The sequence below is a fragment of the Vreelandella aquamarina genome, assembly GCF_900110265.1.
GTDB lineage: Bacteria > Pseudomonadota > Gammaproteobacteria > Pseudomonadales > Halomonadaceae > Vreelandella > Vreelandella aquamarina.
In genome coordinates, this window is record NZ_FODB01000006.1 from 1 (window position 1) to 56,975 (window position 56,975).

Genomic DNA, 56,975 nt, shown 5'->3' on the forward strand with positions numbered 1-56,975 from the left:
CACGCTGAAGCTGCACGCCCGGCGCATCACCGTTCACCTCGGCGATGCGGCTGACAAATGGTGGCCTGCCTTGCTGAAGGGGCTACCGAAACTGACCGCGCTAGGCTGACTCGTCGGCGATACCACCACCGATCCCTGCGCCAAGCAGCCCCACTTCGGCTGACGGTGACGGCTGCACGGATGAGGGCAATTCATTCCTGTAGGCTATAAGAAGAACTAAAATTTGCGCTTTTTTGCATATAACAGCGGGGTCTCATGCTGCCAACGCGGTGCCGGTGGGCTGGTGTTGGCAGCGAGGGCTGACAATCCACTCAGCCAGCGCCCTCATGAATAAGGCGGGCTGAGCACTGTCGTGACAGGCGCTAAGCAATGTGCAGCGCCACATCGTGTTGGGTGAGCAGCCGTTGAATCGCCTCGGGGGGCTTACGATCGGTAAACAGCGCATCCAGTTGGGAAATGTTACCTTGGCGCACCACTGGGTTTCGGTGGAATTTCGAGTAGTCTGCGGCTAAATACACCCTTCGCGAATTGGCAATGATCGCCTGGGCAACGCGTACCTCTTGGTAGTCAAACTCCAGAAGCGAGCCATCCTCGTCGATGCCACTGATCCCGATGATTCCATAATCCACTTTGAACTGATTGATGAAGTCGATGGTGGCTTCGCCGATGATCCCGCCATCACGGGAGCGCACTTGACCGCCCGCGATGATCACCGTGAAGTCCTCTTTGTGTTGCAGAATCGCCGCCACATTGAGGTTGTTGGTAATGATCTCCAAGCCTTGGTGCTCCAGTAGCGCTTGGGCGATCATTTCATTGCTGGTCCCGATATTGATGAACAGAGAGGCATGATGGGGTATATGCTGTGCCAAGCAGCGGGCAATGCGCTCTTTCTCTTCGAGGTGCAACGTTTTGCGGGTGCTGTAAGCCGTATTGACCGTACTTGACTCGACCCCGACACCACCATGTACGCGGCGCACGCGACCTTCGTTGGCCAGAGTGTTCAAGTCTCGACGAATGGTTTGTGGCGTGACCGCGAAGTGTTCGGTGAGCTGTTCGATACTCATATAGCCGTGCTGGCGAACCAGTTCGACGATGGCATCCTGGCGATACTGTTGATTCATAAGCCCGGCCTGTTCGATATTTATTGGTCTATGTGCGTAATAGATTAGCAAAATTTTCGGAATCTAATAGCGCGAACATTCGAACAGGCCAGGTGCTGCCGTTACCCTAGGGCTATGTCAGAGCGGCCACACCCATAAAATCGCCGGAATGGCTGCGGCCATCACCACAAGCGAAAGCGGCAGCCCCAGTTTCCAGTAATCTCCAAACCGGTAGCCCCCAGGGCCCAGCACCAGGGTATTCGATTGGTGTCCAATCGGGGTTAAAAACGCACAGGAGGCGCTGACGGCTACCACCATCAAAAACGGGTCCAGCGAGGCATCGAAGCCGTTGGCGAGGCTCGCCGCAATGGGTGCCATAAGGAGAGCTGCGGCCGCATTGTTGACTACGTTAGAGAGCAGCATAGAGAGCAGAAATAGCCCTACCAAGGAAACGACAATCGGCCACTCTACGCCAAACCGCAGCAGCGCATCGGCAATGATATCAGCACCGCCGCTGGTCTCCAGCGCTTCACCCACCGGCAACATGGCGGCAAGCAGCACAATCACCGGGCCATCAATGGCCTGGTAGCCATCCCGCAAGGGCAGCACGCCAATCAGCAGCGACACCAGCGCCGCCGTGCTCATCGCAACAGCCGCGGGCAAAAGATCAAACAGCATCGCGACAATCGCTAGCGCGAAAATACCCACCGAAATAGCCAGCTTACGCGGCTGGCCTAAATGTAGCTCGCGGTTGGCCAGCGGCAAACAACCCAGCGTCGATAAACTATCGGCGATTTCGTTTTCGCTGCCCTGCAATAGCAGCACGTCGCCGGTTTGAAAACGAATGTCGCGCAGGCGCTGCTTCAGGCGGCCACCATCACGGGCCACGGCCACTAAGTGCAAGCCAAACTGATGGTTAAGGCGCAGCTGTCGCACGCTGCGATTAATCATCATCGAATCATTGCGAACAACAGCTTCAATGAGCTGTAGGCCTTCGGTATCGACCGGCTGACGTTCATCGCTCTTCTCCGCGTCCTCGCGCTGCTCCTGCCCGTCCTCTGGCTCTTCAGGTTCGGCAATGGCGCTAAGACCCACTTTGTCCTCCAGCAGCTTCAGCTCATCGGGGCCGGCTTCCAGCAGCAGGATGTCACCCTCACGAAGCACGCCGTGAAACTGGTAGCCCGCCCGGCGATTATCTTCACGCACCACCGCTAAGACAGGGATGGTCTCATCCAGCTCATCGCGCAATTGTTGAAGGGTGAGCCCATTAGCTTTGGAGTCTTCAGTAACATTTAGCTCTACTAGATAGTTGGCGGTATCGAACATATCGTCTGCCGCCGCCTGCCCACTGCGTTTGGGGGTCAAGCGCCAGCCTACCAGCACAATAAAAGCCAAGCCCACCAGAGCCACCACAACGCCGACTGGCGAGAAGCTAAACATGCCGAAGTTTTCGCCGGTAATATTGCCCCGGTAGGCAGAAATAATAATATTGGGCGGCGTACCAATCAGCGTGGTCAGCCCTCCCAGCAGAGAGCCAAATGCCAGCGGCATTAGCAGCAGTGAAGGAGACGTATTGTGTTCACGGGCAAGACGTATCGCGACTGGCAACAGCAGCGCCAGCGCCCCTACGTTATTCATCACCCCAGACAGCACGACCACGGTACCCACGAGCACGAGCAGTTGTAGCATTAGGCGCTCGCCCACTTTGAGCACCTGATTGGCGATGACATCCACCACCCCAGAGCGCTCAAAGCCACGGCTTAACACCAGCACCGCCGCCACGGTAATCACCGCCGGATGGCCAAAGCCTGCAAAGGCGTCATCCGCAGGCACCAGCCCGAGCATTACAGAGCCTAGCAGGGCCGCCAAAGCAACCAAGTCATAACGAAACCGGCCCCAAATAAAGGCCACTAGCGTGAGCCCCAGCACGATAAACACCAGCGTACTGGGGGTCAGTCCTAAACTTTCCAGAGTCATTGCGAGCCATCTCCCTATGTTGTCGCTCCTCTTCCCTGACACGGAAAGTGTGGAGTGTTCAGCATCACATTAGGCGATGACTATACAGCCGTACACGCACTGAAAAATAGGAAAAAATAGTGCGCTGGTTAGCGTTTCATACGTGCCAGTAACCGCTCGACGGCTTCTAGATGTTCTGGCTCGTTGTGGCACATGCCTTGGAACACGGCGCACACATCCAGAAACGGCTTTAGCTCCATATCCGGGGCCATTTTCAAGAGCCGCTTGGTGAGGCGTGTCGCTTTCGGCGGCTGGGCCGCAATGCGCTTGGCATGGGCCAGAGCGGCCTCCATTAGCTGCTCCGGCTCCACGACTTCTAAGACTACACCGTAGGCAAGCGCTTCATCAGCGCTGATCACCCGGCCTGAGAGGGTTAGCTCAAAGGCACGCTGGTAACCAATTTGGCGCTGCATAAACCACGCCCCGCCATCACCGGGAATAATCCCCAGATTGAGAAACGTCTCCCCAAAGCTCGCCTTGCGAGAGGCAATACGCATATCCGCCATATTGGCCAAATCGAAACCGGCACCGATGGCCGCACCATTGACGGCGGCGATGATGGGTACTTCAACTTGATGAAGCGCCAGCGGCATTCGCTGAATGCCCGTGCGGTAGCGCTCAGCGACTTCAGCTACGTCCCCCGCAAAATCGCCGCCGCGCTCGGCCATGTCTTTTACATTGCCACCCGCGCAAAAAGCGCTGCCTGCACCGGTGATCACCAGCACCGAGACGTCCTGGCTATGGTTCACCCATACAGCGGTGGCGACGATATCATCCACCAGCGCCGTGCCGGTAAGCGCATTACGCACATCGTGGCGGTTAAGCGTGAGCGTTGCCACACGGTTTTCCAGCGTTAGGGTAGCGTCGGTTAATTCAGGTAGCGTTCGGCTCATGATTGGCGCTCCACAATAATTCGTGCATCGACGATGGCATAGTTAACGGCAGAATGGCCTTTCGGATAGGCAATCACCGGGTTCAAGTCTAGTTCGCAAATATCTGGGTAAGCCTCTACGAGCTGAGACACCTGCATCAGCAGCGACACTAACGCCTCCTTATCGACCCCTGCAGCCCCCCGCACCCCTGCCAGCACTTTCTGCGCTTTAATTTGATCGACCATGGAGCGTGCGTCGCGCAGGGTCAGCGGCAGCGAGCGGAAGGCCACGTCTTCGAGCACCTCCACAAAAATGCCGCCCAAGCCAAACATCAGCACCGGGCCGAAAATCGGGTCGCGCATCATGCCGATAATCACCTCAACGCCCTTCTCCGCCATTGGCGTGACCAGCACGCCCTCTATCTGGGCGTTCGGGTCGTAAGCCTGGGCGTTTGAGTGAATGGCCTGAAAGGCATCGCGCAGTGCGGCGTCACCCACCAGGTTAAGCTTGACCCCGCCCGAGTCGGATTTATGCAGGATATCTTTCGAGACCACCTTCATCGCCAGCGGCTTGCCCTGCGTGCACTGGGCGATCTCGGCGAGTTCGTCCTCACGACGCACCAACCACTCCTCGGGCACTGCGATGCCGTGCTCCGCCAGCAGTGATTTCGCTTCAAATTCCAGTAAGTCGCGTCCTTCTGCCCTGGCTGCGGCAAACATGGCCCTGCCTGTTTCCGTTGGCGCGGCGGGCGCTATCGTCTCCTGCGCCTGTTGGATGGCCAGATACTCTCCTCGCTCACCTAGGGCAGCAAGCACGCGCACCGCATGCTCAATCGAGGAATACACCGGCAAACCGGCTTCGTGTAAACGACGCAACGCAGGCGGTTTGATGGGTGCGTAGAGGCTGTAAATCACCAGCGGCTTCTCGGAGGCTTGAGCAAGCTCTACCATGCGCTCCGCGCCACGCATCTCGTCGCCCATCAGCGACTCCGCAAAGCGCAGGCTATACCCGCCGAACATGCCGACCAGAAAGACGCTATCGACGCCTTCATCCGCCATCACCAGCTCAATGCAGCTTGCCAGCAGCGAGGGGTTCGCATCCGAGGAGCCCGCCACGTCCACCGGGTTAAGGGTAGATGCCTGAGGCAGTAACACCTCGCGCAGTGCAGAGCGGGTAGCGTCAGAAAGCTCGGCCAGCGTCAGGCCCGCTTCAGATAACCGGTCGGCGGCAATGGTGGCTTGGCCGCCGCCGTCAGAAATCACAGCGACGCGCTTACCGGGGGCTTTTTGCAGCCGCCCCAAGCCTTCCGCCACGGGCAGGATTTCATCGGAGTACTGCACCACGCTAACGCCTGCCTGGCGCAGCAGGTCTACAGTCATTTGATAACTACCGGCCAACGCACCGGTATGGGAGCTGGCAGCCTTTTGGCCCTGCTCGGTGGCACCGGATTTATACACCACCACCGGCTTCATGGCGGTCACGTCACGGGCCACTTTCAGAAACTGCTGCCCATCACGGAAGCCTTCCACGTAGAGCGTCGCCACACGGGTATGCTCGTCTTCCCCTAGGTAGCGCAGGTAATCGTTAAAGCCGATATCACTCTGGTTGCCCGGGCCAACGTAGGTGCTGAACCCCACTTGCCCGTTATGCTGGGCTTCCAGCGCAAGAGAGAGCAGCATATTGCCGGACTGCGACACAATGCCGATATCACCCGGCTTGACGTTATCCAGCGCCAGCAAGTTAATTTGGTGGTGCAGGTTAAACATGCCAGAAGTGTTTGGGCCGATGATACGCACTCCGTGGGCACGGGCGATCTCCATCATCTGTGCCTCCAGCGCTGCCCCCTCTTCGCCGGTTTCGCCAAACCCGCTGGCCAGAATGACCGCCCCTTTCACCCCCCGGCGGCCACACTCGGCAATCAGCGCAGGCACGCTGGCGGCAGGCGTGCATAGCAGCGCAAGCTCAGGGCGGCCCGGCATCTCGGTGAGTGAAGGCCACGCCTGCACGCCTAAAATGTGATCGGCTTTGGGATTGATGGGGTAAATATGTCCCTGGTAGCCGCCATTAATCAGTCCAACCATGGCTTTGTAGCCCCGTTTGGTGGGGTCTGCAGAAGCGCCTACTACGGCAATGCCAGAGGGCGCTAAGATATCATGCAGCGGGCTGCGGACTGGGAGATGGCCTTCGAGAGTATTCATTGCGTGACCTGTTTGACAAAGAAGTGCATGACGGAGTGATACCAAGCTAATTCAAGAGGGCCGAGATCATTGGCCCAAAAAATTTGGCGCTCGCCGCTCGGCAAAGGCATCGACCCCCTCTTGCCAGTCCTCGGTGGTGGAGCAGGTAAACACCGCATCCAGCTCCTGCTGCAGCTGGCTCTCCATGCTGGTATGGGCGCTGCGATTGACCAGCGGCTTGAGCATCGCCATGGAGACCGGCGCCTGCTTGGCAAGCCGCTCGGCGAGTGTTTGCGCTTCGGCCATCAGCTGCGCTTGGGGGTAGCTGGCCAGCGCCAAGCCGATCCTGGCGGCTTCTGGCCCATGAAGTTTGTCGCCCAGATAGAGCAAGCGCCGGGCTTGGGTGAGCCCTACCAGTTGAGGCAGCAATTTTGAAACACCGCCGCCCACGCAAGTGCCAATACTGGTTTCTGGAAAACCAATCTGCGCCTCGTCAGCCATCACGATAAAATCGCAGGAGACCGCCATCTCCGCGCCTGCCCCCAGCGCATAGCCGTTCACGGCTGCTACCACCGGCTTACTGAGTTTGGTGATGGCTTCGCATACGTCGTTGCCCAGCTGCAAATACGCCCGGCGCTGAAACAGCGTGCGCTTAGCGCTGCCGTGGGCCTTCATATCGGCACCGACACAAAACGCGCGCCCCTCACCGGTCAGCACCACCGCCCTAACCTGAGGCGACTGCTGTGCTATTCGCAGCACATCCAGCAGCTCTTGGTAGAGCGCCTCAACAACGGCGTTGAGGCGCTGTGGGCGATTCAGTCGCACGGTCAATACTCGGGCATCCAGAGTGACCAGCAGCGTTTCATAATTGGGCAGCGCAGTAGCGTCAGCAGGCATGGTGCTTTTTTTAACCTCATCGGATCAGTCGTCAAAACTTAACGAAACGTTTGTTTCTTTATTTTGAATAAAAAGAAACGTATGTATTTTTTGAACGATAGAGTAGTCGCCGGGACAACGTCAATACATCTGTAGCAAAAACATCTATCATTGGCACAAATGTTTTATTTTCATAGAGAGGGTGCCATGCCAGACAACGCCACTCACGCCACCAGCCTGGACAGCATTCACCAGCAGCTAGCCGAGAGCTATGCAGCGCTTAGCCCACAGCTCAAGCGCGCCGCCAGCTACGTGCTGGAACATCCTACAGAGATGGCGTTTCAGTCGATCCGCAAAACGGCTCAGGCAGCATCCGTCACTCCCTCCACCCTGGTCAGGCTAGCCAAGCGGCTTGGGTTCGAGAGCTACGAGCCGTTTCGGGAGGTGTTTCAATCGGCGGTACAGGCAGCGCCGGTGGAGCTATCCGGCCGCGCCAGCCAGTTGAATCAGCAGCACAGAAACCCAGAAGCGGCGCTGTTTGCGGAGGTAGGCGACGCTGCCTTCGATAATATTGGCAGGCTGTTTACGGCGGATAACCAAAAGCGCGTCAAAGAGGCCGCCGAGCGAATCTTGGCCGCGCGGCGAGTCGCCGTGGTCGGGTTTCGCGACACCTTCGCCTGCGCGTACCACTTTGCCTACGTGGGGCGCATTGCGATGCCGGAAGTGACGCTCATTCGCGGACAGGAGGGAGGCTTGCTCACCGAGTTGGCCCCGTTCAACGAGCAGGATGTGGTAGTGGCGTTTGGCTTTGAACCCTACTGCGCCGAGACGGTGAAGGCGCTGGAGATTACTCGCGCCAACGGCATGCAGGCAATTGTAATTACCGACACGCTGCGCTCGCCGCTGGTGCCGGGGGCCAGCGTAACGTTTACCGTTGCCAACGCTACGCCGCACTTTTTCCCGTCGATATTAGCGGCAATTACACTCAGCGAAGCGATTTTGGCGGAGTGCGTGGCATTCGGCCCCGACCAGCTGGTCGATAACGTGACCCGCTTTGAGAGCCGAATGCGTCAGTTGGGAGCGTATATAGAGATTGCCTAAACAGTCGCTTAGTAATGTCATCAGACCGGAACAACCCTAGGCGGGGGCGCTGTGAATCCTTCCATGGACGCTACTTTCGCCATCCATGGCGAAAGACCCCCGCTACGGGATGATTCCGATCATCTCTAGTACCATTATCACGGCAATAAAATAGTAGAACCGGTGGTTTTACGGCTCTGTAGTGCATCCTGAGCCTTACCGGCGTCTTGCAGCGGGTAGCGGTTGGCCACGTCGATTTTGATTTTGCCGCTCTCAATCATGGCGAAAAACTCGTCGCACATCATCTCTAGGCGCTCACGGGTGTCGGCGTAGCCGTTCAGGCTTGGGCGAGTCACAAACAGCGCGCCTTTTTGGTTCAAAATACCGATATTCACGCCATCCACAGGGCCAGAAGAGTTGCCGAAACTCACCATCAGCGAACGAGGCTTCAAGCAGTCCAGCGACATTTCCCAGGTGTCTTTACCCACCGAGTCATACACTACGTCACACATCTCGCCGTTGGTCAGCTCGCGCACCCGCTCTACCACGTTCTCTTCGGTGTAGTTGATGGTCGCCCATGCACCGTTGGCCATGGCTAGGTCAGCTTTTTCCTGAGAGCTCACCGTACCAATCAGCTTCACGCCCAGCGCTTTAGCCCACTGGCAGGCAATAGAGCCAACGCCCCCGGCCGCCGCGTGGAACAGAATGGTCTCACCGCCTTTAAGCTCATAGGTTTGACGCAGCAGATACTGCACCGTTAAGCCTTTCAGCAGGCTAGCGGCAGCGGTTTCAAAATCGATAAAATCCGGGAGCTTGACGACTTTGGACGCAGGCAGCGTGTGCAGTTCGGCGTATGCGCCCAGCGGGCCTTGGGCGTAAGCCACCCGGTCACCCACTTTGAGATGCGTGACGCCCTCACCGACCGCATCCACAATGCCCGCGCCTTCGGTGCCTAGCCCTGTTGGCATGGCGGGCGCAGGGTAAAGTCCCGTACGGAAGTAGATATCGATAAAGTTCAGCCCCACCGCTTTGTTAGCGATGCGCACTTCACCGGCAGCGGGGGCGGCAGGTTCGACATCGACCCACTCCAATACCTCTGACCCACCGGTGTTAGCAAGCTGGATACGCTTAGACATCAATGACACTCCTGTTGTTAATTATTGGACATACCCTGCGCGCTATCCAACCGCGTTGGGCGTCATTAATCAAGCTATTAGCTCACTAGGCCGACACGTCGTCGTCATGCACCCATGCTAAACTTGGCAACATTGTGCTTCATGACGCTCAATTGGCGACCACGACACGGAGTGGCTATGACCCATCCCGCAATTTCTGTCCCCACGCTCATCGCCCACCGCGGCTACTCCGCTGCCGCGCCCGAAAACACCCTGGCAGCCGTACGCGCCGCCCACCAAGCAGGCGCAACCTGGGTGGAATTGGATGTACAGCTGCTGAAGGATGATACACCGGTCATCTGGCACGATGGCGACGTTCGCCGCTGCTCAGATGGCCGTGGTGAGCTCGCCAACCTGACATGGCAGCAGGCTCAGCAGTTAGATGTGGGCAGTTGGTTTGGTGATCGCTTTGCGGGGGAAAAAATGGCCAGCCTTGAGGCTATGCTCGCCCTACTCAACGAGCTGGAGATGGGCGTTAACTTAGAAATCAAGGTCAACAAAGGGCGTGACCCCATCCGTTTGGTGGACGTGGTCTTGCCTGCTGTTCTAGCCGCCCTCCCCCCTGAGCGGCTAGTGATCTCGTCCTTCGACCCCGTCGCCTTAGCCCACTGCCGCCAACATGCCCCTAAAGAGGCCCTGGCGTTAGGGGCGCTGTTTGGCAGTGTGCCCAAAAACTGGCGCGAACAGTGCGAAGCGGTCGAGGCGTTTAGTATTCACCCTCATTGGCCGCGGCTCAAACAGACCCAGGCCGCCGCCATGTGCCGCGACGGTTACCAAATTCTTTGCTACACCGCCAACGATCCCAGCGCGTTTGATAGCCGCTGGGCCTGGGGCATTGCCAGCGCCATTACCGATGAACCTGCTGCCTTTAAACGCTACCTAGACAACCGCCAGCGCGCAGGCCAGCCCGCTTAACCTGTTTAACCTGTTTACATTCAGGCAATGAGACTGGGGCCACATCACTAGGGCAACGTCACTGGGACAACGTAATAAGGAGAACGATGAACTATCTTGGTGCGCACGTTAGCGCGGCGGGCGGCGCGGATCAGGCCGTCCTTCGTGCTGTTGATATCGGTGCAACGGCGTTTGCGCTGTTCACCAAAAACCAGCGTCAGTGGAAGGGGAAACCGCTAACGGACGAGGCCATTGCGGCCTTCAAGCAGGCCTGCAAAACCCACGGCTTTGGCCCTGAACAGATTCTGCCCCACGACAGCTATCTGATTAACCTGGGTCACCCAGAAGCTGAAGGGCTGGCCAAGTCCCGCGCGGCGTTTTTGGATGAGATGCAGCGCTGCGAGCAGCTAGGGTTGACGCTGCTCAACTTTCACCCCGGCAGCCATTTGAACAAGATCAGCGAAGCCGACTGCCTGTCGCGCATTGCCGAATCCATCAACCTGGCTCTGGATGCCACCCAGGGCGTGACCGCGGTCATCGAAAACACCGCGGGCCAAGGCACCAACCTCGGCTGGCGTTTTGAGCACTTGGCCGAGATTATCGATCAGGTGGAGGATAAATCCCGGGTGGGCGTGTGTATCGATACCTGCCACGCTTTCGCTGCCGGGTACGATCTCCGCACCCGCGACGCGACACAGGCCACCCTGGATGAGCTTGGCAAGGTCGTAGGTTTTGAGTACTTGCGCGGCATGCACTTGAACGATGCCAAAAGCGCCTTTGCCAGCCGCGTTGACCGCCACCACAGCCTGGGTAAGGGCAATATTGGGCTAGATGCCTTTAGCACCATTATGCAAGACGAGCGCATCCACGGCATTCCGATGATTTTAGAGACCATCGAACCCGAGATCTGGGCCGACGAGCTCAACTGGCTACGCGCTCAAGTGCCAGAGGCCGCGCCGGGCAAGTAGTGAATCACGTCGTGAAAGCGTAATCGCGTCGCGGTGTTATTGCGCATAGCGTGGGGCCGGTCAGCAAAAAAGCGCAGCCCCTCGCCTGCCCGAAGCGTTTGCCAGCGCTCGTCAATGCGTAGCTCCATCTCTCCTTCCACCACCACGATGTGCTCCACCACCCCGCTAGCGTGCGCCGACGATTCACTGAGCGCCCCCGGTGCGAGCTCGATCATGAACATCTCGAAGCCCAGCAGCGGGTCGTAAGGAAACAGCAGCCGCGCCTGCATACCGACGCTGTCGTCGCCCCATACCGACTCCCAGCCATCCCGGTGCAGTTCCCCTAATGCGGGCTTGTCGCTATCGAACAGCGTCGAAAACGACACCCGAAAGCCGCTGGCAATCTTCCAGAGCGTCGAGACCGTCGGACTGGACTCGCCCCGTTCGATCTGGCCGAGCATGGCTTTGCTCACCCCGGTTTCACCAGCAGCACGATCCAGGCTCCAGCCACGCTCTTTGCGCAGTTGCCGCACCGTCCCCGCAATATGTTGCGCAATGGTGTGTGGCTCACTGGCCATGGGCTTCTCCTGACTACCGCTTTGGATATGTGACACAGTCTGCCGCCCCTATTGTGCGTTATAACGCACAGTGGTAACGTGAAAGGCGTGCGCTATAACGCACATTTTGCCATCACAGCTTGGGAGAGGCCACCCATGGAAGCGCCATCCACCTGCCACGACTCCGCTGCGCCCAGTCTTTGGCGCGATATTAGTTTGTCGACGATCATTGCGGGGGCAGGTATTGCGCTGTTGGGTACGCTAAGCGGCGGTTTAGCAGGCGCATTTGAAAAAAGCGAACAGCGCGATGCGGCCATCGTGACGTTTTTGCTGACCGGTTCGGGCATTACGCTGCTTGGAATAGGAGGAGCCTTTTGGGGCTTGGTGGCTGGCTTAGCGGTATTGAAAATCACCACAGCGAAAGCAGCATCCTAAAAAGCGGTGCGGCAATACATAAACGCCCCTGGCCGGTTAACCTGCCAGGGGCGTTTAAGACGTCCGTTCAGATAAAGATGCCAGCCCTCTACATCGTGGCCAGCCGCTCTTCATCCAGCACGCCGGACATCCGCACCATGGCCAGCGCTTCATCCAGGCTGTCCATCTCTTCAATCACCAGCAGCTCGTTTTCTAAGCTAACCGGTTGGCCGGCCTTATCTGACAGTAGCTTCTCTAATGAGGCTACATCCATAGCGTCGTCTAAGTGGTGAATATCTACCGATGCGCTACTCGCGCTGGGAAGATAGATAGTGCCATTAGAGAAATCCACGGCGTAGGCAATCACCCCTGGAACGATGAAAAACAGCAGACCCACACCATTGGCAATCGCCACCACCGGGTCTACATCACCGCTCAACTGCCCCTTACGCTCAGGGTAAAACATGGTACCGCAACCGCTCAATGCCACAATGGAGACACCTACAACGGCCCCCGTTAACCAACGGCGAACTGCTTGCTGCATGGAGGTTCCCTCGAAATCTTAACGTACCGATAGCCGATGCTGTCGTGTTTGTTGTGTTCAAATCAGCGACTATCGAATCAAATGCCGCTTGATTCTAGCATACTTCAAGAACAGCACACGTTTGGCTGCTGACGTAGGATTTTGCCGCCTTACCCGCTTAGCCGTACAATGCCGGATTCAACGCTAAATTAAGCGCTACGTTCGACACAACGATCCAGCATCACCGCTACCAACCAAGGAATGCTCACGCCCATGCGCGCCAGCCAATTATTGATTGCGACATTAAAAGAAACCCCGGCCGATGCTGAAGTCATCAGCCACCAGTTAATGCTGCGCGCCGGGATGATCCGCCGTCTCACCTCGGGCCTGTACACTTGGCTGCCCCTGGGGCTACGCACTCTGCGCAAAGTGGAAGCCATCGTGCGTGAAGAGATGAACCGGGCCGGCGCACAAGAAGTATTGATGCCTGCCGTTCAGCCCGCCGATCTATGGCAGGAGTCTGGCCGCTGGGAGCAGTACGGCCCGGAATTGCTGCGTTTGAAAGATCGCCACGAGCGCGATTACTGCGTAGGCCCCACTCATGAAGAAGTCATCACTGACCTGGTGCGCAAAGAGATCGCCAGCTACAAGCAGCTGCCGGTGAACTTCTACCAGATTCAAACCAAATTCCGTGATGAGATTCGCCCGCGCTTTGGCGTGATGCGCTCGCGTGAGTTCATCATGAAAGATGCCTACTCCTTCCACCTGGACGAAGCCTCGCTCAAAGAGACTTACCAAGGCATGTACGACGCCTATTCGCGTATTTTCACACGCCTGGGCCTCGACTTCCGCCCAGTGATTGCTGACAACGGCTCTATTGGCGGCACGGGCTCTCACGAATTCCACGTGCTGGCCGACTCCGGCGAAGACGATATCGTGTTCTCCAACGCATCTGATTACGCTGCTAACATCGAAAAAGCCGAAGCGCTGCCCGCACCGCTGGGCAGCAACGTCGAGCGCGCCGCCCCTAGCGAAGAGATGCGTTTGGTTGATACACCGGATGCCAAAACCATCGCCACGCTGGTAGAGCAGTTCAAGCTGCCCATTGAGAAAACCGTCAAAACGCTGATGGTTCACGCGGCGGAAGGTGGTCTCATTGCACTGCTGGTTCGCGGCGACCACGAACTCAACGAAGTCAAAGCGGAAAACCTGCCTCAGGTAAAAGCCCCGCTGACCATGGCCAGCGAAGAAGAAATTCGTGCCGCCGTGGGTGCAGGCCCTGGCTCGTTGGGTCCGGTCGGTTTAGAAATGCCGATTATCATTGACCGCAGCGTTGCCTTAATGAGCGACTTCGGCGCGGGTGCCAACGTCGATGGCAAGCACTACTTCGGCATCAACTGGGAGCGCGACGCCCCCCTGCCCCAGGTCGCCGACCTGCGCAGCGTGGTAGAGGGCGACCCCTCGCCGGATGGTCAAGGCACCCTGCTGATCAAACGCGGTATCGAAGTGGGTCATGTGTTCCAGCTGGGCCAGAAGTACTCCCAGGCCATGAATGCCAGCGTACTGGGCGACAACGGCAAGACCAGCCACCCGTTCATGGGCTGCTACGGCATTGGCGTGACCCGTGTGGTTGCCGCTGCCATCGAGCAGAACCACGACGATGCAGGCATCATCTGGCCCAACGCCATCGCGCCTTTCCAGGTGGCGCTGGTGCCCATGAACGCCCACAAGTCTCAGCGGGTGCGTGAAGAGTCTGAGCGCCTCTACCAGGCACTCACGGCGGCAGGTCTGGACGTGCTGCTGGATGACCGCGACACTCGTCCCGGCGTCAAGTTCGCCGACCTGGAACTGATGGGCGTGCCGCACCGCCTGGTGATCGGCGACCGTGGCCTGGACAACGGCGAGCTGGAGTACAAGGGCCGCCGCGACAGCGACGCCACCATGGTGCCCGCCGACACGATCGTCGAGTTCCTGCGTGAAAAAGCGGGCCTGGCGCAGGGCTGATCGCCCCCTCATGCGGTACGGCCTGGTGCGAGCCCTGATCCTGGGGCTCGCAGTGGGGGCCAGATCATGCCCTTCTGAGTCACCGAGCTGGGCCTGCCCATGGACGACCTGACCGAACCCAACCGCAATCTGCGCTACGGCAGCACCATTCTGGCCCACTATCTTGCCGTCGAGCGGGGTGACTTCACCCGCGCTCTGGCTCGCTACAACGGCAGCCTTGGGCAAACCTGGTACCCCGAGCGGGTATTGAAGGCCTGGCGCGACCATTGGCGTTAGCCGGTCACTCAGTCACCCTGTCAACCTCTGCTTCAACACTGTGCAGCAAGCCCGCCTTAGCCAGATTGGCCAGCAACTGTGCCACGTCACGCGTTACCTGCGGCAGCGACGCCCCTTCGAAGAACGCCACGAGCGTCTCACTCAATTCCTGCAGGTTCATCGGCTCATGCTGCAATAGAGCCCATACTGCGCGGCTGGTCGCGTTCATTCGATGAATATCACCCCCGTTCTGACCAATCACGAACAGCTCATCGCCCAGCGACCACTCGAAGGCTGCCGGGCTGGTGTGCCAGTAGCGGGCGTCATCCAAGGGCAGCGCAGGCACCTCCGCCCGTTCAGCACTTGCCACCGATTGCCCCTGCTGCCGATCTGCTGAGAACGGCTGACCCTCCCAGCGCTGTGCCAGCCACAGGGCTGCCTCATAAGCATCCGAGTATCGCAGCAGAAAGCACGGTAGCCGCTGCAGTAGCGGCAGGAAGCGATCCATCAGCGCCTGATCCGACTCGTGCTCGGCAAAGTTCTGTTGCAACAACTGCCATAGGCCATCGCCGGGCTGCAGGCGTGTCAGTTGGGGGGCCGTCAACGTGGGGTCTCGGTCGATCAGCAGCACGGCCCCCAGCGGGGAGCGGTCGCCATGGGCTGCCAGTTGGGAACTCGACAAGTTCAGATAACCGTAACGGTCGTCGAAAGGACCAAGATGGCAGGCCACGAAGTGCTGAAAATCTACCGACAAGGCCTCCGGGACCGGTAACCGCAAACGCGGTGCCACGCCAAGCGCGATGCCTTCACCTTCAGGATTGAGCGCCAGCACATCATCCCCGAATACACGGCAGCCTGCGGCAGCAAATGCCGAGGTCAAGGTGCTTTTTCCAGCACGGTGGGCATCAGGAAAAATCACCAGCTGCCCGTTGAGCTCCACCGAGCCACAGTGCAAGCCCACCAGCTCAGGGTGGCGATGCAGGAACGCCCCGGCCAAATCGGCGACGACGCTACAGGCAGTGCCAACATCGGTGTCCAACAAGGCACCCTGGGGCAGCGCGGGCGCTTCCTGCCAGTAGCCGTCGGGGTGCTGCCAAACGCAGATGTCCGGGGCTTCCGGCAACACCGGGCAGCGTTCGATGGGCCAGCCTGGCATGGCCTGCTGCAACACGGGCAACAGCTCCTCCGCCTCTACCAGGCGCAGGCAGGGGCCCAGACTGGGCAGGCTGATATCGTGAGTGGTGTGGGTTGTCATCGGCCGTTACCACCTTGGCAGTACGCGGCTCAAGCGAATTTCGATGACACCATCGCGCTCCCAGCGGGATCGATGCGGACGCGAATAGCCAGCCCGGCGACGATCATGAGGGCGGTAGTATCGCTCATCACGACGACGGGCATGATGCTTATGCCGAGGACGTGAGTAGCTGGGACGTGAGTAGCTGGGACGTGAACGGCTGTGCCGTGAGCGACGGCCGCGCGCTTCCGCCTGCCCCATCGACAGGAACGTGGGAGCAACGTAGAGCGCTGCGGCACCCAGCCCAAGGCTGGCCAGCACCTGGCGGCGCGAGCGGCGCTTTTGCAATACCTCTTCAGTTTCATGGGGCATGGTGATCCTCCTGATCAAGGTGATTGAGCAAATTAACGAACACCGTTTCGTAAATCACTCTAGCCAAGCTCTGTGACCGACACCAGACGCCTTCAATGACTTCCCTATTGTTTACTCTTTTTTACCTCTCAGGGTTTTATCGTTAGAGCAAAAACATGACTTTTCAATAGTTACATGTCGGGTCCCGCATGATTAGCCACTTCGATTGCCCTTATTTAGGTAAGTGACAGCACATAAGTTTTTGCGCATAATGGGCGACTTGTTTCCCCCAGCAACACGCAAGGCCTGATGTCAGCGCTTCAGGCCTGGGAAGATCAGGGTATCGCAGAGCTTTACTATTTTGATGAATCTGGGTTTTCCCAGTCATCTGCCTTGCCCTATGCGTGGAGTCCTGTCGGGAAACCACTGGAGATGACCGCCTACTCGCGCAGTCGCCGGCTCAACGTACTGGGCTTCCTGAATCGGCAAGGCAAACTGGTCTATCAGTCCACCACCGAGTCGGTGACGACGGAGACGGTCATCGCTGCCTTCGACCACTTCATTGCCCAGAAAGCGCCGGATACCTTCGTGATCGTGGTGTTGGACAATGCCAGCATACATCGTTCGGAGTCCTTCCAACGCAAGCGCCTGGAGTGGCTGGGCCAGCGGGTCCACGTGGTCTACCTGTCGACTTACTCGCCCGAGTTGAACCTGATCGAAATCCTCTGGCGCCAGGTCAAGTATGCCTGGCTGCCGCTGACCGCCTATGAAAGCTTCGCGACGTTGCGTAGTGAGGTAGAACGGATCCTGTCAGGTTACGGAACGGAATACGCAATTTCTTTTGCTTAGGTGACGTGCTTGCCGAGTATGCTTACTAAAGCATGATTTCTCGGTAGAGAAATCATGCACTTAAAAACCGTGTGGCGACGATCAATGCCCCGCGAAGCTGGCAACATTTGGCGAACTAAGCTACTCGGCCCGCGCTAACTCCCGTGCAAGGAACGAAGCGGTTCGGCTGCAGCACGATCGGAATAAGCCGGCATGCCGTACACGGTGGCGGTCGGGGTGGGTTGTACGGTCGTCGTATTGATATTGGACGGCTCTTTCATAACGCCCTCATTTACAGCGAATCAGTTACGTTGCTCACCGCTTTTCACTCCAGATAAGCGGGGCCTGACGCCGAAGAGACAGGCCCTCAACTCATTAGAACTCCTGCACGGTTGGGCGCAGAACGATCTCGTTAATATCCACGTCAGCAGGCTGCTCAATTGCGAAGGCGATAGCTCGAGCGACCGATTCGGCGGGAATTGCATGCTTGTAGAAGTCCACCACGAAATCGCGGCTCTGTTGGTGGGTGCTGCCGAATTTCAGTTCGGAGTCCACGGCGCCCGGTTCGATAGTCGTGGTGCGGATGCTGCCACCGACTTCGTGACGCAGTCCTTCGGAGATAGCCCGCACAGCAAACTTGGTGCCGCTGTACACGGTGCCACCTGGGCTGAACACCTTCAGGCCTGCAACCGATGCGATGTTGATGAAGTGACCACTGTTTTGTTTCTGGAAGACTGGCAATGCAGCCGCGACTCCGTACAGCAGACCCTTGATGTTGATATCGATCATGCGATCCCACTCGTCAGTGCGAGTATCGCTGAGCGGTGCAATCGCCATCAGTCCGGCATTGTTGATCAGTACATCAATGCGACCGTAGGTGTCCACGGCACCTTGAATGAGTGTTTTGACCTCTTCCTGAGAGGTGACATCGGTCTGATACGCGATTGCCTGACCACCTGCATTGGTCAGCTCAGCCACCAATGCGTCGAGTTTATCTTTGCGGCGTGCAGCCAGCACTACGCGAGCGCCAAGCGCAGCAAGGTGGCGTGCAGTAGCCTCACCCAGGCCGCTACTGGCACCGGTGATAACGACAACTTTTCCAGAAATGTTATTGCTCATGCTGAGAACCTCATCGGTGGTTTTATACTTCGCCATGGTTGGTTAACCTGGCAGTGCGCAAACTTTAGACCCATAATTGATCTCAATAAATGGAAATGATTGGATTATGCTATTCCTGAAAATGGAATAAATGGGAGGGGCAACATGCTTAACCGCATGGAGATGGTTAGGATTTTTTGCACAGCAGCAGAGGCAGGTAGCTTCCGCGAAGCGGCAACTCGATTAGGCATCTCCCCACAAGGGGTGACTCGAGCCATTCAAGCCCTGGAAACTGAGCTTGGCGAATCACTGTTCCACCGCAATACCCGCCAGGTGAGCATCACTGCTTTCGGTCAGAATTACGCCAAAGATGCCAGGTCAGCTCTGGATCATTTCGATACGCTATTCCGGTCGCACAGGACGGAGCCTGAGCTGTCAGGTAGGGTGGGGATTACGGCTCCACATGCTATTGGCAGGCGCTTCCTAATACCGTTTCTTCAGCCCCTGGCCGCTGCACATCCTGACCTGCAATTCGATCTCCGCTTGGAAGATCAGATGACTGATGCTGTTGAGGCGCATATCGATATTGGTATCAGGGTGGGGGTTATTCGCGACCGGCGCTACATTGCACGTGCCTTAGCTCCCGTGCAGTTTTACGTTGTCGCGTCCCCGTCTCTCCTAGGCCAAAAGACACCACCTGAATCTTTGGATGCCTTAGCTAAGCTGCCACTTTCAGTCCTGATCGACCGGAAAAATGGCCGCCCTTGGCCTTGGCTATTTGCCGACGGGCAAACGTTCACGCCCAGGCAGCCAGCGCTTATCTGTGATGATCCAGATACGGAATTGGAAGCCACCCTGGCAGGCATGTGTTTTGGCCAAATTCCTGCCTATCTGGCTGAGCCTCATCTGCGGTCAGGAAAGCTGGTTGCCGTTTTGGCTGATCTCGCTCCAGCACCATGGGATCTGTTCATATACCGCCCGCAGCAGGGTCCTGTATCGAAGCGGGTGCGATTGGTGTACGACCACCTTAAGCAGGCTTTCTCAAACCCCAAGCTATTTCCCCAGGGCCTGGGGAAATAGCCAGAGACTCATAGACAACCCTGGCGCGAAGCACGGCGCGTTCCCAGCTGATCCAGAAGTGAGCTGCAAGGGCGTGGAAATATGCATACGTGCCGGAAAATGATAGCGACATATTGACATATTTATATATTGCAAATAATATTAACTAATAACCCGTGCGAGAAACCTCAGGAGGTACCCCCATGAAAGATTCCAGCGATACCTACCATGAGATCTCTGCCCATGCCCCCTTTGGTGGCGATAAAAAATCTGGCCTAGGACGGGAAACTCACAAGTCAATGCTGGAAGCCTACAGGCAGAAGAAGAACATCGACGTCAGCCTCAACGAAGCACCGCTAGGCTCTTCAGACCTCGTTGATCCATGTTTTTCGACTTATGGAATCGAATATTTTAGATATGCAGGTAAATGAAATGACACACTCAGAACTTTTTAAAACCACTCAGCTGGGCCCATACACCCTCAAGAACCGTATCGTTCTGCCGCCACTGACGCGTTCGCGTAGCTCCCAACCCGGCAATATTGCGAACGACCTGATGGCCACCTATTACCGTCAGCGCAGCGGTGCTGGCTTCATGGTGACCGAGGGCACACAGATTGAACCCCGAGGACAGGGTTATGCCTGGACACCCGGCATTCATAGCCCGGAACAGATACAAGGCTGGCGTAAGGTCACCGACGCTGTTCACGCCGAAGGAGGGGTGATCTTTGCTCAACTTTGGCATGTGGGCCGCGTGTCGCACACATCGCTGCAACCCGGTGGCGAAGCGCCCGTCGCGCCATCAGCCATCCGCGCGGACAACGTCAAGGTGTTCATCGAAACTGGCCCCGGCACGGGTACACTGGCCGACCCATCGACCCCACGAGCCCTGTCCACCGAGGAGGTAAAGGAACTGGTTGAGCTCTACGCCCAGGCAGCCCGAAATGCTCTGGAAGCAGGTTTTGACGGGGTGGAGCTTCACTGCGCGAACGGGTACCTGGTAAACCAGTTCATTTCGGCCCATACCAACCAGCGTGATGATGAATATGGCGGTTCGCTGCAGAATCGTCTTCGTTTCCTGCGCGAAATCACACTCGCCGTTGCTGGTGTGGTCGGCAAGGAGCGCGTTGGCGTTCGCTTCGCTCCGCTGTTCGCGACCACAGACGAAGACCGCGTCTACCTTGGCCTGGTCGAAGAAGATCCTCACCAAACCTACATCGAGGCAGTGAAGATCCTCGAGGAAGTGGGCATTGCCTACCTGTCGCTCGCCGAAGCTGATTGGGACAACGCACCCGAGCTGCCTGAGACGTTCCGGGAAGCTGTTCGTAAGACTTTCAGCGGCAAGATTATCTGTGCCGGCAAGTACACTGCTGAACGAGCAAATCGCGTGATAAAAGCTGGCTGGGCCGACCTGATCGCTTTTGGTCGCCCCTTCATTGCGAACCCCGACCTGCCCGCGCGTATCGCCAACAACTGGCCGCTTAACCCACTTGATCCAAGCAGCATGTACGGCGGTACCGATAAGGGCTACACCGACTACCCGACTTACAAAGCCTAAGCGCTCAGAGCCACGCCCCATAACTCAGGGCGTGGCACAGCGTTTGCTGACCGAGGAAGTTAAGCATGTACCAACCGAGTACGATTCCCTACCAAGAGCATAGGGGATTCAAACAGACCTTCAGACAGGGTCATCTAAGCCTTGGGCTGTTCTTTCCCCTGGAGGCTTTCCAGGGTGACACACCGCGCATGCTAGATCAGGTCGCGCTGGCCAAACGTGCAGAGGCACTGGGTTTTTCGGCGCTCTGGTTTCGCGATGTGCCGCTCAGGGACCCAAGCTTCGGCGATGTCGGCCAGGTTTTCGACCCTTGGGTGTATCTGGGCTACATCGCAGCCCATACAACAAAAATCGCACTAGGCACCGCCTCCATCGCCCTTACCTTGCGTAATCCCTTGCACACGGCAAAGGCCGCAGCGAGCATTGATCAGTTGAGCGGAGGTCGTTTGCTCCTGGGAGTAGCCTCTGGCGATCGTCCCGTGGAGTTTCCCGCATTCAGCGTTGATCCAGAAAAGCGTGGCGAGACCTTTCAAGAAAACCTCAATGTGATACGCCAAGCCCATCGAACACACTTCGAGCCCATTCGCTGGAGTCACGGCGAGTTACTGGGGGCCGATCTCGTTCCCAAACCTACGACTCGGGAAATACCGCTATTCGTAACCGGACACAGCCGCCAGCCGCTCGATTGGATCGCGCGTGAAAGCCATGGATGGATCAACTATCCACGTCCGCCACAAATGCAGCGACTGGTCGTGGAAGATTGGCGACAGGAAACGGCTAAACAGTGTGGCACTATCTACAAGCCGTTCTTGCAATCGCTGTATATCGACCTGGACGAACACCCATCCACGCCGCCCTCGCCTATCCATCTAGGATTCCGACTGGGACGTAACCATCTTCTGGCCTTGCTGGATACACTTCAGGAAATCGGTGTAGATCACGTCATCCTGAACCTCAAGTATGGTAAACGCCCCGCAGCAGAGGTTATCGAGGAACTTGGCAAACATATCGTCCCGCAATTCGGCGCACAGGTGTCCGATAGTCCTACCTGACAGGACAATAGGATTCCAGTCCAAGCCTGCCCATCACTGCGAAGGGCAGGCGCGGAGATCATGGTGAAGCCTTCCAATTTGCTGCGTGAAGCAGGAAGATATCCAGATATCGGAAGAGTAGGTATAAAAAATTCATGACTATTGACGTCAACGAAGCCCTGAAAGCATTGGCGAACCCGACGCGCCTTGCCATCCTCAATTGGCTCAAGGATCCCAGGACAGTCTTTCCCGAGCAGGAAGTCGACCCAGAAACGGTAGGCGTGTGCGTCAGTATCATCCAGGAGCGCACGGGCCTCTCGCAGTCAACGACATCGCTTTATCTCGCAGCTCTACAGCGCGCGCAATTGGTGACATCGCAGCGGATCGGCCCTTGGACCTACTACAAACGCCACGATGAGAATATCGATGCCTTCTTAAAGGCGCTGCAAGAAAGAATCTAGCCTGGATTTCTCATAGCACCTCAGCCAGTACCGCACTCAGGCTCTAACACCGCTAAACACCTATTGGCTCGACTTACATCGGCTACTTTTTAACCACTTTTCGTCGTTCAGACACACCTCCCCCTTCCCCCCATTGCGTCGGGCCGGGGGCGCCCGAGCAGTCAGTTCGGCACCAACCGCCTGACGAGATCGGATAGCGCCGTTTTATAGGGGTAGCTGTCACTCATGAGTACGCGGATTCGACGCGTATTGCGGATGATGACCGCGCCTACTTTGATGAGCTTGAGCCTAAGGTTGCTCGGACTCATGCCCGTGAAGGGCGTGTGCTTCAGGTAAGTCCGTAACCGCTCGAACAGTGTATAAGCGAAGCCCGACAAGATCAGCCGCCACTGATTGGCCCACCAGTGTGTGCTGGAGGTACGGTCAGCGAACAGGCTCAGTTGTTGATCCTTGATACGGAAAGCGGAACGTCTCCGCTACTTTCCCTCCCACCTGCCACTGAGTCTTGCGTACCAGCATCATGGGCACACCCACTTCCTTGAGCAGCCGGCTGTTCTTGGCAATTCCCACGATGTAGTCGACGTGATGCCGATCGCACCAGTTCAGCATCCGGGGACGACAAAAGTGGCTATCACCGCGTAACACGATGCGGGTATCGGGCCAGTATTGGCGGATAAAGCGTACCAGTAAGGCGAGGATCGCCCAGCTATGGCGGCTGTCGCTGCGGTCACTGGTGCGCAGATAGTCGGCTTCAATTTGGCGGTGTGAGAGTGGCGAGAAGGTCAGCTTTTCAGGTACCATTTTGGAAGCGGCTGTTGGTGCTTGATGGATTGGTTAGGTTCTTGAAATCATAGCACTTTCAGCCGCTTTCTTTTATACCCTGTGAAAAATCCAGGCTAGAGATGCCGGCTTCAAGAATTATCTTTACTACATTGCCACCGACGATCCTGACATTAACGTACAACGCGTTCTGAACCGAGTTAGCATAGGTGGCCACCCTGTACCCGAAGAAAAGATTCGTCAACGCTAAGTGACAGCACATAAGTTTTTGCGCATAATGGGCGGCTTGTTTCCCCCTGCGCCAGGACGTACGCATGAGGCACCGCTTTGTTACTCCTCTCACGACGGCTGAGCAGGAGGCCCTGATGGACACTTACCGATACGCCGAAAAGCCTGCGCTGCGTCGGCGTGCTCATGGCATCCTGCTCAGTCACAAAGGGCATACGATCGGGCAGATCTGCGAGATCCTGGTCGTCACCCGTAACACGGTGGCAAGCTGGTTCAAGGCCTGGGAGGCTAAAGGCCTGCAAGGTCTCCATGACAGGGCGCGTAGCGGGCGACCGCCAATTTTCGATGACCAGGAGCATGGGCGCTTGCAGGAGCTGGTCCAAGAGCATCCTCATCAGATCAAGACCGTTCGGGCTCGGCTGCTTGAGGAAACCGGCAAGACCTCCAGTACGGCGACCCTCAGGCGGACGTTAAAAAAATCGGCCATAGCTTCAAGCGCGTCCGGCGCTCACTGACGGGGCGACGTGACGAGACGGATTTCCGCAACACGCAAGGCCTGATGTCAGCGCTTCAGGCCTGGGAAGATCAGGGTATCGCAGAGCTTTACTATTTTGATGAATCTGGGTTTTCCCAGTCATCTGCCTTGCCCTATGCGTGGAGTCCTGTCGGGAAACCGCTGGAGATGACCGCCTATGAAAGCTTCGCGACGTTGCGTAGTGAGGCAGAACGGATCCTGTCAGGTTACGGAACGGAATGCGCAATTTCTTTTGCTTAGGTACTTAGGCACCGAGTTGAAAAGCACTTCGCGCAGCCTGCTAATGACCAGTGCGTTCATCGGTGCGCTGTTGCTAACCGGCTGTGCCCAGCATCACCAACACGCCACGCTGTATGAGCGTATCGGCGGCCAGCCCACCATTGAAGCCGTGGTCGAAAACCTGCTTTACCGCATTGCCGATGACGAAGAGATCGTCAGCTACTTTGCCAATAACAATATTGACCTGTTTGCGGCATCGCTGGCCTCTCAGCTGTGTGATGTAAGCGACGGCCCCTGCCAGTACAAAGGCCCACCCATGGACCGCGCCCACCAAACCATGGGCATTACCGATGCGCATTTTAATCGAGTAGTGGAGTACCTGGACGCGGCCATGGTAGAGGAAGGGGTGCCGCTGGCGGCCCGCAACGATATGCTCGGCCGCCTGGCTCCCATGTACAAAGATGTTATGCGCTTGCAGTAACCTGCCAGCCATCACGCCCTGCTGTTTTCACCTGATAGAGCGCTTTGTCGGCCGCCTCATAGGCCATCGCAAACGAGTTTGCATCGGCTACAAAGCGCGCTCCCCCAATACTTAAGGTGACATCTTTGTTATCGGGATGGGCAGGGTGCGAGAACTGCGCCGCCTCAAGCTCTACTTGTAACGCCTCACAATACTGGGTCAGCGCTTGATCAGTGGGACACGGCAGCAACGCGGCAAACTCATCGCCCCCAAGGCGATATAGCGTGGCCTCGGCACCGAGCGCATCTCCTAGTAAATTCGCCAGCAGGCGCAGCAGGCGATCCCCCTCAGGGTGGCCCAAGGCATCGTTATACTGCTTAAAGAAATCGATATCGACCAGAATCAGCCCTATGGAGCGGCCTGAGTAAGCGGCGACATCCTGATGGAGCGCACTGCGGTTACCGATACCGGTGAGTGCGCCGCAATTGGCGCTCGTGCATCGCCCAAAAGAGCAAGCCTAAGACAAAAATCAGCAGACTGGAGTAGATCAATACCTGATTATGACGGCGCGTGCTGGAGGAGAAATCATTGATAGCCATACCACGGCGATCCAACTGATCCATCTCAATACGAGTTAAGCACTCCACTGGAATAAACAGCGCATGGGCCGCATCGAAAGGATCGATCTGTTGGGCGTCAATGAGCTCAGCCAACTCATCTATCAACGCTAGGCTGGATGCAGTGCAGGCGTAATACTGGCGGTAGATATGCACATCAAACAGGCCATAGGCCAGATCCAATGAAAGGCGCGCTTCGCCTAGCTCAACGGGCGACGAGGCCATCAACAGCTTTTCCTGGGCGCGCTGCACGTAACCACGCGCACGAGTCGCCAACTGTTGGCCAGTTAAGCTGCCCGTCTGGCTGAAATAAGCCTGTATTTCTGGGTAAACCCAGCGCGCCTCGTACACAATCAGTACCATCAGCCCAACAAAGCTCATCAGGCTTAGTGTCAACCATGTGACGTAACGCCGCCCTCCACGCCGTAAGCGTGACGAGACCGGCGATTTATTAGGCGGCGTGGCACTCACCATTGCGCCTCAATACTGCGAATCATCCAGACCCAATCGTTGAAATCACGCAGGTTAGCCACATCGCGGCCCGAATATTCGCGCTCAACTAACCGAATAGGCCCCCGTGTGCGTAGCGTCAGCGGCTCGCCATCTTCAGACGTCACCAAGTACCAGGTTGGGTCATCCCAGCCCCAGGCTCACTTCGTAGTCATCCCAGGTCGTAAAGTGCAATGCTGGCGGTATCTCACCAAAGTGTTCGATTAAAAAATCACGAAACGCAACGCCGCGCATTTCAACGTCGCGGCCCTGATAAGGGTCGAACACTGTAAACGTGACATCCGATTGGTGGAGTAGCTCGCCGAGCGCGATCTTTTGCGTTGACTCACCATTAATCAGGGTTAATGTCTGAGCATTTGCCGAGACAGGTGCCCCTCCAACAGTGGTAAAGACGAGTACTAATCCTGCTTTTATTAGCGCCCCACAGCGCCAATGCATCGGCAAGCGTGAAAAGACAGCATTCATAGCAGTGAGCTTCCTAATGTGGTTGAGTACTTTAGGCTTAAATCAGGCACTTTACCAAAGCATAACTGCCAATGCGCTTCAACGGTTATTAATACAACTTAAAAAAAAGACGCAAAAAAGCCGGCCCCTTGGGCCGGCAACAGGAAGCTTACACATTAACGTAAGCCCCCTCCCCTGACGACTGACACAGCCTGCTGAATTAAGGCTTCTTACGTTCATCCTTACGCAAATGGTCACGTACCACAAAGCCTACCCAACCAACCATAAAGGTGATCATTAGCGCGACAGTAACTAGGCCGAAAATTACCGCATCATCCCAGTACATGGTGCTTCCCTCCCGCCGTGATGTATGGGGCCATCGTACTGCGTTCAGAGAAGGGGAAACTGACCTGGGTCAAGCTTTTAAAATGGTGGCCGCAAGGGTAAACGGGAACTTGATACAGGTCAGTTTTTAACGCGCTTCACCCGATAAAAACAGCTTTTTTAGAGCACCTTACGGTCTTCCACTTTGCTGTGCTCGGTGCCCGGTGGCAGCGGATGGCCTTTAGCAAGCTCTGCACGGGTGGCATCGCGAACGTCTAGAATCTTCACCTGATAGCGCAGCGTATGGCCCGCCAAGGGGTGGTTGGTATCCACCGTCACGGTATCGCCGTCGATGTTCAGCACGGTGACGATCTGCGGGCCAGCCTCGCCTTCGGTTTGAAAACGGCTGCCTGGCTCAATCTCTGCACCGCCAAACGACGCGCGACTCACCTCTTGCACCAACTCTTCGTTACGCAGGCCGTAAGCATCAGCGGGAGCCAGCGTGACGCTTAGTTCATCACCTACGGCTTTGCCGGTTAAATCTCGCTCCAAGCCCGGCAAAATATTATCGTGGCCGTGAAGATACTCCAGGGGTTTCTGACGTGCGTTGGAGTCATCCAACACGCGGGTGCTGCCATCGCTGAGCACATCGCTAAGCACGTAGTGCAGAGTCACTACCTGATGGGCGGTAATCGACATGGAAAACTCCTCTCCGGTAAGCTGTCGGCTTTGTCATGGAACGCCAACCATGAACCCTATCCATAGTCTAACATCGACGGGTTTTTGAGCGGCCCACGTCACCGATGTTTCTTTTTGGAGTACTCCCTTACATGCCCACCCCGACTCCTCAGCGCAGTTGGCTGGCGGCGCTTGGTATTTACTGCAAAGCGCCTGTCATCACCATGCTGTTTTTAGGCTTTTCCGCTGGCCTGCCCTTTCTACTGGTGTTTTCGACGCTCTCCGCATGGCTACGTAGCGACGGGGTCGAAGTAGCTGCCATCGGTTTTTTTGCCTGGATCGGCATGCTCTACTCCATCAAATTCTTCTGGGCACCGGTGGTAGACCGGCTTGCGCTGCCGCTGTTAACGCGTACCTTTGGCCAGCGCAGAGGCTGGATGCTGCTAGCCCAGGGCATGATTGCCGCCGGTCTCATTGGCCTCGCGGGAGTAGACCCTATCGACAACCTAGGCTGGGTCGCCGCCTTTGCGCTATTGGTGGCGTTTGGCTCCGCCACGCAAGATATCGCCATTGATGCTTACCGTATTGAATCCGCCGATGATGATGTTCAAGCAGCCATGGCCTCCACGTACATTATTGGCTATCGCGGAGGGCTACTGGCGGCAGGGGCCGGTGCGCTTTATGTGGCATCGGCGGTATCGTGGAACGCGGCTTACCTGACCATGGCCGCTCTGGTGGGCATTGGCGTGCTCACCGTACTGATTCGCCCAGAACCCAAGCGCGCCTCATTAACCGTGCAATTAATCCATGAACCCAAAGTGCGCGCCTTTATTCGCGCCAGCCGTGGAAAGCCCAAAACGCTGCGCCGCTTGGGCGCTTGGGTGATTGGCGCGATTGTTTGCCCGTTTACCGACTTCTTCCGCCGCTATGGGGTGAAGGCAATGGGCATTTTGGTGTTTATTGCCGTATTCCGTATCAGCGACCTGGCCATGGCATCGATGGCCAACCCGCTCTATATCGACCTGGGCTTTTCACTGGCAACTATTGCCAACGTCACCAATATTTTCGGGATTGCCATGAGCATTGCAGGAGGCATTCTAGGCGGGCTGCTGGTGGCCCGTTACGGCATTGGCCCACTGCTGATTTTCGGCGCGGGGCTAGTGATGGTCACCAACCTGCTGTTTGCGGTGCTTGCGCTAATCGGCAATCAGGTGCCGATGCTGGTAGTCACGATCATTGGCGATAACCTAGCCAACGGCCTGGCCAGTGCGGTGTTTATCGCGTTTCTTTCAAGCTTGACCTCGCGGGCATATACCGCCACGCAGTACGCGCTGTTTTCGTCGCTGATGACGCTACCGGGGAAATTCCTGAGCGGGTTTGGCGGGATCGTGGTGAGCGCTCAGGGTTATGCCACTTTCTTTGTGGTAGCCACAGTGCTCGGCTTACCCGCCATTCTGCTGGCCATTTGGATAAGCCGAGATAAACAGCTAGTGCCTACCCCAGTTACCGAGGCAGGCAGCTAAAAACCGTCAGCGAATAGCTCAGCGGTGGCTGGCTAACCAATCCAGCGCCCCTGGCGTGGTGCGCCACTGGTCGCGCATCAGCGTACGGTACTGCCACGCTTCCGCTCGGGAGCCAGGGTCAACCTGCCCATCAGGATGAGGCATGGAGGGCCTTGGGTTCTCCGCGCAAATCAGTTCTAGCGCGTGGCGGTTGTGGGCAACCACCTCCGCCAATGCCGCTTCGGCGGCCTCCTGCTGCCCTAACCGGTAAAGCGCCAGCGTGCGCCCCATCAGCAACCCTAACACCAGCGAGCCGTCATCTTTTTGCGGCTCTTCAGTCAGCGCCAGCGCCTCTTCGTTGCGGTCATCGCGCAGCAGTTGATCAAGCACCAGCTCTTTCAAGCCCAGGCTATCTTCTTGGTCAATCGCCAGCAGCTCTTCGGCTAGCTCCCGGGAGTGTTGGCGAGCGCCACGCTCCATGCCGACAACCAGCGCCAAGCCGGTGCGCAGCAGCATGACATTATCGGCATCGTCCCAACACAGGCTGCCGTCGCCTGCGGCGCGGGCCTGTTCCAGCCAGCGTGAAAGGCGCAGCGCCAACGGTTCCAGCAGGCTGGGTGCCATCCACGGTAGGCTGCCGAAGCGGCTGGTCAGCGCCAGCGTTAGGTCTTGCACCACTTGCGGCGCATCCAGCCACTCCGGGTGGGCGCACAGCGCCGACATCCAATCAATCGCATTGACCCAGGGGTCGTCACGGAAGCCCAGCGCCACCTCTTCATCTACCATGACCTGGAACTGCTCGTGCCACGCGGCAAACAGCGTCTCTTCACGGGCGGTAGTGGTGTAGTGCAGGCGGCCAGTCTCAGCATCCTGCTCAATGGAAAGCTTGGGAGCAACGGGCAGCGCCGCTAGCAGCGCCTGAAGCGAGACCAGCGGCGTCGCCATATCTTCTTCAGCACTCAAGAGCTGGTCGGCCAGCGTTGCGCCGGGGTTATCTGCCAGAGCGGCCAGGAATTCGAGCTGATCTTCATCCAGATCTCCTTGGCGCACCAACCGGCGATACCAGAAATTAGCGCGCTCTTTGGCCTCTTTCTCATGGCCTTCATGGAGTAGCAGCATGGCTTCAATGTAGGCCAGCGTTGGCGAATCGGGCAGCGCCTGCTGAGCTTTGACAAACGCCGCGCGGGCGCTATCTAAATCATCGTTATCCAGGTGCATCAAGCACAGCCTCTCAAGGGCCACGCCGCGTAAAAACAGCGGCCCGCGCTCCATCACGTCGTCCAACAGGTCGGCACGCTTGCGGGTAAAGCCGCGCTCTTGATAGATATCCAGCAGAATTTCAAAAGCTGGCTCAGCCTGCTCTGGCAGGCGCGACCAGTCGCTACCATCAAACAGCGACTCAAGAATCTGCATGGAACGGCCGGTTTGACCACTCTCTGCGGCAATCAGACCAGCTTCTAACAGCGCTTGAGGTGGTGCCTGCTGGCTATCTAACGCCGCCTTCAGCGTGGCCCCCTTCCATTCGCGCAGCGAGAGCATCCACATCATCTGTTCAGGGATGTCGGTCGGGAAATTAACGCGGTAGCAACACTGCTTATATTTACGTCCGGAATCGCACCAGCACGGCTCGTTGCGGCCAGGTGTTGCCAAGGGCTCGCTAGCAAAATCCAGCCGCTCTAGCGGAGTTTGCGACCATAAAATGGGCGCTAGCGCCTGTGCGGTGGCCACATCGCCGTTAAACGCCTGCGCGCCTTTGTCACGTACCCACGTCATAAAATCGGGGTAGTGTTCCTGCTGCCTGATTGCCGAGAGTGCCCCAGAGGCAAATCCCAGCAGTTGATCGACCCATACCGCCAGCATTGCCGTCTCCACTGTCTTCAAGACTATAAAATCTGTAAAACCGATTAAAAAGCGCAATAGTCTAGCATGGCTGGCGGGGCTACCGCAGCGGTCATCGCTTGGCAGGGCCTTGGCTAAGCAGTACGCGCCCAGCCCAGCAGCGGCTGAGTTCGGTCGTGCATATCTAAACGGGCCTTTAAGCGTACCAAGTTCCAGTAGTGGCCGTTGAGCGCCCGAGAGAGCAGCAGCGTATCTGCCGGGGGCTGAAGACGATCCATGGCGGCCCACACTTTGGGGGTGAGCTCCCGCAGGCGGCGATGAACGCGCACGTCGCTGAAATCCTGCTCACCGGGGGCGAACAGCGGGGTAATACACTCAGCGGATTCGCGATACAGCGCCAGCGGAGCGCCTTGGCCCAGGCGGCCGCCCATCTTCATCAGCGCGTCATCCATGGCCATGGGGTCTTGGGAAAGCGTGGCATCCAATAGCTGCATCATGGCCTTTAGACGCGCCTCGGGAACGGGAATCACTGCGCCCAAGTCGTAAATCACTAAACGACCCTGATCGTCGCAGGCAAAGTTGCCTGCGTGGGGGTCAGCGTGCAGCTCACGGTAGGTAAATAGCTCCTCGGTAATCCAGTCTGCCAGTGCAACAGCCACTTTTTGACGGGTAGCGTCATCCGCACTCTCTAAATCCCGCAGCGGAGTGCCGTCTACAAAGCGCATGGCCAATACGTGTTGGCCGGAGAGCTCAAACAGCGGCTCGGGGATCACCAGCGCTGGGTTATCTTGGTAGCGCTCCCGGTAACGGGCCAGCGCCTGGGCCTCCGCGTGGTAGTCCAGCTCGTCACGCAGCCCGGCTGCCAGCTCCTCAAACAGCGCATCTAGCCGTGCCTGCGGGACCTTGAACCAGCGGCCAAGACCCATAATGCGCCTCACTTGTTTAAGGTCGCTCTCTAAAATCTCAGCAAGCCCTGGATACTGCACTTTAAGCACTATGGTTTCCCCTTCGTGGGTCACCGCTTTGTGCACCTGACCCATCGAAGCGCTGGCAAAGGGGCGCTCTTCAATCTCGCGGAAATGCGTTTGGATGTCACCGTACTGCAGCACTAGCGCCTCGCAAATTTTCGGCCAGGGCATCGGTTCAGCCTGGCGTTGCAGGCGGGCCAGCTCGTTGGCCAGTTCCGGCGGCAGCAGGTCATCCCACTGGGACATCATTTGAGCCAGCTTCATGGCCGGGCCTTTTAATTCAGAAAGCCCTTCAAACAGCGCCTCACCCAGCGCCCCCCAATCCGCTTGGCCGCCTAACCGCGTTTTCAGCAGGGCACCACCCGTACGCGCACCCAGCCCAAATAAACGTCGTGTTCTACCGCGCTCGCGCATAAAAACCGCCTCCCAGTGCTTTGCGACAGCTTACTCAATCCGATAACTTTATACAAAAACTATACAAACAAATGACACACGACACCTTTTAAGTACCTGTATAAATTTTCACGCCTCGACGTTCAACCCACTGAGCGGCTTCTGCTACCATGACACTCTTTCAAAGACCGCTACCAGGGCCTACCGTATGCGCTTGATTATCGCCGAGAAACCCAGCCTCGCCCGTGCCATTGCCGACGCCCTGCCCGGTGGCGGCAAGCGCCAGGAAGGCGCGATTGTGTGCGGCGATACCACGGTGACTTGGTGCCTAGGCCACCTGCTGGAGCAAGCTCCACCGGAAGCCTACAACCCCGCCGATAAACAGTGGCGGCTCGACCGGCTGCCCATCGTGCCCGGCACGTGGCAGCTCGCGCCGCGCTCCAAAGCCCGTGGCCAGTTAGCAGTGATTCGTAAACTGATCAAGCAGGCTACCAGCGTTGTGCACGCTGGCGACCCAGACCGCGAAGGCCAGCTGCTGGTGCAAGAGGTGATCGAGCATTTGAAGTACCGCGGCCCGGTGCAGCGGCTATTGATTAGCGACCTCAACCGCCCAGCGGTCAGCCGCGCGCTGGCCAGCCTGCGACCGAATACTGAGTTTCAGCCGCTGTTTCAGGCCGCCCAGGCGCGCTCACGGGCTGACTGGCTGTATGGCATTAATCTCACCCGCGCCTGGACGCTCACCGGCCGCCAAGCTGGGCACGATGGCGTCCTCTCGGTAGGCCGTGTACAAACCCCGGTACTTGGGCTGATTGTGCGGCGGGATAACAGCATTCGTGATTTCAAACCCCATCCGTTCTACCCGCTTTGGGTAGATTTACAGGTGGCGCAAGGCCAGCTGCGTGCCTGGTGGGCTCCTAAAGCGCATCAACCTTTGGATGAGCAAGGGCGACTGATTGACCGCACGCCCGCCGATGCCCTGGCCGCTCAGCTACCCGGCGCACGCGGCACGCTCACCACATTAGACCAACAGGAGAAGCGCCAAGCGCCACCGCTGCCCTACTCGCTTTCTGCCTTGCAGGTAGATGCCGCCCGCCGCTTTGGGCTTTCCGCGCAGATGGTGCTGGATATTTGCCAGCGGCTTTACGAGCAGCACAAACTGATCACCTACCCCCGCTCAGACTGCCGCTACCTTCCGGAAGAGCACCTAGCGCTTGCCCAGCGCAGCCTCTCCGGTGCTTGCCAGAATGACGACACGTTACGAGGTTGGCTCAACGGGGCCGACTTTACCCTACGCTCGAAAGCCTGGAACGATAAGCAGGTGGGCGCGCACCACGCCTTAGCACCGACCGGCAAGCCCGCCGATGTCAGCCAGCTTTCCGCCACCGAAGGCCATGTGTTTCGGCTAATCGTGCGCAACGTCATGGCGCAGTTCTACCGCCCGCTGCGCACTTTTGAAGTGAAAGCCGAGTTCACCCTGCTGAATGAAGCCTTTCGCGCTCGCGGCCAAAGCATTCTCGACCCCGGCTGGAAGCCACTGTTCACCACCCGCGAAGACACCCCGCCGCTGCCACCGCTCACCCAAGGCGAAGCCTGCCAAGCACTCGCCGCAGGCGTGGAAGAAAAAGAGACCCGGCCATCAGAACCATTCACCGATGCCAGCTTAATCAAAGCAATGATGAATATTGGCCGCTACGTAGACGACCCAAACGTGCGCCGCACTCTGCGCGACACCGACGGCCTGGGCACCGAAGCCACCCGCGCAGGCATTATCGAAACCCTGGTGCAGCGCGGCTACCTAGTGCGCCAGCAAAAAGCCCTACGCGCCACCAAACTCGGCTGCGCGCTAATCGCCGCCCTGCCCAGCGCCGTCAGTACACCGGAACGTACTGCCCTCTGGGAGCAACGCCTGCGAGCGATCTCTGAACAACAAGACGACCCCAACGCCTTCCAGCAGGCGCTGCTGGAAGACTTACGCGCCCTACTAAGCCAAAGCGGCGCGGCCAGACTACGCCATAGCTTACAAACCGCCCAAGGCGAAGTTGGAGGTCCCGCCAAACGCAGCGGAGCCACTAAGAAAAGCTACACACGGCGTAAAAGTACCGGCAGTAAGAAAACTACGGGGAGTCGAAGTAGTGCAGCGGGTAAGCGGAGTACGGGAAAGAGGCGCAGCAGCTAGGCACTTGTTGTTAAATAAATAGCCAAGCCAATTTATTTAAATCAATCAAGGTAACGGTATAAAAGCATCCTAACACGCAACAACATAGCCATCCCTGTCTGATGTAACCCCCAAACTCGTTGCGGTGCTTCGCGGGTGCCTCACTTCGTTCGTTACACCGCGCTACGGGACCGGTGGCTTTGTCTATGTTTGGTTGGCTTTATCATCGCGCGCTGAAGTGCCCTCCCATCCCCCTCATATCTCACGTCCCCCTTTTTCCCACACCTTCCACCTCTCACCTATGGCAACCCCACACCTCTGTTATCTTCGTCTCCCATCACCTCTTGCGACTAGCCTTCTCACGCAAACCCGATTAGCCTGCTAACTCAACCAGTAAAGGGACTGAGATGCGAGAGACAACGACGCGGCAGCACTTGGCGGGAGTTTTGATTCTGCTCGGGCTGTTGGCACAGATTATTGGTTTTACCGGCGCGGTGCCGACCGCGCAGGCGGTGAGCTATCTGCTGTGGGCGGCGGTGGCGCTGCTGTGGCGGGATATTCCCAAGCGTTCGCGCCTTCAGGCGGGGGTGTTGATTGCCCTGGGTGTGGTGATGCTGGTGGTGGCGCAAACCGTGTATGGCGCGGCGGTGAACTGGCCTGCCATGCTGCAGGGGAACGTGTTCGTGGCTTCCATGCTGGTAGGCGTGAGCTTTATCTCGCTGATTGGCACCCAGGGCAACAAGCGTGCGCCGGGTAAGCGGGTAACGGGGGCGGACGGCGTGCTGCGCACCTGGCTGGGCGTGCATTTTCTCGGCACGATTTTGAATCTTTCCACGGTGTTTATGGTGGGCGACCGCTTGGCTCGCCGTGCGCCGTTAACCACGCCGCAGCTATTGGCACTGAACCGTGGGCTAAGCAGCGCCGCGCTCTGGTCGCCCTTCTTTGCCTCTATGGCGCTGGTGATCGCGCTGGTGCCTTCGGTGCAGTATGCCCAGATTGCCGTGGTGGGTTTTCCTATCGCCATGCTCTCAGGACTATTAACCACGCTAGAACTGCGGCGACGGTTTGATTTAACCGAGGTGGATGGCTTTTCGCTTTCGCCCCGCAGCCTGCTCATGCCTGCAGGCATGGCGGCGCTGGTGATGCTGTTGCACTTTTGGATCACGCCGTCGCTTACTATCGTCAGCATTATTACCTTTTTGCTGCCTGGGGTGGCGCTGCTGAGCAACCTGCGAGAAGGCCCGCGTTTTACCCTGCGGCGCCTGCGTCAGCATACCGTTACTCGCCTGCCCGCCATGCGCGGGGAAATTTCACTGTTTTTAGCGGCAGGCTTATTAACGCTGGGGCTTTCAACGCTGGTAACAGCGGCGGCAGGCGATGAGTGGACGCTGTTTGCCCGCTTTGGTACATGGCAGGCCATGGTGAGTTTTGCGGCTATTACGCTTAGTGCGCTGGTGGGGCTGCACCCGATTATTGGGGTGTCGGTGTTGGCGTCGGTGCTTAATCTGAGCGGCGCTGAACAGACCCTGTTTGCCTTTGTGGCGCTTAGCGCCTGGGCGGTGGGCACCAGTGTGGGGCCGCTTTCGGGTATTAACCTGTCGTTGCAGGGGCGTTACGGGGTGAGCGGTTATCAGATGATGAAAAATAATCTACCTTATGCGGCGATGATGAGCCTGCTCTCGCTAGGCGCGATCGCAGGCTTGAGCGTTTGGCTAGGTTAGATACTTAGGTTTCGACGATTTTGCTCGGAAAGCGGTAGAAGTAGCGGTGGCCGCACTGGTGGCAGGGTTCTATCCGCGCGACATCGTTAAACATGACCTGAGCATCGCAGTGAGTGCAGGCCATTAAGCCCGGGGCGGCGATTTCACCTTCGCAGTAGTCGGCGCGGGCGGCTTCTAGGTCATCCTCGAAACGTTCGCGGTCTACCACGCTACGGTCGGCAATGGAAAGCAGCGATTCCGCGACCCGGCGGGAAAGCTGGTCGATGTCGATTCCTAGCCAGCTGGCAACCTGCTTGCCGGTATCCGCCATGTAGTAGCGCATGTCTTTCAGGTCGCGCTCTACCCAGGCACGCAGCAGCGCTAGCTCGTCTTTGGTGTACTCCTCAAGCTCAGCTTCAAAGGCAACGGCGTCGTCTAAGTCCTTTTGTAGGTTGTCCCAGGTGAGCTCGTTGGCGCCATCCTGCATACGCTCCAATAGGCGCTCGTAGCCTTCGCGAAGGCGGTGATCGTTATGTTTTTCCATGGGTCCTCTCCTTTTGTTGCCACAGGTGCTGCCTATCATCGGTTAGCCGTTCAAGGATACACCGGCATAGGATACAATCGGCGCTACTTATCTGACAGTCGTCATCTACTATTCACTTTGCGCCCTGAACAAGGGCGAATTATCCCAAGGCATTGAAAACACCGATGGACGCACAATACAGCCCCCGCGAGATCGAACGTGACGCTCAACAGTACTGGGACAAGCACCAGTGCTTTAAAGCCGTAGAGGACGCCAACCGCGAAAAGTTCTACTGCCTATCCATGTTCCCCTACCCCAGCGGCAAGCTGCACATGGGCCACGTGCGTAATTACACTATCGGCGACGTTGTCTCACGTTTCCAGCGCATGCAGGGTAAAAATGTCATGCAGCCCATGGGCTGGGACGCGTTCGGGATGCCGGCGGAAAATGCCGCGATCCAAAATCAGGTGCCGCCCGCCAAGTGGACCTACCAGAACATCGATTACATGCGCAACCAGTTGAAGGCACTAGGGTTTGCCTACGACTGGAGCCGTGAGTTCGCCACCTGCGATACCAGCTACTACCGCTGGGAGCAGTGGTTCTTCACCAAGCTGGTGGAGAAAGGACTGGTCTACAAGAAGATGTCCACGGTGAACTGGGACCCAGTCGACCAGACCGTGCTGGCCAATGAGCAGGTTATCGACGGCTGCGGCTGGCGTTCCGGTGCGCCGGTAGAGCGCAAGGAGATCCCGCTGTGGTTCCTGAAGATCACCGACTACGCCGATGAGCTGCTGGCGGATCTGGATAACGTCGAGTGGCCTGAGCAGGTCAAGACCATGCAGCGCAACTGGATCGGCAAATCCCGTGGCGTCGAGCTGAGCTTCGATATCAAAGCCGCCGATGGCAGCGCCTGCGAGCCGCTGGCGGTGTACACCACCCGCCCCGATACGCTGATGGGCGTGACCTACGTGGCCGTCGCCCCTGGGCACCCGCTGGCCAAACAGGCCGCCGAGCAGAGCAGCGAGATCGCGGCGTTCTGTGAAGAGTGCGCCAAAGGCGGCACCTCTGAAGCGGAAATGGCCACCAAAGAGAAGCTGGGCATGGCCACGGGCCATAAAGCCATTCACCCATTAAGCGGTGAAGAAGTACCGGTATTCGTGGCTAACTTCGTACTGATGGAGTTCGGCACCGGCGCGGTGATGGCCGTTCCCGCCCACGACCAGCGCGACTGGGAGTTTGCCACCAAGTACGGCATCGAGCTGAAGCCGGTGGTAGCCGACGAGCACGGCAATACGCCGGATATCTCTGAAGGCGCTTACACCGAGCACGGCACGCTGATCAATTCCGGCGAGTTCGATGGTCTGGAATTCCAAGCCGCGTTCGATGCCATTGCCGCCAAACTGGCCGAGCTGGGCCGCGGCGAGGTGAAAACCAACTACCGCCTGCGCGACTGGGGCATTGCCCGCCAGCGCTACTGGGGCGCGCCGATTCCGGTGAAGTACGGCCCGGAAGGCCAGACCGTACCGCTCTCCGATGACGAGCTGCCCGTCGCGCTGCCCATGGAAGTCACCGTGGATGCCTCCGGCTCGCCGCTGAAGAAGATGCCGGAGTTCTCCGAGCTGGGCGATGGCTGGGTGCGTGAAACCGATACCTTCGACACCTTTATGGAATCCTCCTGGTACTTCGCTCGCTTCTGCTGTGCGGATAACCACGAGGCGATGCTGGACGAGCGTGCCAACTACTGGCTGCCGGTGGATCTTTACATTGGCGGTATCGAGCACGCTATTCTGCACCTGCTCTACGCCCGCTTCTTCCACAAGCTGCTGCGCGATTTCGGCATGGTTGATTCCGATGAGCCGTTCCAGCAGCTGCTCACCCAAGGCATGGTGATCGCGGAAACCTTCTACCGCATTAAAGATAACGGCGGCAAAGAGTGGTTCAATCCCGCCGATGTGGAAGTGAAGCGCGACGAAAAAGGCCGCCCGCTGAGCGCCATTTTGATGAGTGACGGCCAGCCGGTGGAGATGGGCGGCATCGAGAAGATGTCCAAGTCGAAGAACAACGGCGTCGACCCGCAGTCGATGATCGACAAGTTCGGTGCCGACACCGTGCGCCTGTTTATGATGTTTGCTGCACCGCCCGAGCAGTCGCTTGAGTGGTCAGACTCTGGCGTTGAAGGCGCGCACCGCTTCCTGAAGCGCATCTGGCGTCAGGTTACCGAGCATCTGGCGGCGGGCACCCCCGGCACCTTGAACGTGGACGCGCTGAACGACGATCAGAAAGCGCTGCGCCGCAAGACCCACGAGACCATCAAGAAAGCCAGCGACGACATTGGCCGCCGCACCACCTTCAACACCGCCATTGCCGCTGTGATGGAGCTTTCTAACGCGGTCGCTAAGTTTGACGATACGTCCGAACTGGGCCTCGCGGTTAGCCGTGAAGCGCTGGAAGCCTGCGTCCTGCTACTGGCCCCGATTACCCCGCACCTGTGCCACACCCTGTGGCAGCAGTTAGGCCATGAGCAGCCCGCCATTGAAGCCCAGTGGCCGAAAGTAGACGAAGTCGCCCTGACCCGCGACAGCATCGAGCTGGTGGTACAGGTAAACGGTAAACTGCGCGCCCGCCTGGAAGCCCCGGCCAGCGCCGACAAAGCCACCATCGAGCAACTGGCGATGGAAAACGAAAACGTCCAGCGCCATTTGGAAGGCAAAACGGTTCGTAAGGTGATCGTGGTGCCCGGCAAGCTGGTTAACATTGTGGTGAGCGGATGAATCGCCGTCGCTTTTTGACCCTCAGCATCGCCGCGTCAGCGGCGGTGCTGCTCAGTGGCTGTGGGTTCCGCCTGCGCGGCTCGGAATCCATGCCACGCCTGCCCGCGCTCTCGCTAGAGGGCGATGACAACAGCGCTCTCGCCCAGCAGCTTCGCACTCGCCTGCAGCAGTTAGGCACCGAGGTAGAAAGCGGCGCGCCCTGGCGCGTCACTCTGGGCACCCCTTCCCTTCAGGAGCGGCGCATCGGGACCGATGGCCGTGCCAGCCGTGAGCATGAGCTGACGCTGAGCACGTCGCTGTCGGTGCAGCAGCGGGAAACCAATGCCTACGCCCTGAACAACGCCACGCTGAGTAGCAGCACGCGGATTCGCGTCAGCGATGACGACCTGCTGAACCGCGAGACGCTGTTCCAGGAAGCCGAGCAGACACTGACTCGGCAGCTTGCCCAGCGTATTGTGGAACGCTTAGCTAACCTTGAGGCGCTGCGGTGAAGGTATTTGCCGATCAATTGCCCGCCGCTCTGGCCAGGAAGCTGCCGAAAGCAGTGATCGTGGCGGGTGACGAGCCGCTACAGCATCGTGACGCCTGCGATGCCGTGCGCGCCGCCGCCCGCCAAGCGGGCATCGAAGAGCGCGAAGTGCTGGATGTGGAGCCCAACTTTGCCTGGGGGCGGCTCTTGGAAACCGCGAGCAACCTCTCGCTGTTTGCCACCAACAAACTGTTGGAGCTGCGTTTGGGCAATCAAAAGCTGGGGCAGGAAGGCAGCAAGGCGCTTGCTCAATATGCGGAAATGATGGATGGCAGCGACGACCTGCTATTGGTTAGCATGGGCAAAGTCGATGCCAAGCAGCAGAAAAGCGCTTGGTTCAAAGCCTTAGATAAACAGGGAATTTTTGTTCCCGTATGGCCGGTAGATGCCTCACGGCTTGGCTATTGGCTACGGGATAGGGCCTCGCATCACGGCCTGCAGATCGACCTGGAAGCCGCGCGACTGCTGGGTGAGCGCACCGAGGGTAATCTGCTGGCGGCGGATCAGGAACTACAGAAGCTGGCGTTGATCTACCCGGCTAATACCCGGCTCAACGTCGAGCACATTGCCCAAGGTGTGGAAGACAGCACCCGCTTTGACGTCTTCAATCTGGCGGATGCGTGCTTGAAGGGCGAACCCAGCCGTGCCTCGCGGATTGTGAACGGCCTAAAAAGCGAAGGCGTGGAAGCACCGATTGTGCTGTGGGCGCTCACCCGTGAGCTGCGCACTCTGCTGTCGTTGCATCAGCATTTGGACCAAGGCCAAAGCTTCGAGCATGCCTGCAAATCCCAAAAGCCGATGATTTTTGATAAACGTCGCCCGTCCTATCAAAAAGCCATTAGCCGCCTTTCCATGAAGCGTTTACACAAACTGCTACTAATGGCCCAGCGCCTGGATTTAGCGGTGAAAGGGGCATCTGCCGTGCCTCTATGGCCGGGGCTGCACGACCTCGCCATGACCATGGCAGGGGCAAAAGGCCTCCTGGCGGAAACGCCCTGGACCTATCGCATTAGTGCAAATAATTAGCACTTTGCATTTTCGTCTTAAAACACTCGCTGTTTGTTTCTATACTAATCACTCAGGCTACTCATAGCTTGCTCCCCGATAAGTCTAAGGATGAAGACAATGAAAACAGTGCGTGCTTACCTCTCGACCCTTTTGATTGCTGCGTTAGTGTTTGCCAGCCTGCCCGTTGTGGCGGCCCCTACCGCCCCGCAAGGTATGGATCTGGTATCAACGCAGTCTGTTTTAGCAGGCGACCGTGCCGGTGCGGACCGCGAGCGTATCAATGAAATCCTCGCCCGTGCCGATGTGCAAGATCAACTGCTCAAACAGGGCGTCAATCCCGCCGATGTCGAGGCGCGTGTGGCGGCCCTGAGCGATGCCGAAGCCCAGCAAATGGCGCAGCAGCTTGAGCAGTTGCCCGCCGGTGCTGGCGTGATTGGTGTGCTGTTCGCGGTATTTGTGATTCTGCTGGTAACGGACATTCTCGGTTTAACCGATGTTTACCCGTTCACACGTTAATTCATCCGCGATGATGAACCGTTATGTTAACGCCCGCACTGCGGGCGTTTTACTGTTGAGCCTGCTACTTCTACTGCTAACCGGCTGCGCACGCAGCCCGGTACTGCTTGAAAGCACCAAAGCAAGCCTGACGCCGCAAACCGAGCTTACCGAGGTGCCGTTTTTCGCCCAAACGGAATACCAGTGCGGCCCAGCTACCTTAGCTATGGTGCTTAATCACGAAGGCGTAGAGGCTAGCTTAGACGAGCTGATTCCTCAGGTATTCTTGCCTGGGCGTGATGGCAGCGTGCAGCCGGAAATGCTGGCCACGGTACGCCGCTACGAACGGCTGGCAATTCCCATCCGAGGTACCATGGATGCTCTGCTCACGCACCTGGAAGCAGGTAACCCGGTGGTCGTGATGCAGAACCTCGCCCTGCCCGCCTTTCCCATGTGGCACTATGCGGTGGCCATTGGCTTTGATTTGCCGAACGAAACGCTTGTTCTGCGCAGCGGTGAAATCGAGCGGCACACCCTATCGTTTAGCCGTTTTGATGCTACGTGGGCACGTACTGAGCGCTGGGGGTTTGTGGTCAGCGAGCCGGGCACGCTGCCCGAAGGTGTCACGGCACGCAATGCGTTAGAGGCCATTAGTGCCTTTGAAGAGCAGCACGGCCCCGACACAACGCTGAGTAGCTGGCAGGCATTCAGTGAGCGCTTCCCGCAAAATCCTACTGGGCAGTTTGCGCTAGGCAATGCCCTGTATGCCGATGGCCAGCCCGAAGCCGCCCTGGCCGCCTTCGAGACAGCCACGAGCCTCGACCCGGAGATGGGTGCTGCGTGGCTCAATCTGGCCATTATACAATTCCAGCAAGCGCGCCTTGCAGACGCCAGAGCATCGCTTACCCAAGCCGCTTCCCTAGAAGGCGAATGGCAGCCCCGGGCTAGACAGCTTTTGGAAACGCTATAGCGTCGCCCTGAAGAGCCGTGAGAGGAAGCTTCAACTCGCGACGGTGCTGAAATGCCCCCGTGGGAGGGAGCTTCAGCTCGCGACGGTGGCTTGGCCGGGGCGCCTGACGGCGCCATTCGCCCGCTAAAGCGGCCTCCCACCGAAGCTGATCTGGCAGGGCCAACCTCTGCAGGAAGGCCCGCCCTGACCGCTTAGAACACCCGGTTCAGACCGTTTTGTGCCGCCACTCGATAGGCTTCTGCCATGGTGGGGTAATTGAAGGTGGTGTTGACGAAGTACTTGAGCGTGTTGGCCTTGCCCTCCTGCTGCATGATGGCCATGCCGATGTGCAGGATCTCCGACGCCTGGTCGCCAAAGCAATGGATACCGAGAATCTCCAGGGTGTCCTGGTGGAACAGGATCTTCAGCATACCGACCGTATCGCCGGTGATCTGGGCACGGGCGGTATCCTTGAAAAACGCCTTGCCGACTTCGTAAGGCACTTTCGCTTCGGTCAGCTCGCGCTCATTGGGGCCAAAGGAGCTGATTTCAGGAATGGTATAGATACCGGTCGGCACATCGCTGACAAAGCGGTACTCTTTTTCCAGCAGCTCGTTACAGGAGTTTAGGCCCTGATCGTAGGCGGCACTGGCCAGGCTTGGCCAACCTATGACGTCGCCCGCCGCATAAATATGCGGAATCGAGGTGCGGTAGTGCTCATCCACGCTGAGCTGGCCCCGGCCATTCGCTTCCAGGCCGATGTTCTCCAGCCCCAAGCTGTCGGTGTTACCAGTACGGCCGTTGGCCCATAGGAATGCATCGGCACGGATTTTCTTACCGGATTTCAGGCGTACCACTACGCCTGCTTCATCACCCTCGACACTCTCGTACTCTTCGTTATGACGAATCAGCACGCCGTGCTTGCGTAGGTGATAAGAGAGCGCATCGCTGATCTCATCGTCCAAGAACGACAACAGGCTATCCCGGTTGTTGATCAGGTCTACCTTCACGCCAAGCCCCGAGAAGATAGAAGCGTACTCACAACCGATAACGCCCGCGCCGAAAATTACCAGCGTACGCGGCGTGTGAGACAGGCTCAGGATGGTATCGGAACAGTAGATGCGCGGATGACGGAAGTTGATATCCGCCGGGCGATAAGGGCGTGAGCCGGTGGCGATGACGATTTTCTTGGCCACTAACTCTTCCATCCCCTCTTGGCGGTCGCGAACGACGACAGTATGTTCGTCTTTGAAACGCGCGACGCCGTGAAAGAGGTCGATTCGATTACGCGCGTAGAATGTCGTACGCATTTCGACTTGTTTGTCGATGGTACCGCGGGAGCGTTCCATCACTTTTGGGAAGGAGAACCAGCGGGGCTCACCGATATCGCGGAACATTCGGTTGGTATTGAACGCCATGATCTGCTTGACCTGATGGCGCAGCGCTTTGGAAGGAATAGTGCCCCAGTGGGTGCAGTTACCGCCTACCTGGGCCTGCTTCTCAATTATCGCCACCCGCATACCGTGCTTAGCAGCATTAATAGCAGCGCTTTCCCCAGCGGGGCCGGTACCGATCACCACGACATCGTAATTGTGAACCGCCATACGGTTTGGATCTCCTTGTTCCCTGACATCATCAATTCATTAGCGCATACGTAAACGCCCGCGGTTAAGCGAGCGTTTGATGTTATTTAACGCGTAGTAGCATCAGCGGTTAGCGGCGCGTTGCATCGTAACCTAAGTCGGCGCCACGGCTTTCATCACTACGGCGCCGTACGCTACCGCGTTTGCGGTTCTCTTCTTCGCATACTTCGTCTTTACCACCGCAGATATCGCAGCCATCCTTCATGCCGATTTGATTAAGCCCACCGCAGGAGCCTGCAATGGGTTTACGCCCCATCAGCACGCCAACGGCCATCGCGCCCATAATCAGCGCCATAAACCCGAATACCAGTAGCCAAATTGCCATGTTGTCCTCCTAGCATTACGTTAGGTACCTCACCTGCCGACAATACTTGTGCCGATAAGTGCCTTAAAAATCTACCTCCCATTGTACCTCAGCCACCGCAAAATGATCAGGCATTGGGTGTTTTTCAGCACGGATATTCGCATCTGCCAACAAAACGGTAAACAAAAACAAACGGGGCTAGCCCAAAGGCTAGCCCCGTTTCTAACGTTCGCTGATGCGATATTAGCCGCCGAAGTCATCCAGCAGGATGTTTTCCGGCTCAACGCCCATATCAAGCAGCAGCTTGATAACAGAGGCGTTCATCATGGGCGGCCCACACATATAGTACTCACAATCTTCAGGCGCCGGATGGTCCTTCAGGTAGTTTTCATACAATACATTGTGGATGAAGCCCGTCGGGCCTTCCCAGTTATCTTCCGGCTGCGGATCGGAGAGTGCCAAGTGCCACTCAAAGTTCGGGAACTCTTCCGCCAGCTGGTCGTACTCTTCGTTGTAGAAGGTCTCACGCCAGGAGCGCGCGCCGTACCAGAACGAAATCTTACGCGTCGATTTCAGACGCTTAAGCTGGTCAAAGATATGGCTACGCATCGGGGCCATACCGGCACCACCACCGATGAAGACCATTTCAGCGTCGGTGTCTTTGGCGAAGAACTCACCAAACGGCCCCATCACCGTTACCTTGTCACCCGGCTTCAGGTTGAAGACGTAGGTGGACATCAGGCCCGGCGGATGACTGCTGCCAGGAGGCGGAGTTGCGATACGAATGTTGAACTTGAGGAGGCCTTTCTCTTCCGGGTAGTTCGCCATGGAGTAGGCGCGGATGACTTCCTCGTTGTTCTTGTGGGAAATGTCGAATAGACCAAACTTTTCCCAGTCGCCACGGTACTCTTCTTCGATATCGAAGTCAGAGAACTTGATGTCGTAAGGCGGCGCTACCAGCTGTACATAACCACCGGCGCGGAAGGCAACTTCTTCACCTTCAGGCAGCTTCAAGTTCAGCTCTTTGATGAAGGTCGCCACGTTCGGGTTGGCGGTTACTTCGGTTTCCCACTTCTTAACGCCGAAGACTTCTTCCGGCACTTCTATTTTCATATCCTGCTTCACAGGAACCTGACAAGAGAGGCGCCAGCCTTCTTTCTTCTCACGCATGGTGAAGTGCGACTCTTCCGTCGGCAGAATAGAACCGCCGCCCTCTTCTACTCGGCACTTACATTGGGCGCAGGAACCACCGCCACCACAGGCAGAAGAAAGGAAAATACCGTTGGCCGCCAGGGTGTTCAAAAGCTTGCCGCCGGCCTGGGTCTTCAGGGTGTGCTCAGGGTCGCCGTTGACTTCAATGGTCACGTCCCCGCTACTCACTAGCTTGCTGCGCGCTGCCAGAATGATCGCCGTTAAGCTAATAACGATGACCGTGAACATGACAACACCGAGCAAGATGACAGATGTATCAACCATGTCGGTTTCCTATTGCTGAAGGTTTTCTGTACCTCGGCAGCCTAGGCTGCCGAGAAAACCGGCTCCGATTAAAGCTGAATGCCAGAGAAGGACATAAAGCCCAGTGACATTAAGCCAACGGTGATAAACGTGATGCCAAGGCCCTGCAGACCGCCCGGCACGTCGCTGTACTTCAGCTTTTCACGAATACCCGCCAGAGCAGCGATTGCTAGCGCCCAACCGGTACCAGCGCCGAAGCCATATACCACGGCCTCACCGAAGTTATAGCTACGCTCTACCATGAACAGTACGCCACCCAGGATGGCGCAGTTTACGGTGATCAGCGGTAGGAAAACGCCCAGCGCGTTGTAAAGCGACGGTACGTACTTATCAAGGAACATCTCCATGATCTGTACCAGTGCCGCGATAACACCGATGTAAGAGAGCAGACCCAGGAATGACAGGTCGATGTTTTCAGCACCGCTAATGCCGGTCCAGGTCAGCGCGCCTTCCTGCAGCAGGTACGTGAATACCAGGTTATTGACCGGCACAGTGATCGTCAGTACGACGATAACCGCAATACCGAGACCGATGGCAGAAGACACCTTCTTGGATACCGCGAGGAACGTACACATGCCCAGGAAGAAGGCAAGTGCCATGTTCTCGACGAATACCGAAGCGACGAAAAGGCTTAGATAGTGTTCCATGTTACACGGCCTCCTTCGGCTTGGTGTTGTGCTTCATCTTAAACTCGTTCTCTTCGACTTGCTCCGGGTTGACAGAGCGCAGTACCCAGATCAACAGACCAATGATGAAGAAAGCAGACGGCGGCAGCAGCAGCAGACCGTTCGGCACGTACCAGCCACCATTCTGAATGGTCGGCAGTACAGTGAAGCCGAACACGCTGCCAGCACCCAGCAGTTCGCGGAAGAAACCTACCACCATCAGGACGAAACTGTAGCCCAGGCCATTACCGATACCATCCAGGAACGACATGCCCGGCGTATTGGACATCGCGAAACCTTCCGCGCGGCCCATTACGATACAGTTGGTGATGATCAGACCGACGAACACCGACAGCTGCTTGGACATTTCGTAAGCATAGGCTTTGAGGATCTGGTCGACCACGATAACCAACGAGGCAATGATGGTCATCTGAACGATGATACGAATCGAAGACGGAATGTGATTCCGAATCAACGATACGAACAGGTTCGAAAAAGAGGTTACGAAAATAACCGCCAGCGACATGACCAGCGACACGCTCATGCTGGTGGTCACCGCCAGTGCAGAACAGATCCCCAGAATCTGAAGCGCAATGGGGTTGTTCTTAAAAATAGGCGCCGTTAAAACGCCTTTTGCATTTACATCCGCCATGATCAGGCCCCCTCAACGTCGTCGAAGTCAGTCTCGGTGTCTTCGGCGTCTGATGGCTCGGTACCGCTGCGGAATTTAGCCAGGTAAGGAGCAAAGCCCTCTTCGCTGAGCCAGAACTGCAGCATGTTGGTCACGCCGTTACTGGTCAGCGTGGCACCGGAAAGCGCATCGACTTCGTACTCGTTACTCGCGCCGCCTTTGGTCAGGTGGATTTCAGGAGAGAGGTCGCCCTCTTCGCTGTAAATCTTTTTACCTTCCCACTGGGCTTGCCAGCGCGGGTTGTTTACCTCAGCACCTAGACCCGGTGTTTCTGCGTGGTCGTAGTAGGTGATACTGACGATGGTATTGCCGTCACCCTCTACCGACAGGAATCCCATCATACGGCCCCACAGGCCCTGCCCACGAATAGGCAGAACGATCTGGTCAGGATTCTCAGGATCGCCTACTAGGTACACAGTCGCGAATTTTTCTACGCGCGAGAATCCCGCGATGTCACGTTCGCCAGACAGCGTACGGCCAGTGGCCGGATCGCGTGCAGCTTCAAAACCGTCATAGGTGTCGGGGTCGAACTGGTCGGAGTACTCTCCGGTTTCCAGTTCAACAACACGGGCGGTGATCTGGGTGCTGAACGCCTCTTCCACATCCATACCCGGCTCGTAAAGACGTGCCACGTTGAGGATGTTGGTTTTACGGTCCAGCTCCTGATTGAGCTGCTGCGCTGGGCGCAGTGCTACGGCCGCCGTCGAAACGATGACCGAGCACACGATGCACAGCGAGAACGCTACGATCAGGACTTTCTTGATGGAGTTGTTACCTTGTGCCATTAGGCAGTCTCCTCGGCCGGTGTACCAGTGCGCTTGAGACGGCGCTTCACATTGGCCTGGACGAAGAAGTGGTCAATCAGCGGCGCAAACAGGTTGGCGAACAGGATGGCCAGCATGATGCCTTCCGGGAACGCCGGGTTTACCACGCGGATTAGAACGGTCATCACACCGATCAGCGCGCCAAATACCAAACGGCCTTGGTTAGTCATGGAAGCGGACACAGGGTCAGTCGCCATAAACACCATACCGAAGGCAAACCCACCAATGACGAGGTGCCAGTACCACGGCATCGCGAACATGGGGTTGGTTTCAGAACCGATCAGGTTGAACAGCGTGCTGGTAATCACCATACCCAGGAATACACCCAGCATGATGCGCCAGTTGGCAATCTTGGTCCACAGCAGTACGGCAGCACCGATCAGGATGGCCAGCGTCGATACTTCGCCAACAGAGCCAGGGATAAAGCCTAGGAAGGCATCCCACCAGCTATAGGTGTTGGTCAGCGCAGTCATACCGTCTTGGAACGCCATAGAAAGCGCAGTAGCACCGGTGTAGCCGTCGGCTGCTACCCATACTGCGTCACCAGAAATTTGTGCCGGATAAGCAAAGTAGAGGAACGCGCGGCCCGTCAGCGCAGGGTTCAGGAAGTTCTTACCCGTGCCGCCGAAGATCTCCTTACCGATCACGACACCGAAGGTAATGCCGAGTGCAACCTGCCATAGTGGAATAGTGGCTGGCAGAATCAGCGCAAACAGCACGGAAGTCACGAAGAAACCTTCGTTGACTTCGTGACCACGCTTAATGGCGAACAGCACTTCCCAGAAACCACCCACGACGAACGTCACGAGGTAAATGGGCAGGAAGTATGTCGCGCCAAGAACGAAGTTAGCCCACAGGCTGCTGGGATCATGACCGCCCGCGAGGGTCATCATGATGGCATCGCGCCAGCCGTTCATGGAGGCATAACCCGCTTCGATGGCAGTGTTCGCCTGCCAGCCTGCGTTCCACATACCGAAGAACATGGCCGGGAAGGTACACATCCATACCGTGATCATGATGCGTTTCAGGTCGACGCCATCACGCACGTGAGCGGTGGTTTTTGCAACGCTGGGGGGCGAGTAGAAAATCGTATCTACCGCTTCATAGAGCGGATAGAACTTTTCGTACTTACCACCTTTGTGGAAGTGCGGCTCGAGATTATCGAGTGTTTGTCGAATACCCATCATCAGGCCTCTTTCTCGATCATGGTGAGATTGTCACGCAGGATGGGGCCGTACTCATATTTGCCGGGGCAAACGTAGGTACACAGCGCCAGATCCTCTTCGTCCAGCTCAAGACACCCGAGCTGCATGGCAACCTCAATGTCGCCCACAATCAGCGAACGCAGCAGTTGCGTTGGCATGATATCCAACGGCATGACGCGCTCGTAGTTACCCACCGGCACCATGGCACGCTCGGAGCCATTTGTAGAAGTAGTCGGCGCGTAGTTACTCAGGCCTTTAAATTTGGAAAGATAAATGCCCATAACGGAGTGGCGATTCGCACCCAGAGATAACCATCCCATAAAGGTGCGCTTATTGCCCTCTTCCAGCAAACTGATTTGGTTGTGGAAGCGACCCAGATAAGTCAGTTTGCCTTCAGCGGCAGCGCCAGAGAAAACCGAGCCGGAAATCACGCGGGTGTCATCGGGTTTGATGACTTCACCTGCTAAGAGTTCTTGAGTGCTGGCACCCACACGGGTACGCAGAATGCGCGGTTTTTCTGCACGCGGGCCACCTACCGCTACGATGCGGCTTATGTCCAGCTTACCTTCTACAAACAGCTTGCCGAAGGCAATCACGTCCTGATAACCGATGTGCCACACTTTCTTATGCAGCGCCACGGGCGAGAGGTAGTGAATGTGTGTGCCTACCAAACCAGCCGGATGCGGCCCAGCAAAGCTTTCGGTTTTTACACCGCTGACATCACCACCCGGAATTGAGGCGTTTGCACCCGTGCACAGAAAAACGTTGCCCTCGGTCAGGCGGGTTAGCACCTTGAGGCCGTCTTCAAATGCTTGGGCATTTTCATTGATGATAAAGGCAGGGTCAGCGCTTAGCGGATGAGTATCTACAGCGGTGACAAAGATATCAGCAGGAACGCTATCGATGGCTGGTGTGCGTGAGAAAGGACGGGTGCGCAGGGCAGTCCAAAGTCCTGACTCAACAAGCTGATCGACAACGGCTTGACGATCAAGCTGTCCTAAAGCACCACGATCATGAGAAGCAAATGTAATCGCTTCTTCATTTTCATCGACTTTAATAACCACAGACAGCAGACGACGTTTTTCGCCACGGTTAATTGCGACTACTTCACCACCGGCAGGCGCGGTAAAACGCACGCCATCAATTTTCTTGTCGGTGAAGAGAAGCTGGCCTAACTTGACCTTGTCCCCTTCCTGAACTTCCATTGTTGGTTTCATACCAACATAGTCAGTGCCCAGGATTGCCACGTGACGCACAGGCTGCGCATCTTCAATACGCTGCTCGGGCGCTCCCGTGATGGGGAGATCCAGGCCTTTTTTGACTTCGATCATAGTCTCGCCCAGTTGATGGATCGGATATACGAAGGTAAGGGGTTCGAATGCTTATTTTCTGCCCAGTGAATTCTTATTTTCTGTTCAGATTGTTACCAGTCAGGCCCAAGCAAGCTTGAACCACCCCGAAAAATCTATCGCATTATAAAGATAAGCGCGGCCAATGACCACATCCCTGATGGCCTCCAAAAGTGCTATATGCATTTGTAGTGCATTTGTTTCTGGTACAAAAAACGCCACCCGAAGGTGGCGTTGATTCAACGTTTTAAGTAATGCCCTAATTTAGCGCACTACGGACCTGCACTCATTAACTCGCCTGACGTGGCAGCTTCAAAAACTGCACATTCGACATATGCTGAAGAATACGAATGACCTGGCAGCTATAACCAAACTCATTGTCGTACCAGACGTAGACCACTGCATGATTGCCGTTAGCAATGGTCGCTTTGGCATCAACAATGCCCGCGTGGCGATTACCAACGAAGTCAGAAGAAACCACTTCTGCAGAGTCAACGAAATCGATTTGCTTTTGGTAAGCAGAATCAATCGACATACGGCGCAGGTAGTCGTTCAGCGCGTCTGCATCGGTACCTTTATCCAGCGTCAGATTCAAAATCGCCATAGATACGTTCGGGGTCGGTACGCGAATGGCGTTACCAGTCAGCTTGCCTTCTAACTCCGGCAGCGCCTTAGCAACCGCTTTAGCTGCGCCTGTTTCGGTCAGCACCATGTTAAGCGCCGCACTACGGCCACGACGATCACCTTTATGATAGTTATCAATCAGGTTCTGGTCGTTGGTATAGGAGTGAACGGTCTCAACGTGCCCTGTCGCCACACCGTACTCATCGTTGAGTACTTTCAACACCGGCACAATGGCGTTCGTCGTACAGGAAGCCGCCGACACGATGCGGTCATTATCGCCAATCGTTTCGTGATTAATGCCGAATACGATATTTTTGATGTCACCTTTACCCGGCGCCGTCAGCAGCGCTTTTGCTGCACCTTTACACTCAAGGTGCTGGCCTAGACCCGCTTCATCACGCCAAATACCGGTGTTATCAACAATCACCGCGTTGTGAATATCGTAGGTGGTGTAATCAATTTCGCTGGGGGAGTCGGCGTAGATGACCTGCACCACGTTGCCGTTAATGGTCAGCGTACGCGCGTCAGCATCCACGGCGATGGTGCCATCAAACGGGCCATGAACCGAGTCGCGGCGCAGCAGACTGGCACGCTTCTCCAGGTCTTTCGCCACATCACCACGGCCGCGCACCACAATGGCACGCAAACGCAGTAGGTTTCCGCCGCCAGCCTTCTCGACCATCACGCGCGCCAGCAGGCGACCAATACGGCCAAAACCATACAGCACGACGTCTTGAGGCTCGCCTTTGTTGCCGCCCGGCTGAAAGCCGTCGATGATCTCGCCTAGCTCATGGCGCAAAAACGCATCAAGGTCGCCACCGCCCTGGCGCTTAAAGCTCACTGCTAGCTTACCCACATCGACGTGAGCAGGCCCCAGATTCATCTCACTCATCGCTTTTACGATGGGGTACGTGTCTTCTACCGACAGCTCTGTGCCTTCAATTTTGCGCACAAAACGGTGATCTTTAAGGATACGAATGACCGACCGCTTGATCAGAGAGCGTCCGAACATCGTGGCCACAACGTTGTTCTGGCGATAGAGCTGCCCCACTAGTGGGATCATTTGCTCCGCCAGAGCTTCGTTGTTTTGCCATTCCTGAAAAACGTTTTCGAGCGCTTGCTGACTCACGTGCGGCCTCATTGAGTTATGAACGGGGATGTCCCGAGCATTATCCGGAGCTTATTAAGGTGCCGCAATGGATGGATAGTCGCACAACATGTAGGGGTATTACAGAAACAGGGTATTGACTACAAACGCCAATGATGCAGCGACCAAGCGATCTTAACACCCCATGGCGCCAAAGCCTCTGCGCGAAAGGGCGGATCGTGTATGATCTTGGTTCCGTTTCTGTGCAAAACGATACCTTTACTATGCCTTCTTTCTCTCTGCTCGAACCGCCTCAGCCGCAAGGGATTCGCGATACGCTCTATTTGCAAGCGCCGCCGGGCAGTGCGACTGCCCTGGCGCTAGCTCAGGTAGCGTCAAGCGCACCGTTACTGGTGATCACTCCCAACACCGCCAGCGCCCAGAGGCTGGAACAAGATCTCGCTTTTTATAGCAGCGTGCCGGTTCTCCCCTTCCCCGATTGGGAAACCTTGCCCTACGACAGCTTCTCGCCCCACCAAGATATTATTTCTGCTCGGCTGAGAACGCTGCGCCTGCTACAGGATGGCGTGCGCGGTATCGTGCTTGTGCCAGTCAATACCCTCATGCAGCGGCTGCCGCCTGTCTCGTACATCGCTGGCCGCGTGATGACGCTAAAGGCGGGGGCCACGCTGAATCGCGAAACCTTCCGCGAATCGCTCTCCCGGGCAGGCTATCGTGCGGTAGAGACCGTTTATGAGCCGGGCGAATACGCCATGCGCGGCGCGATTATCGACCTATTTGCCATGGGCATGGATGAGCCGATTCGTATTGATCTATTTGATGATGAGATCGACACACTGCGCCACTTCGACCCCGGCAGCCAGCGCTCTACCGACAAAGTGGATGTCATCGAACTGCTGCCTGCCCATGAATACTCGCTAAGCCGCAGCGCGATTGCCTGCTTTCGTGAGCAGTTTGAGACCCTGTTTGATGTCGACCCGCGCCAGTGCCCGCTCTATAACGATGCGCTGAAAGCGATTCCCTCTCCTGGGCTAGAGCAGTATTTACCGCTCTTTTTCGAGGAAACCGCCTCACTGTTTGAGCATCTCACCGAAGACACTCGCATCGCCTTGCTCCCAGACGTTTTCCACGCGGCTGAGCAGCACTGGCAGTCGATTGAATCACGCTATGAGAATTTAGGTGTTGACCCTACACGGCCGCTACTACCGCCTCACCGGGCGTTCTTCCCGGTTAACGAAGTGTTTTCAGCCATTAAAGCGCGGCCTCGCCTTGAGTTCACTGAGGACGACAGCCAATGCCATGCGCTTGCTCCTCTGGCCCAAGCACTCCCTTCTCTGGCCATCAATGCGCGTGCCAAACAGCCGCTGAGCGAGCTGGCGAGCTTCTTAGATAACCATCCCAAGACCCGCATGCTGTTTGTTGCCGAGTCTCGCGGGCGGCGAGAAGCACTGGAGGAAGTCCTCTCCCCGCTGAAACTATCGCTGCCCCATAGCGATAGTTTCCAGGCTTTTTTAGCAGGCAGCGAGCACATCGCTATAACGGAAAGCTTGGTGGGTAGCGGCCTATGGCTCACCGAGCCCGATGTCGCGGTAATTAGCGAAACCGAGCTGTTTGGCGACGTCGTGCGGCAAAGCCGTCGGCGGGAAAAAGCCACCGACGATAACGAACTAGCGGTCCGTCACCTTTCCGAGTTGCGCGAAGGAGCACCGGTGGTTCACCAAGCCCACGGCGTAGGCCGCTACCTGGGCCTGGAGACTCTGGAAGCGGGCGGCCAGGCCAACGAGTTTCTCGCCCTCTCCTATGCAGACGGTGCCAAGCTGTATGTGCCGGTGGATAGCCTGCACCTTATTTCACGCTATAGCGGCGCCGATGACGAACTCGCTCCGCTGCATAAGCTGGGCTCCGACCAGTGGGAGAAAGCCCGCCGCAAAGCCGCTGAAAAAATTCGCGACACCGCCGCAGAGCTATTGGATATTTACGCCCGCCGTGAAGCCCAGCAAGGCACAGTGTACGACCCGCCCGGCGATGAGTATGTGCGTTTTGCGGCCAGCTTCCCGTTTGAGGAAACACCGGATCAGAAGGCGGCTATCGAAGCAGTGATCAGCGACATGGTCTCTCCTCAGCCAATGGATCGCGTGGTGTGCGGCGATGTGGGCTTTGGTAAAACCGAGGTGGCCATGCGCGCCGCCTTCCTCGCCGTACAGTCCGGCAGACAGGTCGTAGTGCTAGTGCCGACAACGCTGCTAGCACGCCAGCACTTCGAGAACTTCCGCGACCGCTTTGCCGACACTGCCGTCAATATCAGCCTAATCTCGCGCTTTACCGGTGGCAAAGAGATGACGCAAACCCTGGAAGGCATCAAAAGCGGCCAAACCGGTATCGTTATTGGCACCCATAAGCTGCTCTCGAAAAGCGTCGAGCTGCCCAAAATGGGACTGCTGATTATCGATGAAGAGCACCGCTTCGGCGTCGCCCAAAAAGAGAAGTTGAAAACCCTACGCGCGGAAATCGACATTCTCACACTCACCGCCACGCCCATTCCGCGTACGCTCAATATGGCCATGAGTGGCATCCGTGACCTTTCTATCATCGCCACTCCGCCCGCAAGGCGCTTATCGGTAAAAACTTTTATACAGCAGCGCGATAACAGCATTATTAAGGAAGCGCTACTGCGGGAGATCCTGCGCGGCGGTCAGGTCTACTTCCTGCACAACGAAGTTAAAACCATTGAGAATGCTGCTGAACAGATCCGCGAGCTAGTGCCGGAAGCCCGCGTTGCTGTGGCCCACGGCCAGCTTCCAGAGCGCAGCCTTGAGCGGGTGATGTCTGATTTCTACCACCGACGCTTTAACGTGCTGGTGTGCTCCACCATTATAGAAACCGGCATTGACGTACCTAGCGCCAACACCATTTTGATTGAGCGTGCGGATAAGTTCGGCCTAGCACAGCTACACCAGCTGCGCGGCCGCGTAGGGCGCAGCCACCATCAGGCCTATGCTTACCTACTAACCCCGCCACCCAAAGCCATGACGCGAGATGCCGTAAAACGCCTTGAGGCGATTAGCGCCTCCGACGACCTGGGGGCAGGCTTTACATTGGCCAGCCACGATATGGAAATTCGCGGTGCGGGTGAGCTTTTGGGCGACGAGCAAAGCGGCCAAATGGAAACCATTGGCTACACCCTTTATATGGAAATGCTGGACCGGGCGGTGAAAGCAATCCGCGCAGGCAAAACCCCTAACATCGACGCGCCCTTCAACACAGGCGTCGAAATAAGCCTGAATCTGCCTGCCCTCATTCCCGATGATTACATTCACGATGTACAGCAGCGCCTAGTCATGTATAAACGCATCGCTAATACGCAATCAGATACCGAGCTTAAAGAGTTGCAGGTAGAGTTGATCGACCGTTTTGGTCTACTGCCACAGCCGTTGAAGAACCTGATTCGGCAGACGAAGCTGCGCCACCGGGCAGAACAGCTCGGTGTTGCGCGCATAGAAGCAGGTGAACAGCGCGGCCGCGTGATTTTTAACACCACTACCCAGGTAGACCCGCTGACCCTGGTCACGCTGATTCAAAAATCTCCCCAGCACTACCGCTTAGATGGTTCCGATACTTTACGTTTTGAATTTCCAATGGAAACGGTCGAACAGCGTTTCGAAAAGATTGAAGCACTGCTAACGACCCTTAATCAAAAAGTAGCGGCGGCGTGAACCTTGGGGCAAACTTGTCATTAAGCAGCACATATCGGTAACGCATCGCTGCCCATTACCATGCGTACCAGCAGTGCATACATTGATTAGGATCGACCATGAACATTCGTAAGAACATTACCCGTTGGGGACCTACCAGCCTGGCAGTTCTGCTGGCAGCGAGCCTTGTGGGCCCCGTTTATGCACAGCCGTCGGCCGAGCAGGCCGAAAGCACTGCGGCGATTACTGACGACGCCACTGCTAGTGCAGAGCAAGTTGCTGAGGCGCAGGAACTACCGCGCGGCCACTTCCGACTACCCGAGCACGGCGATATTATTGGTGAGTACTACACCGTTACGGTGGAGGACCCCGAAGAGACGCTTATCGACATCGCTCGTCGCCATAATATTGGCTACGAAGAGATTCGCATGGCGAACCCAGACGTTAGCTTATGGGTACCGGGTAAAGGCACCGAGGTAGTGATCCCTGCGCGGTACATTCTGCCGCCTGCGCCACGCGAGGGCGTGGTGGTCAATCTCTCCGAGCTGCGCCTTTACTACTACCCTGCCGACAACCCCGGCATTGTGGAAACCTACCCTGTCAGCGTTGGCCGCGAGGAGTTTGCGACTCCGGTAGGCATCACGCGGACCACGGTCAAAGTCAAAGACCCTGCCTGGGCACCGCCCGCCTCGATGCGTCGTGAAGCGGCTGCAAGAGGCGAGCCTGCACCCGCTATCGTTCCACCAGGGCCTGACAACCCGCTTGGCCGTCATGCCATCTTGCTGGCTATGCCGAGCTACTTGATCCATGGGACCAATCGCCCTGATGGCGTGGGTATGCGTGTCAGCCGTGGCTGTATTCGCATGTACCCGGAAGATATCGAGTCGCTGTATGAACGCCTACCAAGCGGCACTAAGGTAAACCTGATGGATGCGCCTTTTAAAGCAGGCTGGGCGGCAGACGGCACACTGTTTGTGCAATCCCACCCTCAGCTGGAAGAGAACGTAGGCAACTTTGAGCCGCTTCTTAATGCCATTGAGCGGGTCAGCGAACTGGCAGAAGATCAAGCAGAAGTGGATTACGAGCAAGTCAAACGCGCGGTGGAAGCACCAGACGGCCGCTTTGTGGCGCTATATGGCCCGCAAGCACCCGCCCCTGAGCAGGAACCCGAGCCGCAGCCCACTCAGCAGCTAGAGGGAATTTTGGAAGGTGTCGAGCTTTC

50 protein-coding genes and 4 pseudogenes (1 of these 54 running past the window's edge) are annotated in these 56,975 nt (G+C 57.1%); 24 read left to right on the forward strand and 30 right to left on the reverse strand.

Going from position 1 to position 56,975, the window contains the following annotated elements; genetic code table 11:
• Positions 1-362 precede the first annotated feature (362 nt).
• The 5 genes from BMY49_RS02610 to BMY49_RS02630 form a co-directional block, all read right to left on the reverse strand.
• On the reverse strand, positions 363-1,121 hold the full coding sequence (locus tag BMY49_RS02610; protein WP_054645152.1) for a DeoR/GlpR family transcriptional regulator: 759 nt from the start codon (positions 1,119-1,121) through the stop codon (positions 363-365).
• A gap of 117 nt (positions 1,122-1,238) precedes the next feature.
• On the reverse strand, positions 1,239-3,077 hold the full coding sequence (locus tag BMY49_RS02615; protein ID WP_062359368.1) for an SLC13 family permease: 1,839 nt from the start codon (positions 3,075-3,077) through the stop codon (positions 1,239-1,241).
• A gap of 128 nt (positions 3,078-3,205) precedes the next feature.
• Complete coding sequence (locus BMY49_RS02620) at positions 3,206-4,009, reverse strand: enoyl-CoA hydratase-related protein (RefSeq protein WP_089674751.1); 804 nt, start codon at positions 4,007-4,009, stop codon at positions 3,206-3,208.
• Complete coding sequence (locus BMY49_RS02625) at positions 4,006-6,186, reverse strand: acetate--CoA ligase family protein (RefSeq protein ID WP_089674752.1); 2,181 nt, start codon at positions 6,184-6,186, stop codon at positions 4,006-4,008. The genes BMY49_RS02620 and BMY49_RS02625 overlap by 4 nt, the downstream gene beginning before the upstream one ends.
• Before the next feature lie 66 nt (positions 6,187-6,252).
• Positions 6,253-7,062: an enoyl-CoA hydratase/isomerase family protein gene (locus BMY49_RS02630; protein WP_089674754.1), complete on the reverse strand. Its 810-nt coding sequence runs from the start codon at positions 7,060-7,062 to the stop codon at positions 6,253-6,255.
• A gap of 186 nt (positions 7,063-7,248) precedes the next feature.
• On the opposite strand from BMY49_RS02630, the gene BMY49_RS02635 reads away from it, so the two are divergent.
• A complete protein-coding gene (locus BMY49_RS02635; RefSeq protein WP_089674755.1) occupies positions 7,249-8,142 on the forward strand; it encodes a MurR/RpiR family transcriptional regulator in 894 nt (297 codons plus the stop codon).
• Between the two features lie 137 nt (positions 8,143-8,279).
• Here the strand turns inward: BMY49_RS02635 and BMY49_RS02640 are convergent, their stop codons facing one another.
• Positions 8,280-9,257: an NADPH:quinone reductase gene (locus tag BMY49_RS02640; protein WP_089674756.1), complete on the reverse strand. Its 978-nt coding sequence runs from the start codon at positions 9,255-9,257 to the stop codon at positions 8,280-8,282.
• 177 nt (positions 9,258-9,434) lie between these two features.
• Between BMY49_RS02640 and BMY49_RS02645 the strand changes: the two genes are divergently transcribed.
• A complete protein-coding gene (locus tag BMY49_RS02645; RefSeq protein ID WP_044628042.1) occupies positions 9,435-10,211 on the forward strand; it encodes a glycerophosphodiester phosphodiesterase family protein in 777 nt (258 codons plus the stop codon).
• Between the two features lie 86 nt (positions 10,212-10,297).
• Complete coding sequence (gene nfo, locus BMY49_RS02650) at positions 10,298-11,158, forward strand: deoxyribonuclease IV (RefSeq protein ID WP_062374343.1); 861 nt, start codon at positions 10,298-10,300, stop codon at positions 11,156-11,158.
• Here the strand turns inward: nfo and BMY49_RS02655 are convergent.
• Positions 11,128-11,715 carry a helix-turn-helix domain-containing protein gene (locus tag BMY49_RS02655; RefSeq protein ID WP_074210666.1) on the reverse strand — a complete coding sequence of 196 codons (588 nt, stop codon included), beginning with the start codon at positions 11,713-11,715 and terminating at the stop codon, positions 11,128-11,130. The two genes, nfo and BMY49_RS02655, sit on opposite strands and share 31 nt — an antisense overlap.
• 135 nt (positions 11,716-11,850) lie before the next feature.
• Here BMY49_RS02655 and BMY49_RS02660 point away from each other — a divergent pair, with 135 nt between their 5' ends.
• Positions 11,851-12,129 carry a benzoate/H(+) symporter BenE family transporter gene (locus BMY49_RS02660; RefSeq protein WP_044628045.1) on the forward strand — a complete coding sequence of 93 codons (279 nt, stop codon included), beginning with the start codon at positions 11,851-11,853 and terminating at the stop codon, positions 12,127-12,129.
• 88 nt (positions 12,130-12,217) lie between these two features.
• On the opposite strand, the gene BMY49_RS02665 is transcribed toward BMY49_RS02660, so the two are convergent.
• Positions 12,218-12,652 carry a hypothetical protein gene (locus BMY49_RS02665; RefSeq protein ID WP_054641308.1) on the reverse strand — a complete coding sequence of 145 codons (435 nt, stop codon included), beginning with the start codon at positions 12,650-12,652 and terminating at the stop codon, positions 12,218-12,220.
• A gap of 252 nt (positions 12,653-12,904) precedes the next feature.
• Here BMY49_RS02665 and BMY49_RS02670 point away from each other — a divergent pair, with 252 nt between their 5' ends.
• Positions 12,905-14,635, forward strand: a complete 1,731-nt coding sequence (locus BMY49_RS02670) for a proline--tRNA ligase (RefSeq protein ID WP_089674757.1) — start codon at positions 12,905-12,907, stop codon at positions 14,633-14,635.
• A 51-nt stretch (positions 14,636-14,686) separates the two neighbouring features.
• Positions 14,687-14,911, forward strand: a pseudogene (locus tag BMY49_RS02675) (lytic transglycosylase domain-containing protein); the annotation flags it as partial.
• Between the two features lie 4 nt (positions 14,912-14,915).
• On the opposite strand, the gene BMY49_RS02680 reads toward BMY49_RS02675, so the two are convergent.
• Positions 14,916-16,145: a PqqD family protein gene (locus tag BMY49_RS02680; protein ID WP_062374341.1), complete on the reverse strand. Its 1,230-nt coding sequence runs from the start codon at positions 16,143-16,145 to the stop codon at positions 14,916-14,918.
• A gap of 6 nt (positions 16,146-16,151) precedes the next feature.
• The gene (locus BMY49_RS02685; RefSeq protein WP_062374340.1) at positions 16,152-16,496 is read right to left on the reverse strand and encodes a hypothetical protein; all 345 of its coding nucleotides are present in this window, start codon (positions 16,494-16,496) and stop codon (positions 16,152-16,154) included.
• Positions 16,497-16,769: 273 nt separating this feature from the next.
• Here BMY49_RS02685 and BMY49_RS02690 point away from each other — a divergent pair.
• A pseudogene (locus BMY49_RS02690) lies at positions 16,770-17,324 on the forward strand (IS630 family transposase); the annotation flags it as partial.
• Between the two features lie 354 nt (positions 17,325-17,678).
• On the opposite strand, the gene BMY49_RS02695 reads toward BMY49_RS02690, so the two are convergent.
• The gene (locus BMY49_RS02695; RefSeq protein ID WP_244154900.1) at positions 17,679-18,458 is read right to left on the reverse strand and encodes an SDR family oxidoreductase; all 780 of its coding nucleotides are present in this window, start codon (positions 18,456-18,458) and stop codon (positions 17,679-17,681) included.
• 63 nt (positions 18,459-18,521) lie between these two features.
• Between BMY49_RS02695 and BMY49_RS02700 the strand changes: the two genes are divergently transcribed.
• The 5 genes from BMY49_RS02700 to BMY49_RS02720 all read left to right on the forward strand — a co-directional run bounded on the left by BMY49_RS02700 (position 18,522) and on the right by BMY49_RS02720 (position 22,506).
• A complete protein-coding gene (locus BMY49_RS02700) occupies positions 18,522-19,481 on the forward strand; it encodes a LysR family transcriptional regulator (protein WP_208596163.1) in 960 nt (319 codons plus the stop codon).
• A gap of 182 nt (positions 19,482-19,663) precedes the next feature.
• Entirely contained in the window at positions 19,664-19,891 is a 228-nt protein-coding gene (locus BMY49_RS17525; protein WP_089674760.1) for a hypothetical protein, read from the forward strand.
• Complete coding sequence (locus BMY49_RS02710; RefSeq protein ID WP_244154901.1) at positions 19,857-21,017, forward strand: alkene reductase; 1,161 nt, start codon at positions 19,857-19,859, stop codon at positions 21,015-21,017. The genes BMY49_RS17525 and BMY49_RS02710 overlap by 35 nt, the downstream gene beginning before the upstream one ends.
• Before the next feature lie 65 nt (positions 21,018-21,082).
• Positions 21,083-22,066: an LLM class oxidoreductase gene (locus tag BMY49_RS02715; protein ID WP_089674764.1), complete on the forward strand. Its 984-nt coding sequence runs from the start codon at positions 21,083-21,085 to the stop codon at positions 22,064-22,066.
• 134 nt (positions 22,067-22,200) lie between these two features.
• Positions 22,201-22,506, forward strand: coding sequence for an ArsR/SmtB family transcription factor (locus BMY49_RS02720; RefSeq protein ID WP_062374475.1), 306 nt, complete (start codon positions 22,201-22,203; stop codon positions 22,504-22,506).
• 161 nt (positions 22,507-22,667) lie between these two features.
• On the opposite strand, the pseudogene BMY49_RS02725 reads toward BMY49_RS02720, so the two are convergent.
• Positions 22,668-23,268 (reverse strand): annotated as a pseudogene (locus BMY49_RS02725) (transposase); the annotation flags it as partial.
• 332 nt (positions 23,269-23,600) lie between these two features.
• Here BMY49_RS02725 and BMY49_RS17685 point away from each other — a divergent pair.
• Positions 23,601-24,208, forward strand: a pseudogene (locus BMY49_RS17685) (IS630 family transposase); the annotation flags it as partial.
• A gap of 124 nt (positions 24,209-24,332) precedes the next feature.
• The gene (locus BMY49_RS02740; RefSeq protein WP_089674807.1) at positions 24,333-24,749 is read left to right on the forward strand and encodes a group I truncated hemoglobin; all 417 of its coding nucleotides are present in this window, start codon (positions 24,333-24,335) and stop codon (positions 24,747-24,749) included.
• On the opposite strand, the gene BMY49_RS17690 is transcribed toward BMY49_RS02740, so the two are convergent.
• From BMY49_RS17690 to BMY49_RS02755, 6 genes are all read right to left on the reverse strand, one after another.
• Complete coding sequence (locus BMY49_RS17690) at positions 24,733-25,194, reverse strand: GGDEF domain-containing protein (protein ID WP_244154905.1); 462 nt, start codon at positions 25,192-25,194, stop codon at positions 24,733-24,735. The genes BMY49_RS02740 and BMY49_RS17690 overlap by 17 nt on opposite strands.
• Entirely contained in the window at positions 25,187-25,816 is a 630-nt protein-coding gene (locus BMY49_RS17695) for a hypothetical protein (RefSeq protein ID WP_244154902.1), read from the reverse strand. The genes BMY49_RS17690 and BMY49_RS17695 overlap by 8 nt, the downstream gene beginning before the upstream one ends.
• The gene (locus BMY49_RS17700) at positions 25,813-25,962 is read right to left on the reverse strand and encodes a hypothetical protein (RefSeq protein WP_244154903.1); all 150 of its coding nucleotides are present in this window, start codon (positions 25,960-25,962) and stop codon (positions 25,813-25,815) included. The genes BMY49_RS17695 and BMY49_RS17700 overlap by 4 nt, the downstream gene beginning before the upstream one ends.
• A 16-nt stretch (positions 25,963-25,978) precedes the next feature.
• A complete protein-coding gene (locus BMY49_RS17705; protein WP_244154904.1) occupies positions 25,979-26,320 on the reverse strand; it encodes a hypothetical protein in 342 nt (113 codons plus the stop codon).
• 199 nt (positions 26,321-26,519) lie between these two features.
• On the reverse strand, positions 26,520-26,645 hold the full coding sequence (ccoM, locus tag BMY49_RS18135; protein WP_279384657.1) for a cytochrome c oxidase subunit CcoM: 126 nt from the start codon (positions 26,643-26,645) through the stop codon (positions 26,520-26,522).
• A 158-nt stretch (positions 26,646-26,803) separates the two neighbouring features.
• On the reverse strand, positions 26,804-27,322 hold the full coding sequence (locus BMY49_RS02755) for an FKBP-type peptidyl-prolyl cis-trans isomerase (protein WP_054641799.1): 519 nt from the start codon (positions 27,320-27,322) through the stop codon (positions 26,804-26,806).
• 131 nt (positions 27,323-27,453) lie between these two features.
• On the opposite strand from BMY49_RS02755, the gene BMY49_RS02760 reads away from it, so the two are divergent.
• Positions 27,454-28,824: an AmpG family muropeptide MFS transporter gene (locus BMY49_RS02760; RefSeq protein ID WP_089674765.1), complete on the forward strand. Its 1,371-nt coding sequence runs from the start codon at positions 27,454-27,456 to the stop codon at positions 28,822-28,824.
• Positions 28,825-28,842: 18 nt separating this feature from the next.
• Here the strand turns inward: BMY49_RS02760 and BMY49_RS02765 are convergent, their stop codons facing one another.
• A complete protein-coding gene (locus tag BMY49_RS02765) occupies positions 28,843-30,663 on the reverse strand; it encodes an SEC-C domain-containing protein (RefSeq protein WP_062374327.1) in 1,821 nt (606 codons plus the stop codon).
• A 113-nt stretch (positions 30,664-30,776) separates the two neighbouring features.
• Positions 30,777-32,024 carry an ABC1 kinase family protein gene (locus tag BMY49_RS02770; protein WP_089674767.1) on the reverse strand — a complete coding sequence of 416 codons (1,248 nt, stop codon included), beginning with the start codon at positions 32,022-32,024 and terminating at the stop codon, positions 30,777-30,779.
• Positions 32,025-32,211: 187 nt separating this feature from the next.
• On the opposite strand from BMY49_RS02770, the gene BMY49_RS02775 reads away from it, so the two are divergent.
• Positions 32,212-34,179 (forward strand): DNA topoisomerase III, encoded by a 1,968-nt coding sequence (locus BMY49_RS02775; protein ID WP_089674769.1) that lies wholly within the window; start codon positions 32,212-32,214, stop codon positions 34,177-34,179.
• Between the two features lie 386 nt (positions 34,180-34,565).
• A complete protein-coding gene (locus BMY49_RS02780; protein WP_044628055.1) occupies positions 34,566-35,879 on the forward strand; it encodes a hypothetical protein in 1,314 nt (437 codons plus the stop codon).
• 4 nt (positions 35,880-35,883) lie between these two features.
• On the opposite strand, the gene BMY49_RS02785 is transcribed toward BMY49_RS02780, so the two are convergent.
• On the reverse strand, positions 35,884-36,402 hold the full coding sequence (locus BMY49_RS02785; RefSeq protein WP_044628056.1) for a zinc ribbon-containing protein: 519 nt from the start codon (positions 36,400-36,402) through the stop codon (positions 35,884-35,886).
• A 164-nt stretch (positions 36,403-36,566) separates the two neighbouring features.
• Between BMY49_RS02785 and leuS the strand changes: the two genes are divergently transcribed.
• The 5 genes from leuS to BMY49_RS02810 all read left to right on the forward strand — a co-directional run bounded on the left by leuS (position 36,567) and on the right by BMY49_RS02810 (position 42,154).
• The gene (gene leuS / locus BMY49_RS02790; RefSeq protein ID WP_089674771.1) at positions 36,567-39,152 is read left to right on the forward strand and encodes a leucine--tRNA ligase; all 2,586 of its coding nucleotides are present in this window, start codon (positions 36,567-36,569) and stop codon (positions 39,150-39,152) included.
• Entirely contained in the window at positions 39,149-39,643 is a 495-nt protein-coding gene (locus BMY49_RS02795; RefSeq protein ID WP_089674773.1) for an LPS-assembly lipoprotein LptE, read from the forward strand. Before leuS ends, BMY49_RS02795 begins: the two co-directional genes overlap by 4 nt.
• The gene (gene holA / locus BMY49_RS02800) at positions 39,640-40,707 is read left to right on the forward strand and encodes a DNA polymerase III subunit delta (RefSeq protein ID WP_089674776.1); all 1,068 of its coding nucleotides are present in this window, start codon (positions 39,640-39,642) and stop codon (positions 40,705-40,707) included. The genes BMY49_RS02795 and holA overlap by 4 nt, the downstream gene beginning before the upstream one ends.
• A gap of 99 nt (positions 40,708-40,806) precedes the next feature.
• On the forward strand, positions 40,807-41,205 hold the full coding sequence (locus tag BMY49_RS02805) for a PA2779 family protein (protein ID WP_062374664.1): 399 nt from the start codon (positions 40,807-40,809) through the stop codon (positions 41,203-41,205).
• Positions 41,206-41,218: 13 nt separating this feature from the next.
• Positions 41,219-42,154: a PA2778 family cysteine peptidase gene (locus tag BMY49_RS02810; RefSeq protein ID WP_371827812.1), complete on the forward strand. Its 936-nt coding sequence runs from the start codon at positions 41,219-41,221 to the stop codon at positions 42,152-42,154.
• 191 nt (positions 42,155-42,345) lie between these two features.
• Here BMY49_RS02810 and sthA read toward each other — a convergent pair whose 3' ends face one another.
• The 9 genes from sthA to BMY49_RS02855 form a co-directional block, all read right to left on the reverse strand.
• Positions 42,346-43,737 (reverse strand): Si-specific NAD(P)(+) transhydrogenase, encoded by a 1,392-nt coding sequence (sthA, locus tag BMY49_RS02815; RefSeq protein ID WP_058577788.1) that lies wholly within the window; start codon positions 43,735-43,737, stop codon positions 42,346-42,348.
• A gap of 109 nt (positions 43,738-43,846) precedes the next feature.
• Entirely contained in the window at positions 43,847-44,101 is a 255-nt protein-coding gene (nqrM, locus tag BMY49_RS02820) for a (Na+)-NQR maturation NqrM (protein WP_044628062.1), read from the reverse strand.
• A 222-nt stretch (positions 44,102-44,323) separates the two neighbouring features.
• Entirely contained in the window at positions 44,324-45,556 is a 1,233-nt protein-coding gene (gene nqrF / locus BMY49_RS02825; protein ID WP_089674780.1) for an NADH:ubiquinone reductase (Na(+)-transporting) subunit F, read from the reverse strand.
• A gap of 68 nt (positions 45,557-45,624) precedes the next feature.
• Positions 45,625-46,242, reverse strand: a complete 618-nt coding sequence (nqrE, locus tag BMY49_RS02830; protein ID WP_044628064.1) for an NADH:ubiquinone reductase (Na(+)-transporting) subunit E — start codon at positions 46,240-46,242, stop codon at positions 45,625-45,627.
• Position 46,243: 1 nt separating this feature from the next.
• Complete coding sequence (locus tag BMY49_RS02835; protein WP_044628065.1) at positions 46,244-46,912, reverse strand: NADH:ubiquinone reductase (Na(+)-transporting) subunit D; 669 nt, start codon at positions 46,910-46,912, stop codon at positions 46,244-46,246.
• A gap of 2 nt (positions 46,913-46,914) precedes the next feature.
• Entirely contained in the window at positions 46,915-47,736 is an 822-nt protein-coding gene (locus BMY49_RS02840) for a Na(+)-translocating NADH-quinone reductase subunit C (RefSeq protein WP_054640986.1), read from the reverse strand.
• The gene (locus BMY49_RS02845) at positions 47,736-48,962 is read right to left on the reverse strand and encodes an NADH:ubiquinone reductase (Na(+)-transporting) subunit B (protein ID WP_054645012.1); all 1,227 of its coding nucleotides are present in this window, start codon (positions 48,960-48,962) and stop codon (positions 47,736-47,738) included. Before BMY49_RS02845 ends, BMY49_RS02840 begins: the two co-directional genes overlap by 1 nt.
• Complete coding sequence (locus tag BMY49_RS02850; RefSeq protein ID WP_089674782.1) at positions 48,962-50,311, reverse strand: Na(+)-translocating NADH-quinone reductase subunit A; 1,350 nt, start codon at positions 50,309-50,311, stop codon at positions 48,962-48,964. The genes BMY49_RS02845 and BMY49_RS02850 overlap by 1 nt, the downstream gene beginning before the upstream one ends.
• Positions 50,312-50,618: 307 nt before the next feature.
• A complete protein-coding gene (locus tag BMY49_RS02855) occupies positions 50,619-52,082 on the reverse strand; it encodes a glyceraldehyde-3-phosphate dehydrogenase (RefSeq protein ID WP_044628069.1) in 1,464 nt (487 codons plus the stop codon).
• A 242-nt stretch (positions 52,083-52,324) separates the two neighbouring features.
• Between BMY49_RS02855 and mfd the strand changes: the two genes are divergently transcribed.
• Together mfd and BMY49_RS02865 are read left to right on the forward strand one after the other, a co-directional pair.
• The gene (mfd, locus tag BMY49_RS02860) at positions 52,325-55,774 is read left to right on the forward strand and encodes a transcription-repair coupling factor (protein ID WP_208596164.1); all 3,450 of its coding nucleotides are present in this window, start codon (positions 52,325-52,327) and stop codon (positions 55,772-55,774) included.
• A 98-nt stretch (positions 55,775-55,872) separates the two neighbouring features.
• Positions 55,873-56,975, forward strand: the 5' portion of a protein-coding gene (locus BMY49_RS02865; protein ID WP_089674787.1) for a L,D-transpeptidase family protein. Its footprint extends 31 nt past the window's final position; only the first 1,103 of its 1,134 coding nucleotides appear in the window; the start codon lies at positions 55,873-55,875; its stop codon lies off the right edge, out of view.

What these genes read in the sequence shown, in the direction of transcription:
- BMY49_RS02695 (WP_244154900.1), bottom strand. Translation starts at nt 18,458, where the DNA reads ATGGCGAAGTATAAAACCACCGATGAGGTTCTCAGCATGAGCAATAAC.
- BMY49_RS02805 (WP_062374664.1), top strand. Translation starts at nt 40,807, where the DNA reads ATGAAAACAGTGCGTGCTTACCTCTCGACCCTTTTGATTGCTGCGTTA.
- BMY49_RS02615 (WP_062359368.1), bottom strand. Translation starts at nt 3,077, where the DNA reads ATGACTCTGGAAAGTTTAGGACTGACCCCCAGTACGCTGGTGTTTATC.
- nqrF (WP_089674780.1), bottom strand. Translation starts at nt 45,556, where the DNA reads ATGGTTGATACATCTGTCATCTTGCTCGGTGTTGTCATGTTCACGGTC.
- BMY49_RS17705 (WP_244154904.1), bottom strand. Translation starts at nt 26,320, where the DNA reads ATGAATGCTGTCTTTTCACGCTTGCCGATGCATTGGCGCTGTGGGGCG.
- BMY49_RS02810 (WP_371827812.1), top strand. Translation starts at nt 41,219, where the DNA reads ATGAACCGTTATGTTAACGCCCGCACTGCGGGCGTTTTACTGTTGAGC.
- BMY49_RS02665 (WP_054641308.1), bottom strand. Translation starts at nt 12,652, where the DNA reads ATGCAGCAAGCAGTTCGCCGTTGGTTAACGGGGGCCGTTGTAGGTGTC.
- BMY49_RS02680 (WP_062374341.1), bottom strand. Translation starts at nt 16,145, where the DNA reads ATGACAACCCACACCACTCACGATATCAGCCTGCCCAGTCTGGGCCCC.
- sthA (WP_058577788.1), bottom strand. Translation starts at nt 43,737, where the DNA reads ATGGCGGTTCACAATTACGATGTCGTGGTGATCGGTACCGGCCCCGCT.
- BMY49_RS02660 (WP_044628045.1), top strand. Translation starts at nt 11,851, where the DNA reads ATGGAAGCGCCATCCACCTGCCACGACTCCGCTGCGCCCAGTCTTTGG.
- BMY49_RS02760 (WP_089674765.1), top strand. Translation starts at nt 27,454, where the DNA reads ATGCCCACCCCGACTCCTCAGCGCAGTTGGCTGGCGGCGCTTGGTATT.
- BMY49_RS02840 (WP_054640986.1), bottom strand. Translation starts at nt 47,736, where the DNA reads ATGGCACAAGGTAACAACTCCATCAAGAAAGTCCTGATCGTAGCGTTC.
- BMY49_RS02655 (WP_074210666.1), bottom strand. Translation starts at nt 11,715, where the DNA reads ATGGCCAGTGAGCCACACACCATTGCGCAACATATTGCGGGGACGGTG.
- BMY49_RS02765 (WP_062374327.1), bottom strand. Translation starts at nt 30,663, where the DNA reads ATGCTGGCGGTATGGGTCGATCAACTGCTGGGATTTGCCTCTGGGGCA.
- nfo (WP_062374343.1), top strand. Translation starts at nt 10,298, where the DNA reads ATGAACTATCTTGGTGCGCACGTTAGCGCGGCGGGCGGCGCGGATCAG.
- BMY49_RS17525 (WP_089674760.1), top strand. Translation starts at nt 19,664, where the DNA reads ATGAAAGATTCCAGCGATACCTACCATGAGATCTCTGCCCATGCCCCC.
- BMY49_RS02755 (WP_054641799.1), bottom strand. Translation starts at nt 27,322, where the DNA reads ATGTCGATTACCGCCCATCAGGTAGTGACTCTGCACTACGTGCTTAGC.
- BMY49_RS02785 (WP_044628056.1), bottom strand. Translation starts at nt 36,402, where the DNA reads ATGGAAAAACATAACGATCACCGCCTTCGCGAAGGCTACGAGCGCCTA.
- ccoM (WP_279384657.1), bottom strand. Translation starts at nt 26,645, where the DNA reads ATGTACTGGGATGATGCGGTAATTTTCGGCCTAGTTACTGTCGCGCTA.
- BMY49_RS02670 (WP_089674757.1), top strand. Translation starts at nt 12,905, where the DNA reads ATGCGCGCCAGCCAATTATTGATTGCGACATTAAAAGAAACCCCGGCC.
- BMY49_RS02835 (WP_044628065.1), bottom strand. Translation starts at nt 46,912, where the DNA reads ATGGCGGATGTAAATGCAAAAGGCGTTTTAACGGCGCCTATTTTTAAG.
- BMY49_RS02740 (WP_089674807.1), top strand. Translation starts at nt 24,333, where the DNA reads ATGACCAGTGCGTTCATCGGTGCGCTGTTGCTAACCGGCTGTGCCCAG.
- BMY49_RS02770 (WP_089674767.1), bottom strand. Translation starts at nt 32,024, where the DNA reads ATGCGCGAGCGCGGTAGAACACGACGTTTATTTGGGCTGGGTGCGCGT.
- BMY49_RS02610 (WP_054645152.1), bottom strand. Translation starts at nt 1,121, where the DNA reads ATGAATCAACAGTATCGCCAGGATGCCATCGTCGAACTGGTTCGCCAG.
- leuS (WP_089674771.1), top strand. Translation starts at nt 36,567, where the DNA reads ATGGACGCACAATACAGCCCCCGCGAGATCGAACGTGACGCTCAACAG.
- BMY49_RS02640 (WP_089674756.1), bottom strand. Translation starts at nt 9,257, where the DNA reads ATGTCTAAGCGTATCCAGCTTGCTAACACCGGTGGGTCAGAGGTATTG.
- BMY49_RS02850 (WP_089674782.1), bottom strand. Translation starts at nt 50,311, where the DNA reads ATGATCGAAGTCAAAAAAGGCCTGGATCTCCCCATCACGGGAGCGCCC.
- BMY49_RS02645 (WP_044628042.1), top strand. Translation starts at nt 9,435, where the DNA reads ATGACCCATCCCGCAATTTCTGTCCCCACGCTCATCGCCCACCGCGGC.
- BMY49_RS02720 (WP_062374475.1), top strand. Translation starts at nt 22,201, where the DNA reads ATGACTATTGACGTCAACGAAGCCCTGAAAGCATTGGCGAACCCGACG.
- BMY49_RS02780 (WP_044628055.1), top strand. Translation starts at nt 34,566, where the DNA reads ATGCGAGAGACAACGACGCGGCAGCACTTGGCGGGAGTTTTGATTCTG.
- BMY49_RS02715 (WP_089674764.1), top strand. Translation starts at nt 21,083, where the DNA reads ATGTACCAACCGAGTACGATTCCCTACCAAGAGCATAGGGGATTCAAA.
- BMY49_RS02710 (WP_244154901.1), top strand. Translation starts at nt 19,857, where the DNA reads ATGGAATCGAATATTTTAGATATGCAGGTAAATGAAATGACACACTCA.
- nqrM (WP_044628062.1), bottom strand. Translation starts at nt 44,101, where the DNA reads ATGGCAATTTGGCTACTGGTATTCGGGTTTATGGCGCTGATTATGGGC.
- nqrE (WP_044628064.1), bottom strand. Translation starts at nt 46,242, where the DNA reads ATGGAACACTATCTAAGCCTTTTCGTCGCTTCGGTATTCGTCGAGAAC.
- mfd (WP_208596164.1), top strand. Translation starts at nt 52,325, where the DNA reads ATGCCTTCTTTCTCTCTGCTCGAACCGCCTCAGCCGCAAGGGATTCGC.
- BMY49_RS02775 (WP_089674769.1), top strand. Translation starts at nt 32,212, where the DNA reads ATGCGCTTGATTATCGCCGAGAAACCCAGCCTCGCCCGTGCCATTGCC.
- BMY49_RS02620 (WP_089674751.1), bottom strand. Translation starts at nt 4,009, where the DNA reads ATGAGCCGAACGCTACCTGAATTAACCGACGCTACCCTAACGCTGGAA.
- BMY49_RS02685 (WP_062374340.1), bottom strand. Translation starts at nt 16,496, where the DNA reads ATGCCCCATGAAACTGAAGAGGTATTGCAAAAGCGCCGCTCGCGCCGC.
- BMY49_RS02795 (WP_089674773.1), top strand. Translation starts at nt 39,149, where the DNA reads ATGAATCGCCGTCGCTTTTTGACCCTCAGCATCGCCGCGTCAGCGGCG.
- BMY49_RS02635 (WP_089674755.1), top strand. Translation starts at nt 7,249, where the DNA reads ATGCCAGACAACGCCACTCACGCCACCAGCCTGGACAGCATTCACCAG.
- BMY49_RS02630 (WP_089674754.1), bottom strand. Translation starts at nt 7,062, where the DNA reads ATGCCTGCTGACGCTACTGCGCTGCCCAATTATGAAACGCTGCTGGTC.
- BMY49_RS02845 (WP_054645012.1), bottom strand. Translation starts at nt 48,962, where the DNA reads ATGATGGGTATTCGACAAACACTCGATAATCTCGAGCCGCACTTCCAC.
- BMY49_RS02625 (WP_089674752.1), bottom strand. Translation starts at nt 6,186, where the DNA reads ATGAATACTCTCGAAGGCCATCTCCCAGTCCGCAGCCCGCTGCATGAT.